The sequence below is a fragment of the Streptomyces sp. NPDC104096 genome (assembly GCF_055584385.1).
Map to the genome: position 1 here is coordinate 1 of NZ_JBVJMD010000052.1, position 54,648 is coordinate 54,648.

Below are 54,648 nucleotides of genomic sequence, written 5' to 3' on the forward strand. Positions count from 1 at the left end.
GCCCCCCGCCCGCCCCGGCCTCGCCCCGGGGCAACGGGCGCGGGGGGGGGGGGGGGGGGGCGGGGGGGGGGCCCGGCCCCGGCCGGTGGGGCGCCGGCGCACCACGAGGCGCCCCTGCGCGGACGGTCCACGCGGCGGCGGGGACGAGGGCGGGGTGGGGACGGGGACGGGGTCCGGTCTCGGGCGGGCGTCCGCGGCCGTGCCGCCGGAGGCGGCCGGGGACCTCGCCGTACACAAGCCGCGGCGGACCCGGCGGTCGCCGACGCGGTGGCGGGCTGGGCGGGCGGCCCGCGGGGGCGGCGGGTCAGCGGGTGGCGTTCTCCGCCCGGGGGGTCTCCTCGGCCTCGGGGGCCGCGCCGTCGGTGATCTCCTCGCCCCGCAGGTCGCGGGCGAGGAGGGTCGCGCCCGCGACCGCGCCCGGCATCAGGAACACCGCGACGAACGGCACCAGGAAGGCCAGGCCCAGCGGGGTGCCGAAGCCCCAGACCAGGGTCTTGCGGGAGCGCAGCAGGGCGAGTCGGTCACGGAGGTCGACGCCCCGGCGCTGGAGGGCGACGGCGGCGAGTTCCTCGGTGAGGAAGAAGCCGGTGACGAAGAAGCCGAGCACCGGGACGACCGTCTGGCCGACCACGGGCAGGAAGCCGAGGGCGAAGAGCAGGACGCCCCAGACCAGGGCGCGCACCACGATGCGCAGGCTGTCGCGCGCCGAGATCCACAGTTCGCGCCAGAGCGGCAGCTGCGACTCGGGGGCGGTGCCGTCGGGCGAGACGTCGCGGTCGACCTTCTCGGAGAGGTTCTCGTAGAAGGGCTGCCCTATGAGGAGCGTGACCGCGGTGAAGGTGAGCACCGCCAGCAGCAGGCCGAGCGCGAACAGCACGGCCGTGAGGAAGCCGCGGAACAGGCCCTGCCAGGGGCTCGACCAGTCGTCCGCGAACGGTGTCGACCAGGAGACGAGGTCCTCGCCCCACAGGCCGAGGGCCACCAGTGCCGCCGTGTACAGGACGAGGGTGATCAGACCGGGCAGCAGGCCGAAGCCGTACTGCTTTCCGTGCCGGGCCACCCAGCGCTGGCCCTTCAGGAGATAGCTGAAACCCACCCCGAGATCGCGCATGTTCGAACTCTATCGGGTGAATCCCGATCGCCCTCCGGCAAGAGCGTCACCGTCCGGTACCGAACGCCCGGCCGCACCGGCGTCCGGACCGCACCGGACCGCGTCGGGCCCGGCACGGCCGCGCGGATACGCCGTACGGGGCACGGGCGACACCAACACCCGCTCGTCGCTGTTGAGTCGAACGGGTGTGTCTCGCCGTACCGATCTCGGGAAGCCCGCAGGAGGCGCGCAGGCGTCGAGCGTCTCCTGCGCGACCGCCCGAGAACCGGCTTCCGGGGACACCCGGACGCGACTTCCGAAACGACCCGAAGGGGGAGTCCCCCCAGCTCGGACGGGCATTGATCACCATGGCACACGCGCACAACGGCTGAAGTTGGAGGAGAGCGCATGACGCAGGAGATCCACGGCACCGTCGCGGACGGCTTCGAGGCGGTGCGGGCGGAGTTCGCGGCGCTCGTCGCCGGGGAACGGCCCGACTACGAGGGGCAGCTGACCGCGTACGTGCACGGGCGGCGGGTGGTCGACCTGTGGGCGGGCGCCGACGCCGACTCCCTCTACGGCGTGTACTCCTCGACCAAGGGGGCCGCCCATCTGGTCGTGGCGCTCCTCGTACAGGAGGGCACCCTCGAACTGGACCGCAAAGTCACCTACTACTGGCCGGAGTTCGGCTCCGAGGGCAAGGGGTCGCTGACCCTGCGGGACCTGCTCGCGCACCGGGCGGGGCTGGTCGGCACGGACACCGGCTTCAGCGCGGCCGAGCTCGCCGACGACCGGCTGATCGCCGAACGGCTCGCCGACCAGCGCCCGTTCTGGCGGCCGGGCACCGCTTTCGGCTACCACGCCCTGGTGATCGGCGCGTTGACGGGCGAGGTGGTACGCCGCGCCACCGGCCGTACGCTCCAGGAGGTGTACGAGGAGCGGATCCGCGCCCCGTACGGGCTGGACTTCTTCCTGGGCCTGCCCCCGGCCCACGAGCCGCGCTTCCGTACCGTGCAGCCGATGGCCCCGACCGCCGAGCAGCAGGCCCTGCTCGACGCGCTGCCGCAGGGGCCGCACACACTGGCGTCCATCGCCTTCAACACGCACACGGCCGAGCCGACCGACCTCGCGCTGCTGCCGAACCGGCCCGAGATCCGCGCCAAGGGCCCGGCCTCGGTCGGCGGGGTGGCGTCGGCGCGCGGGCTGGCGGGGCTGTACGCGGCGGCCGTCAGCGAGATCGACGGGAAGGCGCCGCTGCTGAAGGAGGACACGGCGGCGGAGTTCGGGCAGTTCCACTCCGTGGGGTACGACCTGGTGGCCCGTACCCACAAGTCGTACGGGCTGGGCTTCCAGGCCACCGCGGACACCTGGCACCCGTTCCTGGGCGCGGGGGCGTTCGGGCACAGCGGAGCGGGCGGCAGCCAGGCCTTCGCGGACCCGCGCAGCGGCCTGGCCTACGGCTACGCCCGGCGGCGCAACGCCTTCCCGGGCGGGGCCGCGCCGGAGAACGCCGCGCTGGCGGCGGCGGTGCACCGGGCGGCGCTGGCCGTGTGAGGCGGCGCCGGCCGCCTCACCCGCACGCGCGAAGGCCGCGCCCCCGCTCCGGGGCGCGGCCCGCCTCGCCGGTCAGAGCTTGACGATCATCTTTCCGGTGTTGTCGCCGCGCAGCACCCCGAGGAACGCCTCCAGGTTGTTCTCGATGCCCTCGACGACCGTCTCGGCGTACTTGAGCTCGCCGGAGCGGACCCAGGCGCCGACCTCCTGGACGAACTGCGGCTGAAGGTCGTAGTGGTCGCCGACGAGGAGGCCCTCGATCCGGCCGCGGGTCTGGATCAGCCGGGCCAGGTTCCTCGGGCCGGGGGCGGCCTCGGTGTTGTTGTAGACGGAGATCATCCCGCAGATCGCGATCCGGCCGCCCCGGTTCAGCGAGCCGATGGCCGCCTCCAGGTGGTCGCCGCCGACGTTGTCGAAGTAGACGTCGACGCCGTCGGGAGCGGCCTCGCGCAGCTGCTCGGAGACCGGGCCGCTCTTGTAGTTGAAGGCCGCGTCGAAGCCGTACTCCTCGACGAGCAGCTTGACCTTGTCGTCGGAACCGGCCGACCCGATGACCCGGGAGGCGCCCTTGAGCTTGGCGATCTGCCCGACCTGGCTGCCCACGGCACCCGCGGCCCCGGAGACGAACACCGAGTCGCCCTCCTTGAAGGAGGCGGTGCGCAGCAGTCCGGCGTAGGCGGTGAGGCCGGTCATGCCGAGGACGCCGAGGTAGGTCGACAGGGGCGCGGCCCCGGGGTCGACCTTGACGGCCTGCTCGGCGCCGACCGTGGCGTACTCGCGCCAGCCGCCGAAGTGCAGCACGTGGTCGCCCGGGGCGATGCCCTCGGCACCGGAGGCGACGACCTCGCCGACGGCGCCGCCCTGCATGGCCTTGCCCAGCTCGTAGGGGGCCACGTACGACTTGGCCGCGCTCATCCTGCCGCGCATGTACGGGTCCACGGAGACGTAGGCGTTGCGCACCAGCACCTCGCCGGGGCCGGGCTGCCGGATCTCCGCCTCGACCAGGGCGAAGTCCTCGGGCTTCGGCCAGCCGACCGGGCGGCTGAGCAAGTGCCATTCACGGCTGGTGGCGGGGAGCGTGGGGGTCTCGGACATGGGACCTGGGCCTTCCTCGGTGTTTCGCACGGTCAAATACTTCAGTACCTGAAACAACCATGCGCCTGAATATTTCATGATGTCAAGTAACGGAGTACCCTCGGAGGCATGCCCACCTCACCGCGGACGCCCCGCCCCGACGCCCTGACCATGGACGTAGTCGAGCTGATCGGCGAGGTCGTGGCCCGGTTCTACGAGGACTACGAGACCGCCGCCGGTGACCACGCCCTGACCGGCGCACAGGCCCGGCTGCTGAACCTGCTCTCGCTGGAGGCGCTGCCCATGCGCAAGCTGGCCCAGAAGCTGAAGTGCGAGCCGTCGAACGTCACCGGAATAGTCGACCGTCTCGAGTCCCGCGGTCTGGTCGAGCGCCGCCCGGACGTCGCCGACCGCCGGGTGAAGCTGGCGGCGGCCACGGACGAGGGCGTCCAGGTGGCCCGCAGCCTGCGCGAGTCCCTGCGCTTCGCCCGCGAACCGCTGGCGGGGCTGAGCGAGGAGGAGCGGGTGGTGCTGCGGGGGCTGCTGCGCCGGATGCTGGAGCCGGGAACCCCGCAGTAGCCCGCCCGGCGGGCGATGGGCACTCCGCAGGAGCCTGCCGGGCAGGCGGCGGGTCAGGCGCGGAAGCCCGCCGCGGGAGCGATGGGTGCGCCGCAGGAGCCGGCCGCGCACGCAGCGGGTGCGCCGCAGGAGCCTGCCGCGGGAGCGGCCGGTGCGCCGCTGAGCCTCAGCTGCACCACCACAGGATCTGGTTGCACGTCTCCGAAGGGGTCGGATCGGGCGTCGGTTCCGCGCTCGTCGGCCCGGCCGACGCGGTCGGGTCCGCCGTGGGGGTCGCCCCTGAGGACGTCGAGGCGGTCGGCGCGGTCGAGACCGGGGAGGTGCTCCCCTCGTCGGCCGGGTCGGCGGAGCCCGACGCGTCCGCCTTCGGGGACTTCGTCGCCGCCGGAGCGGCCGAGCGGGAGGCTGGGGCCGAGACCGTGGGGGTGGCCGCCGCGCTGTCGAGGGTGCGGGCCGACGCGGACGCGGACGCCCCGTCGGACGCGCCGTCCTCGGCGGAGGGGTCCACCGCGGCCGCGGGCTGTTCGGAGGAGAAGCCCGGCGCGTCGACACCGAGCTCGGCGAGGCTCAGCCCGCCGGCCGCGAGGACGAAGCCGGTGGCTATCAGCAGGGTGCGCCGGCGGCGTCGGCGGTGCGCGGCCGCCTTGCGATCGCGACGGCTGACGACGGGCTCCTGATCAAGCTCCGCCGGGTCGTCCGCGTCGTCCGCGTCGTGTTCGGGCCCTTCGGTCCGCCCGGTGTCGTCCGCCCGGTACTCGGGGTCGTCGGGCAGTCCGGCGCCGCCCGCCCAGTGGTCCCGCTCGCCGTGCTCCGGCTCGAAGCCCTGATCGTCGGCCGGCTCCGCCTCGCCGGCCGGGCGGTCCGGTTCGCCGGAGCGCCCGGCTTCGGTCCGCCCGCGCCTGCGGCCCCCGCGCCCCTGTTCCCGGCGCCGGGCGGCGCGGCCGCCCGGTTCCGGGTGCGAACCGGCGCCGCCGCGCTCGCGGGCACCCTCGCGGGACGACCCACCGGCGTCGCCGGTGTCGTTGTCGTCCGCGTCCGCGCGGAGCCGGTCGGCAGGGGTGCCGCACCCCGGGCACGCGAAAGCGCCGTTGAGGTGCCGTCGGCACGAGTGGCAGTAGTCCATGACGCGGGAAGACTAAGTTCCCGGGGGGCGGCGTTCCTAGGGGGTGCTGTGGAATTTTTGTGGGAGAACAGGTTTAACGGCGCGAGATGCCGTACAAAGCGCCCGACGCGGCGTGAAGCATCCGGCATTGACCCGAAAGTGGACTTCGAAACTATCGAAACCGTTATGCGTCCGACCCATTGACACCCCGACCGCCCCGTCCTTACTGTCACGCCAGCATTTCGAACGTGTGACGAAATATCGAACACATCGAAACGCCAGCCAACCGAGCCGACGAAGCAGCAAGGGGCAACTGTCGTGCGCATCACCGGAATCAGCACACACGTGGTCGGGACGCCATGGCGCAACCTGACCTACGTCCAGGTGCACACCGACGAGGGGATCACCGGAGTCGGCGAGACCCGGATGCTGGGCCACACCGACGCTCTGATCGGGTACCTGCACGAGGCCGAGGCCAATCACATTCTCGGCTCCGACCCGTTCGCCGTCGAGGACCTGGTGCGCCGTATGAAGTACGGCGACTACGGGCGTGCGGGCGAGATCGTGATGTCGGGCATCGCGGTGATCGAGATGGCCTGCTGGGACATCAAGGGCAAGGCGCTGGGCGTGCCGGTGTGGCAGCTGCTCGGCGGCAAGGTGACCGACAAGGTCAAGGCCTACGCCAACGGCTGGTACACCACGGAGCGCACGCCCGAGGCGTACCACAAGGCCGCTCAGGCGGTCGTGGAGCGCGGGTACAGGGCGCTGAAGATCGACCCCTTCGGCACCGGGCACTTCGAGCTGGACCACGAGCAGAGCCTGTACGCCGTCTCGCTGATCGAGGCGGTCCGGGACGCCATCGGGCCGGACGCCGAGCTGATGCTGGAGATGCACGGCCGCTTCTCCCCCGCGACGGCCGTGCGCCTCGCCCGCGAGCTGGCCCCGTTCAAGCCCGCGTGGCTGGAGGAGCCCTGCCCGCCGGAGAACCTGAAGGCGCTGGAGAAGATCGCGGCCAAGGTCGACATCCCGGTCGCCACCGGTGAGCGCATCCACGACCGGATCGAGTTCCGGGAGCTGTTCGAGAGCCAGGCCGTCGACATCATCCAGCCCGACGTCGGCCACATCGGCGGCATCTGGGAGACCCGGAAGCTGGCCGCGACCGCGGAGACCCACTACATGCTGGTCGCCCCGCACAACGTCGGCGGGCCGGTGCTGACCGCCGCCTCCCTCCAGGTCGGCTTCACCTCGCCGAACTTCAAGATCCTCGAACACTTCAACGACTTCGCGGACGCGGAGATCAAGAAGGTCGTCAAGGGCGCCCCGCAGGTCGTCGACGGCTACTTCCACCTCTCCGACGCGCCGGGCCTCGGCGTCGAGCTGGACGTCGACGCGGCCGCGGAGTTCCCGCAGCAGCAGGCCCGCTTCGACCTGTGGGCCGAGGGCTGGGAGCAGCGCAAGCCGAAGGGCACGCAGCAGTGAGCACCGCGGAGAGCGGCGCGCAGGGCGCCGCCGTGGTCGTGGAGGCGCCCGGCGAGCACCGCGTCACCGCGCACGAGCCGCGCCGGCCGGAGGCCGGGGAGGCGCTGGTGCGCGTCCACGCCACCGGGATCTGCGGCAGCGACCGCGAGGTGTACCAGGGCAACCGGCCCGAGGGGTACGTCCGCTATCCGCTCACCCCCGGTCACGAGTGGTCGGGGACGGTGGAGGCGGTCGGCGCCGGGGTGCCGCAGTCGCTGGTGGGCCGCAAGGTCGTGGGCGAGGGCTTCCGCAACTGCCAGGTGTGCGACCGCTGCCACGCGGGCGAGACGACGCTGTGCACCGACGGGTACGAGGAGACCGGCTTCACCCAGCCGGGGGCCATGGCCGCCACCCTCACCCTGCCGGCCCGGCTGCTGCACGCCCTGCCGGACGACGCGGACCTCACGGCCGCCGCGCTGCTGGAGCCGGCCGCCTGCATCGCGGCCGCCGCCATCAAGGCGAACGCGCGACCGGGCGAGCGGGTCGCGGTGGTCGGCACCGGGACGCTGGGCATGTTCGCCGTGCAGTTCCTGCGGGCGGGTTCGCCGGGCGAGCTGCTGGTGGTCGGCACCCGCGACGACCGGGAGGCGCTCTCCCGGCAGTTCGGGGCCACCGACTTCCGCACGAAGGACCAGGAGCTGCCCGGCGACTTCGACGTGGTGATCGAGACGGCGGGCTCGGCGTCGGCCGCCCGGACCGCCGCGGCGCTGCTGCGGCGCGGCGGCCGGCTGGTCCTGACCGGGATCCCGGCGCCGGGCGCCGACGGTCTCGACCCCACCGACCTGGTCGTACGCCAGCTGGAGGTGCACACCGTCTTCGGTGCGCCGCCGGACGCCTGGGCGCACACGGTGCGGGTCTTCGCGGCGGGGCTGCTCGATCCGCTGCCGCTGGTCACGCACGAGCTGCCGCTCACCGAGTTCTCCGCGGCGATCGAGCTGGTGGGGTCCGGCGACCCGAAGGTCGGCAAGGTCCTGCTCCGCCCCTAGGGCCACGGACGGGCCGCGGAGTCCGCTCCGCCCCCTCCCGTGGCCGTACGGCGGCACGCAGGCCCCCGCACGACCCCCGCCGGCTCCACCCCCGGCCGTACGCCGGCACGAAGGCGACCTGACGGCCCTCGTGCCGGCGTACTCCCCGCCCGTTCCGCGCCTAGAGCCGCGAACCTCGTCCGAAATACCGAACAAGAAGGACAGCTTGTGACCGACTCTTCCGCCACGGCAGCCCGTCGACCCGGCGAGCCGGCGCTCGCCGCACTGGGTCTGGGCGCACCCGCCCTCGACCCCGCCGACGCCTCGCCCCACAGCTTCCCGGGCGGTGGCCGCTGGCGCACCGAGATCCCCTCCTGCGAGGGCCCCGAGGCGCTGGCCGTCGTCCTGAAGGAGGCCTCGCGCCTGGACGTGCCGGTCCACCGGATCAGCCAGGGCAGCGGCGTGTGGATGCTGACCGACGCCGAGATCACCGAGATGGTCGACGCGACCGCCGAACGGGACATCGAGCTCTGCCTGTTCACCGGTCCGCGCGGCACCTGGGACATCGGCGGCTCGGTGCGCACCGACTCGCGCGGCGGCGGCACCCGCGCCCGCGGCCACGACGCCGTCGCCGGGTGCGTGGAGGACGCCGTCCGGGCCACCGAACTGGGCGTCAAGTGCCTCCTCGTCGCCGACGAGGGCGTGCTGTGGACGCTGCACCGGGCGCGTCTGGCCGGCATCGTCCCGGCGGACACCACCCTGAAGGTGTCCGCGCTCATCGGCCCGGTCAACCCGGCCGCGTACGCGGTCTACGAGGGGCTGGGCGCCGACTCGGTCAACGTGCCCAGCGACCTGACGCTCGATCACCTCACCGAGATCCGCCGGGTGTCGGCCGCCCCCATGGACATGTACATCGAGGCCCCCGACGATCTCGGCGGGTACGTCCGGATGTACGAGGTCGCCGAGCTGATCCGGCGCGGCGCACCGCTCTACCTGAAGTTCGGCCTGTCCAAGGCGCCCGGAATCTACCCGTACGGGCACCACTTGAGGGATCTGACCCTGTCCACCGCGCGGGAACGGGTGCGGCGCGGCCGACTGGCCCTGGACCTGCTCGCACGGCACGGCGTCGACGGCGACATGGCACCCCTGGGGTCCCGCCTGCCCGGCGCCCTGAAGCGGTTCGAAACTTCCGCATAACGTTCCGGCCAATCCCCCTTCACAAAAGACGACGCAGTCGAACACAATCCCACAACCGCTCCTCGGACTTGCTGCACCGTTCGAGCACCCGCACCACGCCAGACCGAGCCCTGCTCCACACACATCAAGGATGATGATCATGCGTACTCGCAGAGCCGCCCTCGCCGCCATAGCCGGAGCCGCCTCCCTCGCGCTCACCCTCACCGCCTGCGGTCAGAGCGGTGAAGGCGGCAGCAAGGACGAGACGGGCAGCAGCAAGGGCGGGACCATCGGCATCGCGATGCCGACCAAGTCCTCCGAGCGCTGGATCGCCGACGGTGCCAACGTAGAGAAGAACCTCCAGGCCAAGGGCTACAAGACCAAGCTGGTCTTCGGTGAGGACGACCCCGACCAGCAGGTCTCGCAGATCGAGAACCTGATCACGCAGGGCGTCAAGGCGCTGATCGTCGCGGCGATCGACAACAAGTCCCTGAACAACGTGCTCCAGCAGGCCGCGGACGCCCACATCCCGGTCATCGCCTACGACCGCCTGATCCTCGGCACGAAGAACGTCGACTACTACGCGTCCTTCGACAACACCAAGGTCGGCGAGCTCCAGGCCAACTACATCGTCGACAAGCTCGGTCTGGCGAGCGGCAAGGGCCCGTTCAACATCGAGCTGTTCGCCGGCTCCAACGACGACAACAACACCAAGTACTTCTTCAACGGCGCGATGAGCGTGCTCCAGCCGTACATCGACAGCAAGAAGCTCGTCGTCCAGTCCGGCCAGACCGGACTCACCCAGGTCACCACCCTGCGCTGGGACGGCGCCACCGCTCAGAAGCGAATGGACGACATCCTCACCAAGTCGTACTCCAGCAAGAAGGTCGACGCGGTCCTCTCGCCGTACGACGGCATCTCCATCGGCATCCTGTCGGCGCTGAAGTCGGACGACTACGGCTCCAAGGCCAAGCCGCTGCCGGTCCTCACCGGCCAGGACGCCGAGCTGGCCTCGGTGAAGTCGATCATCGCGGGCCAGCAGACGCAGACCGTCTACAAGGACACCCGCGAACTGGCCAAGGTCGCCTCGAACATGGTCGACGCGGTCCTCAACGGCAAGAAGCCGGAGACCAACGACACCAAGACCTACGACAACGGCGCCAAGGTCATCCCCGCCTACCTGCTCCAGCCGGTGAGCGTCGACAAGACCAACTACCAGTCGGTCCTGGTGGACGGCGGCTACTACACGGCGGACGAGCTCAAGTAGCCACCGGTCCCACCGACTTCTACTGATTGGAAGGCACGACCATGGCGGGACCCGTCCTGGAAATGCGCTCGATCGTCAAGACCTTTCCCGGCGTCAAGGCACTGTCGGACGTCACGCTGACCGTCCGCCAGGGCGAGGTCCATGCCATCTGCGGGGAGAACGGCGCCGGCAAGTCGACCCTGATGAAGGTCCTCTCCGGCGTCCACCCGCACGGCAGTTACGAGGGCGAGATCCTCTTCGAGGGCGACGTCTGCCGCTTCCGGGACATCCGGGCGAGCGAGCAGCACGGCATCGTGATCATCCATCAGGAACTGGCGCTGGTGCCGTTCCTGTCGATCGCGGAGAACATCTTCCTCGGCAACGAACACGCCAAGCGCGGGTTCATCAACTGGAACGAGACCCTGCGGCACGCCAGCGAACTGCTGCGCCGCGTCGGCCTCGACGAGCACCCCGAGAGCCGCGTCGCCGACATCGGCGTGGGCAAGCAGCAGCTCGTGGAGATCGCGAAGGCGCTGTCCAAGGAGGTGAAGCTGCTCATCCTCGACGAGCCGACCGCGGCGCTGAACGACGAGGACAGCGGCAAGCTCCTGGACCTGATCCTGGAGCTGAAGAACCAGGGCATCACCTCGATCATCATCTCCCACAAGCTGAACGAGATCCGCCGGGTCGCCGACTCGGTGACGATCCTGCGCGACGGGCGGTCCATCGAGACGCTCGACGTGAAGGCGGCGGAGACGACCGAGGACCGGATCATCAGCGGCATGGTCGGCCGCGACCTCGACCACCGCTTCCCCGAGCGCACCCCGCACCACCCCGAGGAGGGCGCGGCCCCGGCGCTGGAGATCCGCGACTGGACCGTGCACCACCCGATCGACCAGCAGCGCAAGGTGGCCGACGAGGTCTCGCTCCACGTGCGGCGCGGGGAGATCGTCGGCATCGCCGGCCTCATGGGCGCCGGCCGCACCGAGCTCGCGATGAACGTCTTCGGACGGACCTACGGCCGGTACGCGGGCGGCACGGTCCTCAAGGACGGCAAGGAGATCCGTACCAAGACCGTCGCGGAGGCGGTCGGGCACGGCATCGCGTACGTCACCGAGGACCGCAAGCACTACGGCCTCAACCTGATCGACACGATCAACCGCAACATCTCGCTGACCGCCCTGGACAAGGTCGCCAACCGGGGCATGGTCGACGAGCACGAGGAGCGCCAGGTCGCCGAGCGCTACCGCAAGTCGATGAACATCAAGGCGCCGACCGTCTTCGAGCCGGTCGGCAAGCTGTCCGGCGGCAACCAGCAGAAGGTCGTCCTCAGCAAGTGGATCTTCGCGGGTCCGGACGTACTGATCCTGGACGAACCGACCCGCGGCATCGACGTGGGCGCCAAGTTCGAGATCTACACGGTCATCGACAAGCTGGCCGCCGAGGGCAAGGCGATCGTCTTCATCTCCTCCGAGCTGCCCGAACTGCTCGGCATGTGCGACCGCATCTACACCATGGCCGCCGGGCGGCTGACGGGTGAGTTCTCGCGGGCCGAGGCCACGCAGGAAGTGCTGATGCGTCAGATGACGAAGGACAAAGAGGTAACGCGATGAGCACCGATGTGACCAACAGCCCGGCCGAGGCACCACCGGGCAAGGGCGGCGGCGAGACCGGGGAGAACCTGGTGCGGCTGATGCTCGACGGCCTGCGCCGCAACATGCGCCAGTACGGCATGCTGATCGCGCTCGGCCTGATCGTCGCCCTCTTCGCCGTGTGGACCGACGGGGACCTGCTGCTGCCGCGCAACGTCTCCAACCTGGTCCTGCAGAACAGCTACATCCTGATCCTCGCGATCGGCATGATGCTGGTGATCATCGCGGGCCACATCGACCTCTCGGTCGGCTCGCTGACCGCGTTCGTGGGCTCGTTCGCGGCCGTACTGATGGTGGAACACCGGATGGCGTGGCCGCTCGCCCTGCTGCTGTGCCTGCTGGTGGGCGCCGTGGCGGGCTCGGTCCAGGGCTTCCTGATCGCCTATCTCGGCATACCGTCCTTCATCGTCACCCTCGCCGGGATGCTGCTCTTCCGCGGTCTGACCGAGATCCTGCTCAAGGGGCAGACCCTCGGCCCGTTCCCGGACGGCCTGCAGAAGGTCGGCAACGGCTTCCTGCCGGAGGTCGGCCCGACCACCAACTACCACAACATCACCCTGCTGCTCGGCCTCGCCGTGATCGTCTTCGTGGTCCTCCAGGAGGTCCGCGACCGCAAGCGCCAGCAGGAGTTCACCCTGGACGTGCTGCCGGCCAAGCTGTTCGCGCTGAAGCTGGTGGCGCTGGTCGCCGCGGTGCTCACCGTCACGATGCTGCTCGCCAGCTACAAGGGCGCGCCGATCGTGCTGCTGATCCTCGGCGTGCTGGTCGTCGGCTACGGCTACGTGATGCGCAACGCCGTCTTCGGCCGCCACATCTACGCCATCGGCGGCAACCTCCCGGCGGCGAAGCTGTCCGGCGTCAAGGACAAGAAGGTCACCTTCTATGTCTTCCTCAACATGGGCATGCTCGCGGCCCTGGCGGGTCTGGTGGTCGCCGCCCGCCTGAACGCGGCCTCTCCGAAGGCCGGCCTGAACTTCGAGCTGGAGGCCATCGCCTCGTCGTTCATCGGCGGCGCGTCCATGAGCGGCGGTGTCGGTACCGTCCTCGGCGCGATCATCGGTGGTCTGGTCCTCGGCGTGCTGAACAACGGCATGAACCTCCTCAGTGTCGGCACCGACTGGCAACAGGTCATCAAGGGCCTGGCCCTGTTGGCGGCGGTCGGGTTCGACGTATGGAACAAGCGCAAGTCCGGTTCGTAACTCATCTGGGCCCCACCCGAAAGGTGGGGCCCCTCCATTTGCAGGAGCCGCACATGGACATGAGCAGACGCACGGTCATCGCAGGAGCTGCGGCAGCGGGCCTCACCGCCGCCGCCATGGGCACCGCACACGCCTCGGGGGGCAGGAAGCCGGTGAAGGAGCTCTTCGGCACGCTCGCCGACGGCACCAAGGTCCACCGCTGGTCGCTGGAGAACGGCGGCACCCGGCTCAAGGTGCTGTCCTACGGCGGCATCGTCAACTCCCTGGAGATCCCCGACCGGCACGGCCGCCACCGCAATGTCTCGCTGGGCTTCGACAACCTCGAGGACTACGTCGCCAAGAGCCCGTACTTCGGCGCGCTGATCGGCCGCTACGGCAACCGCATCGGCAAGGGGCAGTTCACCCTCGACGGCACCGCCTACCAGGTCAACGTCAACGACGGCGTGAACAGCCTGCACGGCGGCGCCAAGGGTTTCGACAAGCACGTCTGGGACGTCGAGCCGTTCACGAAGGGCTCCGACGTCGGCCTGCACCTGCACTACACCAGCGTCGACGGCGAGATGGGCTACCCGGGCACGCTCCGGGCGAAGGTCACCTACACCCTCACCCGGTCCGGCGACTGGCGCATCGACTACGAGGCCACCACCAGCAAGGCCACCGTCGTCAACCTCACCAGCCATGTGTACTGGAACCTGGCCGGCGAGGGCAGCGGGTCGATCTACGACCACGAGCTGTCCATCGCCGCCGCCCGCTACACGCCGGTCGACTCGGGGCTGATCCCCACGGGCGAACTGGCGAAGGTCGCGGGCACCCCGTTCGACTTCCGCAGGACGAAGGCGGTCGGCGCGGACATCCGCGTCGCCGACCAGCAGCTCCTGTACGGCAAGGGCATCGACCACAACTGGGTCCTCGACAAGGGGGTCACCGCGCGGCCCGTGCACGTCGCGACCCTGCGCGACCCGTCCTCCGGCCGCTCGCTGAGCATCGCGACCACCGAGCCGGGCCTCCAGTTCTACTCGGGCAACTTCCTCGACGGCACCCTGGTCGGCTCCGGCGGCCGCATCTACCGCCAGGGCGACGCCCTCTGCCTGGAGACCCAGCACTTCCCGGACTCGCCGAACAAGCCGTCGTTCCCGTCGACCGTGCTGCGGCCGGGCCAGACATACCGGACGTCCACGGTCCATTCGTTCGGCGTGTGAGACCGGGCCGGGGAAAGTCACACTTCTTTCACCAGAGTTGAACAGCGCCTCCCAGGAATCCGTATGTAAGGGCGGCCCGTGCTCCCCCGCGCGGGCCACCCAATGACGACGGGCCCGGACGTCCCCTCCGGGCCCGCCCCATATGGAGGATCCATGCCCGACAACGTCACCTCGTTGTTCCGCAGCACAACGGCGCACAGTCCGTCGATGGCGGCGCTGACGCGGGAGGGCGACGGATCGGGCCCGGTGGACTTCTGCATCCCCTGCAACCCGTACTTCCCCACGCCACAGATGTTCGACGAGATGGCGTCCCGGCTGCGGGACATCATCACGTACTACCCGAGCAGCGCCGACACGATCACCGGCGAGCTGTGCAACCTGCTCCAGCTCCCGCCGCAGTGCGTGGCCATGGGCAACGGCTCCACCGAGCTGATCACCTGGATCGACCATCTGCTGGTCCGCGAGTCCCTCGCCGTCCCGGTGCCCACCTTCGGCCGCTGGACCGACCAGCCGATGGAGACCGGCAAGCGCGTCGACATGTTCCCGCTCCAGGAGTCCAACGGGTTCGTCCTGGACCTCGCGCAGTACGCCGAGTTCATCCGCAAGCGGGGCACCCGGGTCGCGGTGATCTGCAACCCGAACAACCCCGACGGCGGCTTCCTGCACAAGCAGCAGCTCGTGCAGTTCATGGACGCGATGGCCGATCTGGACCTGGTCGTCATCGACGAGTCGTTCCTGGAGTTCGCGGACGCGGAGGCGGAACCCAGCGTCGTCCAGGAGGCGATGCTGCGCCCGAACGTCGTCGTCCTGCGCAGCCTGGGCAAGAACTTCGGCCTGCACGGCATCCGCTTCGGCTATCTGGTCGCCAACCCGTCGCTGGCCGGCAAGATCCGCTCCATGCTGCCCAAGTGGAACCTCAACTCCTTCGCCGAGCACGTGGTGTTCATGCTCAAGGAGCACGGCACCGAGTACATGCAGAGCCTGCAACAGGTCCGCCGCGACCGTCTGGACATGGCCGGCCAGCTCGCCGCGCTGCCCGGTCTGACGGTCTACCCCTCGCAGGGCAACTTCCTCTTCGTGCGCCTTCCCGTCGGCGCCGAGGGCACCGTGGTCCGCGACCGGATGCTCACCGAGCACCGGATCCTGGTGCGCGAGTGCGGCAACAAGGTCGGCTCGTCCAGCCGCTTCCTGCGTCTCGTGGTGCGCCCCCAGGTCGACGTGCGTCGCCTGGTGACCGGCCTGGAGCAGGTGCTCTACGGGACCAGGAAGGGAGCCGCCGTGCCCGAACTCGCCACCGGGACCGGCTACAGCTCGGGTACGGCGGCGGTGGACCGGCTCGTCGGCGCGACGAACGGCGGGGGCATGCCGGGGCTCGCCGCCCAGGCCATGGCGGGCCAGTCCATGGGCGCTGGGGCGCCGATGCCGGTGGCGGCCCAGGCGGCGCCCCAGCAGGTGCCGCAGCAGATCCCCGCGCCGGCTCCGCAGCCGGTCCAGGCCCCGTTCCCGCAGCAGGTGCCGCAGCAGTTCCCGCAGCCGATGGCGGCGCCGGCCCCCGCCCCGTACCCCGCGCAGCTCCCGGCGGCCGCCCAGATGGCCGCCCCGGCCCCGGCTCCCGCGGCGATGGCCGGCCCGACCCCGCCCGGGGTCCCCGCCCGCGGCGGTCTCACCGCGGCCCAGGTCAGAGGCACCAACGGCCTCTCCCCCGCCCCGGCGACGGGCTGGCCCCAGGCGCAGAGCTGGCCGAACGCCGCGGGCATGGGCCAGACGGGCTGAGCCCGGCCGGCCCGGACCGGCGGGCCGGCGGCCCGTTCAGTACGCGACGGGCCAGCCGGTGCTCCAGTTCAGCAGGTTGACGCCGAGCTTGGGGGTGCCGCTGTCGTTGCCGTCGTAGTAGTGGTAGACGATCAGGTCGCCGTCGCTGTCGTTCATGATCGACTGACCGCCGGGACCGATGACGCCGCCGTGGGTCTCCAGCACCGCCGTGCCGCCGTTGTCCGTCATGGCGACCCCGCTCTTGTCGTAGTACGGCCCGGTGACGCTGGTGGCGCGGCCGACCTTGACCTTGTACGTCGACGAGGTGCCGGCGCAGCAGGTGTCGTACGAGGCGAACAGGTAGTAGTAGCCGTTGCGCTTGACGACGTACGGCGCTTCGACGGCCTTGGTGCCGGTGGGCCGGTAGGCGAGCGCGTAGCGGGTGGTGTCGCCGGAGTACTGCTTCCCGGTCGAGGGGTCGATCCGGATCATCTTGACGCCGGTCCACCAACTGCCGAAGGACAGCCACCACTTGCCGTCGTCGTCGACGAACAGGTTGGGGTCGATGGCGTTGTAGTCGCTGGAGGTGGTGGAGGTGTAGACGATGCCGTAGTCGCTCCAGGAGCCGGGAAGTCCGGTGCTCGAACCCGCGAGGCCGATGGCGGACCTGTTGGATCCGAAGGTCGAGACGGCGTAGTACAGCAGGTACTTGCCGCCGTGGTAGGAGATGTCGGGCGCCCAGGCCTCGGTGGCGTACGACGACCACCAGCCCGGCTTGGTGGTGAACGCGTCGGAGCCGGAGCTGAACGCGACGCGGTCGGTGGAGGTGCGGTAGGCGAGGCCGCCGCCGGTGGCGTAGAGCAGGTAACGGCCGGCGGAGGTGCGGATCATCGTCGGGTCGTGCACGACGGTGGAGCCGGTGACCGTGCCGGGGTTGGGATAGGCGGACGCGGTGGAGGGGGCCAGCGCCAGCAGGATCGCGGCCGGGACGGCGAGGAGCAGGGCCCTGCGGGAGGTGCGGCTCATACGGACGCTCCTTGGTGGGGGGATCACGAGCACGTTCGTCATGTCGAACGCAGGTCGAGTCGTCGGACGGGACCGTAGAATCGAACCCCTTGCGCGTCAATGGTCCGCGCGGCCACCGGGAGCCCACCGGGCCGCGCGGCCGACTCCGTACGCGGCTCACAACGCACTTGACTGGCCGTCATTTTGCACAACTGACAGCCGCCCGACAGCCCTCCGACAGCATCCCTCCCTACGGTGCCGTGTTCATGACAGACACCCCTGAAGAAACAGGAACCCGCATCGGACGCCGTACCGTGCTGATGGCCACGGGCGTCACCGCCGCGACGCTGGCCGTGGGTGCGGCCGTCGCGTCCGAGTCCCCCACTGCGGAAGCCGCCCCCGACCTGGCCCCCGTGGCCGCCGCGGCTGTCTGCACCCTCACCAAGGAGATGACCGAAGGCCCCTACTACCTGGACGGACAGTACGTCCGCGCCGACGTCACGGAAGGCAAGGCCGGCGCTCCGCTCAAGCTGGCGCTCACCGTCGTGGACGACGACACCTGCGCCCCGCTCTCCAACGCCCTGGTGGAGATCTGGCACTGCGACGCGCTCGGCGAGTACTCCGGGTTCGTCGGCAACAACGGCCACAGCGAGCCCGACGACGGCACCTTCCTGCGCGGCGGAGTGCTCACCAGTTCCAGCGGGCTGGCCAACATCACCACGATCTACCCGGGCTGGTACCGCGGCCGCTGCGTGCACATCCACGTCAAGGTGCACACCGGCGTCACCCTCACCTCGGACGGCTCGTTCACCGGCGGCCAGGAACTGCACACCGGGCAGCTCTTCTTCAGCGAGACGGTGACGACCGCCATGGCGAAGGTCTCGCCCTACTCGACCAACAAGGTCACCCGCACGACCCTCACCCAGGACTCGATCTACGACGGCGGAGGCGCCGCGTCCGGCCTCCTGACCCTCACCGCCCTGGGCAGCTCGGCCTCCTCCGGCTACGCCGGCACCCTCACCCTGGGCGTCGAGCAGTAACCGGCACTCCCCCACCCGAAAGACCCTGGGTGACCACGGACCGGCCGGCCGAGGTCACCCAGGGTCTGACCCGTCGGGGGGCGGTGCGACCCCCCGATCCGGCTCAGGACGCCGGGCAGTCCTTCCAGGCCATGTGGTAGACCGTGCTGATGTCACCGTCGGTCGAGTCCATCGTCATGAAGCTGACCTTGCCGGGCGCCGAGGTGCCGGCGTTCACCCGGAGTTCGGTGTTGATGTTGAAGTTGCGCTGGACTCCGCAGGGCGCCCAGACCAGTTGGGCCCAGTCGGTGCTGTCGGTGGCCTCCCAGTTGTCGTTCAGGGGGCCGCTGAACGGGTGGCTGCGGTACGCCGTGGCCGGGGAGCCCTGGAAGTAGTACGAGGCCCGCTGGGTGGCGCTCGCGCCGGGCTCCAGTGCGGCGAAGCCGCGGTAGTCGGCGCTGGCGATGGCGTACGTGAAGCCCTGCGGGACGTGGACGACCAGGTTGAGCTGGCAGTTCTTGCGGAACGCCGTGGGGTCGGAGTTGCCGCCGGCCTGGGCGAGGTAGTCGCTGTAGGTCACCGTGAACGCGGTGTTGTCCTCGGAGACGGCGACGGCGGTGGTGCCCTGGGGACAGCCGGAGCCGTTCACCGTGGCGACCGTGATGACGATCTTGTCCGGGGGCGGGTCGTCGAACACGGGGGAGGAGGCCTGCGCGGGAAGCGCCGAGGTCAGCAGCGCGGCGGCGGCCGCTCCGCTGAGCAGGAGTCCAACGGACATGGTTCTCCTAATGATTCGGTTCTTTCGGTGGGGGGTGGCACGCGCACGCCCGGCCTGTGGAGAAACCATGAGTACGCTGTGAAGGCCGGGGCGGTGGCATCGTAGGCGTCCGGAGGACGCGGCGGTCAGCCCCAACTCCGGCCATCCGGAATGCCTCTCTGTGACAAGACCGTGACTGGAGGTATGGCTTCCACCACGGCCGGACCGGCCGGATCCCTCCAAGATCAACAGATGCGCAGAAACCCCTTACCCCCGGTAATGACCGGCCGTCCCGTCGTCGCGGCACTCGCCGCCGCGGGTGTCGCCGCCGGTGTACTGGTCGGCTGGAATGGCCTGGACACGGTCAACGGGTGCGGTCTTCCGGTCAATCGGTATCCGTCCGAAAGCGCGCGGGACTGGGTCGACAACGCCGATGTCGTGATCGTCGGGCGCGCGACGCGCGAGTGGGAGAGCGGCCGCCGGGAACTGGCCGCCGGGGCGTACCGGTACCAGGTGGAGCGCACCGTGCGACTGACGCGGGAATCGGTCGTGTTCACCTCCGGGCGCCGCGCCCACCCCTCCCCCGGCCCCTCCGTCGACTACGTCGCCCCGGGCTGGAAGGTCCCGCGCTCCGACGCCGGCACCCGCGTCGACGACCTGACCGGCGACGCGCCCCGCGTGGTGCCCGGCCACGCCTACGTCCTCGCCCTGCGCTGGGAGGAGGGCGGCTGGGTGTCCCTCGGAGAGGGCGCGGTCGTACCGTTCGACGGCCACACCGTCGGCGACGGGGAGTGGTGCGGCCGGGTGCTGGGCACCGAGGACTTCGCCGAGGGCGAGCGCATGGGCCGCCATGACGACCACAGCCTGGAGAAGGCCCTGCTGGGACAGGGCACGGACGCCGTGGCCCGCGCGCTCGACCGGGCGGCCCGGGAGAAGCAGCCCTAGGGAGCACCGCCGCGGAGGTCAGCCCTTCGGCGGAGTCGCCGGAGCGATCGGCAGCTCCGCCTCGACCCCGATCTTGACTCCGTCGGCCACCTCCACCGAGGCGCCCGCCGAGAACGTCAGACCCTTGTCGTCCAGTTTGAAGCCGAACTCGAAGTCGATGTCCTTCAGCAGCTTGAAGGGGTCCGGCAGTTCGGCCGCCCCACCGGCACCGCCCTCGCCCCCGGCTCCGGCCTCGGAATTCGGTCCTGCCTCGGCGTTCGACTCGGCGTTCGCGTCCGACCCGTCCTCCGCGCTCGCCTCACCCTGCTCTTCGGACTGCTCTTCGGACTGTTCCTCGAACTCCTCCTGGACTTCCTCCTCGACCTCTTCCCAGAACTCCTCCTCGACCTCCTCCTCGACCTCTTCCCAGAACTCCTCGGCGACATCGGCCTGTTCGGAGAAGTCGAACTCCAGCGGCTCGGGCAGCTCCGTCTCGGCTTCGGCTTCCGCCGCCTCGGCCGCCCCCGCCTGCTCGGGCTGCTCGGCCTGTTCGGAGAAGTCGAACTCCGGCGGCTCGGGCAGCTCCGCCTCGGCCCTGGCCTCCGCGTCCGCCTTCGCCTCCGCCGCTTCGGCCACGGCTTCCGCCCTCGCCTCCGCCGCCTCGTCCCCCTCCGCCGCGGCCTCCGCTTCCGCTTTCGCCGCCTCGATCTGATCGGCCTGCTCGGCGAAGTCGAACTCCAGCGGCTCGGGCAGTTCGGCCTCGACGGCCGGCTCGGGGCCCCGCTCCGCGTCCGACTCGACGCGCTCCGGCGCCGACTCGACGGCCGGCTCGAGCGCCCACGACTGTTCCGACACGGTCAGCTCCCCTCCTTCAGTCCGGCGGCCCGGCGCGCCGGACTGTCGAGATACCGGCGGAACTGGCGGACCCATTCGGCCGCCCGGAGCGCGTGCGCGGGATCCGTCAGCGCCTTGGGATACGCCGCGGCGTGGACCGCCCGCAGCAGGGCGACCCGCCAGTGGTCGTCACCCGACGCGATGTGCCGCGGTCGCGCCGGCTCCCCGGTCTCGTCCAGGTACGCGGCAAGCCGCCGCCACCAGGCGACCGCGAACCGCTGCGCGGTGCCCTCCGTCATCAACTGCGCGAAGCCCACGGCCTGTCCGGCCGCCCGTCCGGCCAGGAACTCCAGGGAGCAGTTCACCGGGCAGAACCCGCACGGCGCCTGCGGCCGCAACGACTCCGCGACGACCGGGGAGGCCGCGGCCCATCGGGCGTGCCTGCGGGCGAGCTCCTCCCGGCCGGCCAGCGGGGCCCGGTCGACGCCCAGCCGCGCCGCGTCCTCGGCGCGTACGTCGGGGACCTCGACCAGGACCGGACGGTCGATGCGCGAGTGTGCCGCGTACGCCGACATCTTCGGCAGCACGGCGGCATGGTCCCGCTGGTCGTCGTTCATCAGCATCGTGTCGCCGACCAGCCGACGGTCCTCCTCCGCCTTGAGCTGATGGACGATCTTCAGCGCCGTGTTCTTGTACGCGTCGGGGATCAGCTTGGACGGATCCTGCTCGATCACCACCAGACCCTCGCCGTACTTGCGGTTCTCCGCGAGGGTGTTGGCGAACGCCTCCGCCGCCCTGGCCGTGGCGTCGCCCTCCTTCGCCGACCCCGCGCCCGGCTGCGGCCTCCGCAGCAGCCGGTGGGCCTCCTCGACCAGCGTGACGTGCGCCAGCCGCGAGGAGTCGCGGTGCACCTTGTAGTGCTCGGTCATCGCGTTCAGCAGCAGCGCCATCACCAACGCCTGCTGCTGGGCGTCGCCGAGCGAGGCGAGCTCCACCACCACCGGGCGGCTGAGCAGTTCTCCGATCGGCATGGAGCGGGGTGCCGACAGCACCGGCCCGCAGGCCCCTTCGGCCAGCGACCGCGCGCGCAGCCGGGAGGCGGCCACGATGTTGGCGCGTGCCTCGCCCGCGTAGTCGTAGCCGTCGGCAACGTTCTCCATGATGTCGACGAAGTCCGCCAGCACCGGCCACTCCTCGTCACCGCGCGCGGTGGCGTTGACGTCCAGTCCCTTGCGCCGGTACACGTCGGTGAGCGCCGTACGGTAGAGGAAGGGCAGCGGGTCCCATAGGCCGAAGGCCGCGTCGAAGCAGTCCAGCAGATTGCCCGCGTGGGTGGAGATCCGGACCCCGGCCGGCACCTCGAAGGGGTTGAGGCGCAGCGGGGCGGTCTCCTCGTCGCCGGCCGTCAGGACGAGCATGTCCTCGAAGCCGGGGAGGGTGGCGAGCCAACGGTAGTCGTCGTGGTCGGTGTTGACCGGTTCCAGGACGGTGAACGGGACCCGATGGTCCGCCCAGAGCTGACGGCACAGCGCCAGCGTCGAGTTGGTCTTGCCGGAGCCGCTGCCGCCGACGATCAGCGAGTGCCGGGTCAGGTCGTCCAGTTCGACACCGAGGGGCTTCCTGGTCCGGCCGTCGGCGGCGTGGCCGAGCACGACATGCGGCCCCCGGGGCGTGTACGCCAGGGTCGTCGCCTGCTCCACGGCCTGGACGGGGAAGCCGGGCACGAAGCCGTTCAGGGCCAGCGGCAGCCGGAAGACCGCGCTCGCCTCCTCCAGGTCGGCCAGCCATTCGAGCGGTTGCAGGGCGGGCGGCATCGACTGCGCCCAGCCGCCGTCGTCGCCCCACAGGGTGGAGTCCAGCCACCCGGTGTTCCCGGCGAAGACGGCTGCCTGCGCGGGGTCGGCCGGGCGCACCAGCCGGTAGGCGGGTCCCAGGGCGGCCGGGTCCAGCCGTCCGTCGGAGGCCGCCGGCGCGCCGCGCGAGACGGTCTCGCCGGCCAGCGAGGGCAGCGAGTCGTCGAAGGGCACGGGCGACCAGCAGGACAACCGCATCCGGAACGCGTCGCTCAGATAGCGTCGCCCGGCGTCGGCGTACAACTGCTCGGCACGCACCGCGAAGGCGTCCGCGGTCAGCTTGACCTTGCCGTGGTAGAGCGAGCCCGACTCGAACTCGCCGTCGCTGGCCAGGCGTTGGTAGGCGGTGGCACAGGTGGCGACGGCGGTGCGCAGCGAGGCCGGTACGGCCACAGGGGTGAGGGCGACGCTCAGCGCCAGCGGGTGGGGGTGCGCGGTGATCGCGGTGAGCAGGCCCTCCCAGTGCCGCGAGGCACCGGCGAACGGCTGGGTGGCGGTGTAGAACCGCACCCCGGCGTCGGGCCGGTTGGGGGTCTCGGTGAACAGCCGTCTGCGGATCTCTGCGGCGCCGCCGGGCGCGGCCGTGAACGGGACCATCACCGCGCGCAGCTCGCCCTGGTCCAGCGGTTCGGTCACCACGTGGGGCGCGGTGAGCGCGAGCCGCTCCGCCTCGGCCCGGGCGGCCGTGTCCGCCGCCGCCTGGTCCGGCGCCCACACCCGGGTGAGCAGATGGGCCTGGAGGCGGCCCGACGCGGGGTCCCAGAGCCAGCGCAGCTCCAGTACGGAACCGGCCGGGGCGCCGAGACGGCCCGCGAGGAAGTCCGCCTGTTCCCGGACGGCACGGGCCAGCCGATGGTCCTCGGGAAGTTCGGCGTACTCGTGGCTGCGGGTGAGATCACGGGCGGCGGTCAGCCGCAGCCCGGCCCAGGCCCAGTGGCCGTGCGGTGCCGCCGGAGCGGTCACCGCGGCGGCCTGCCGGGCCCGGGCGTGCGATACGGAGCCTGTGCTCACGGGGCGGGCGGAGCGGCCGGAGCGGCCGGGGCCGGCGGGTGGAACGGGGCGGGCGGCTGGGCCGCGCCGGGCCAGGCCGCCGGGGCCGCCGCGACCGGAGCGGCCGCGACCGCGGCCTGGGGCACGCTGACGGTCTCGACCGGGATGTCGTGGCCGAAGGTCTGGGTCAGCGGGACGTGCAGATCGTGGTTGGCGGCGTCCACGCCTTCACGGACCGCCGAGTGGACGGCCTCGCGCAGCGCCCGCGCCCGCTGCGAGGAGATCTGGCCCTTGAACTCGGCCTGGCCCTTGAAGGGGCTGGAGAGGGAGTCCTTGAGGAAGCGGACGAACATCGAGACGGGGCGCCGGCTGCTCCACAGGGACCAGCCCACGTAGAGACCGGTGCCGTACGCGAAGACCGAGACGTAGGCCTGGTACTCGCGGTCGCTGATGACCAGGAAGTTCTTGATCGTGGGGTCGTGCGCCGTCCGGAACCGGCGGGGCACCACCGTGACGGGCAGCTGGCGGGCCCTGACGACCTGGTAGATCACTCCGTAGGCGGAGTCCGCGGCGGCGGCCTTGCCGTCGACGACCAGCTGCCACTCCGACAGGCCCTGGCGGTCGGGTATGAAGAACGTGGCCAGCGAGGCCACCACCGGCGCGATCAGGGCCAGGTACGCCCCACTCGGGTCGCCCATCAGCACCATCAGGATGAGCGCGAGGGGAATCGAGAGGATCACGGCCGCCATGAATGTCCAGCGGGCTCGCTTGAGGAACCCACGGAGGTCGTCGGACTGAACGACGCCGGAGAGGTTCCCGTCGACCCTGTGGCTGTACTTGAGCTGGTTCCCCAAGTAGGTCGCGTTGGAGAGCGATTCGGCCTGGGCCGCGAAGGCCGGGGTGGTCATGGTTCTGGTGCTTCCTGTCGTTGTCGGGAGGGGAGGAACGGAGCGGGCGGGACTCAGGGGGTGTCGATCGCCAGACCGACGTCGCTGATCGCGACGGCCTTCCACCTCGCGTCGGGGTTGCTGGTCTCGATGATGTCGACGCTCACCCTGTCCGCGCCGACGGCCGTGGTCAGGTCGATCCACTGCATCGTCTCGTCGGGTTCGTCGATCACCTCGTTCCACTGGGCCTTCACCTCGCCGTCCAGGTAGAAGGTCCACTGCACCTTCGTCGCGGTGAGGTTCTCGGAGAACCTGTGCGTACCGTCGGGGTCGACCTTGGCGAAGCCGGGAATCAGACCCACCTTGGTCAGCGCGACGGAGCCGCCCAGGTCGAGGGAGAGCCCGCCTGTCGCCCCATCGCAACGCCAGGCGGTGTCGGGGTCGTTGTCGAGCACGTTCTCGGGCTCGTAGGAGAACGTACGGCCCTTGCTGTCCTGGCCGGGGTCCATGAGAGGGCAGTCCGAACTCGCCGACACCGGGGAGTAGAGCCCGGACGGTTCGAGGGTTCTGTCCACGAGCGCGTCCCCCACGGTGACGCCGTCCGTCGCGTCCGCGTCCTCCCCGGCGTACGCGTCCTCGCCGTCCTGGAGCGTGTTCGCCTCCGGGTCGGCCGACGGTGACGCCACGTCGGCCCGCGCCTTCGCGTCCGACGCTTGTCCGGACGACGTCGTACCGCTGTTGCCCAGCAGGAATCCGGCGACGAGCGACGCCGCCACCGCCGCCACGGCAGCGGTGGCGAGCCACAGCCGCCTGCGCGGCGGGGCGGACGGCGTCGTCGACGGCGCCTCGGCCGTGTCCACGACGGGGGCGACAGCCAGGGGTGACACAACAGCCGGGGCGGCCACGGCAAGCGGCGCGGGCGGAACGTTGGGAAGGGGCGCGGCGACCGGCGCGGGCGGAACCTCCGGTGCGGCAGCGGCGGCCGGGGCCGGCGGGGTCTCGGAGACGGGTTCCGGGGCCGCCTGCGGCACGGGCGGAGCAACGGGCGGCGGTGCGACAGGAGTCACGGGCTGCGGCGCGGGCGGAACGTCCGCGACAGGCGCGGCGTCCGGCGCGGGCGGCGGGGTGGCGGCCGCGTGCGGAAGTGTGGCCGTCGAGCCCTGGACGGTCTTGCCGCACTGGCGGCAGAAGAAGCGCGCCTCGGCGGCGGCCGTCACGCAGCCCGGACAGCTCTCCATGGATCCCCCCACGTTCGACACGGCACCACACAGCGGCCGGAAAGCTCCGTACGAACCCCCGACAACGTGTGGGACATGTAAAGAAAATGTGTAAGAGATCTTTTAGCATCGGCGATAGTGCCTGGTCAACGCCATGATCAAGTAAATATGGTCGCCCGTCAGGAAGTGAAGTTCCCGTGAAGACGACTGCTTCCGCCACGCCCTGCGTCACGAGCCCCGGCCCGCCCTCGCCCCCTCGGCGAACTGACCTTCACCACCACGTGGTTACGGGTCTACGGGTTCTCCCACGCCGCCGGTTCCGCCGCGAGGCGGCGTACCGGGTCCGGCAGCGCGTCCGCCGCGATGTCGGCGATCGTGACGCCCTCCAGGATCCTGCGCACATTGGCCCGCAGGGCGATCCACAGGGGCAGCAGCGGCTGCGCGGAGCCGGTGTAGGCGAGGTCGGTGGGGCGTTCGCCGCGCACCGACACGATCGGGCCGTCGACCGCGCGGATCACGTCCGCGACGGTGACGGTGCGGGCGTCCCGGGCCAGCCGGTAGCCGCCGCCCCCGCCGCGCCTGCTGTCGACGATCCCGCCGCGCCGCAGATCGCCGAGGATCCCTTCCAGGAACTTGTGCGGGATGTCCTGCGCGGTGGCGATCGTCTCCGCCTTCACCGGGTCCCCGTCCTGGCGTACGGCGAGTTCGAGAACCGCCCGTACCGCGTAGTCCGCCCGTGCCGAGATCCTCATGCCCCCATTGTGCGACGTCGAGGTGGGCACGACGACGCCTGCGGGCGCGAGCGCGTGGCGACCCCCGGGGGCGACTCCGACGTCGTACTCCGGCCAGAACAGGGGTCGTTCGGTGGCCGACAACGGCCGGAGGACGACATGACGCGGACACTTCCGGGCGCGTAATCTCGGACCGGCCGTGGGGCGGCGGGTGCCGGGGGAAGGCGGGGGAAGGGGGAGAGATGGCAGGCGGCAGTGGCTTCTCCATCTCCTTCTGGATCCCCACCGCGGTGCTGACGGTCGCCCTGCTGATCAAGCTGCCCACGATCATCCGGCTGTGGAAGGACCCGCTGCTGCGGGCCGTGGGCGGGCTGCTGCTGCTCGCCTGCTCGGTGTTCGTGTTCGTGGCGCCGTCGACGATCGCCTGGACCAACCGGGTCACCGGCGTGCCGAACATCTCCGCGCCCTGGGTGTACTCGCTGCTCACCGCGTTCTGCGGGTCCTGTCTGCTGCTGATCATCGCCTGGCGCAACGGCCTGTCCGACCGCTCGGCCGGGACCCGGCGCGCCATGCGGTGGGTGGTCCTCGGGTACACCGGCGTGATCGTGGTGCTGTGGGTGCTGTTCGCGCTGGCGGACGCGCCGGTGGAACGGCTCACCGACCTCGACACGTACTACGCCAACACGCCGTACATGCGCGAGATGATCGTGCTGTATCTGCTCGCGCACGCCGTGGCGGTGCTGATCACGTCCCGGCTGCTGTGGAACTGGGTGCGCACCGACGGACTGGACGCCTGGCTGCGCTGGGGACTGACGTTCCTCGGCGCGGGCTACGGCCTGAACCTCATCTTCGACGTGTCCAAGTCCGCTGCCGTCGTGGCCCGTTGGACCGGTCACGACCTCGACGTGCTGAGCACCGGGGTGGCACCGCCGGTGGCCTGTCTGTCGGCGATCGCGATCGCGGTCGGCTTCATCCTGCCGCACGTCGGCCAGTACCTGCACGACCGCTGGCGGATCCGGCTCGCCCACCGCGAACTGCGGCCGCTGTACCTGCTGACCCGCTCCGTCGCCGGCGGCGGTGTGCCCCGGCTGCCGCGCGGCACGGCCGAACTGCGCCTGACCCGCCGCGAGACGTTCATCCGCGACGTGCTGCTGCCGCTGGCGCGGCACATCGACGTGGAGTTGCGCGGACGGGCCTACGAGGCCGCCCGCGCCCTCGGGTTCCCGGCGCAGCGGGCCGAGGCGCTGGCCGCCGCGGTGGCGATCCTGGACGCCGTCGAGGGCTCCCGGGGGCGGCCGGACGGGGCCGGCAGCGCCGACGACGCGGACGCCACCGATCTGCTCCGGGGGATCGGGGCGGTGTCGCGGGCGCTGCGCAGACCGGACGACATCGACGCGGTACGCGCCCGGGCGGCGGCTCCGGCCGGTGCCCGGGCGGGCGGGCCGCCGCTTTCCGCACCGGAGGTGGGGTAGCTGAAGCGGGGTCTTTCCCGGCATATTTCGACGGTGCGTACGAAGCGGGAGATGCGCCGGCTCGCCGGCACGCTCATCGATCCCATCCGGATCCCGATCCCGGCCGACCCCGGGGATCTCTTCGACGCGCTCGTGGAGTCGGTCAGCCAGTGGCGGGGCCGGGAGGTCGTCGTGCACCGGCGGGTCTTCCCGCCGCACACCGCCAGCGGGCTGTGGCTGGACGGGCGTACCCACGACGACGTCGTCATCGACAAGCGGGCCGCCGTCTGGCACCAGATAGTGATCTTCTGTCACGAGGTGTGGCACATGCACCGGCAGGGAACGGAGTGCGCGGACGCGGGAGTCGACGGCGACGGCCCCCGACTCGTCGCGGCCCGCACCGACTTCAGCCTCGCCGACGAGCAGGAGGCCGACCAGTTCGGCATGCTGATGGGCCGTCGGCTGCGCACCTGGCTGGAGGCGCCGGCCGACTCCGTGTACGCCGCCGACAGCAACGGCACCCACGATCTGTCCGGGCGCATCGGAGCCGCCCTCAACTACCGCGGGACACGAGGATGAGCGGTCTGATCAACTATGTGAGCTGCGGGGTGCTGTGGCTGGGTCTCGTGGTCAAGGCCCCCGACCTGATGCGGCACCGGCACGACCCCTATCTGCGGGCCATCTGTGTGGTGCTGGGCCTGGCCGGCGCCTGCTTCTTCCTGGGCGCCCCGCCGACGGTCGGCGCCGTCAACCGGATCAGCGGGGTGCCGAACCTCGCCGCCCCGCTGACGTACGCGTCGATCACCGCGTACAGCGCCGCCGCCCTGATCCTGATCGTGTACTGGCGCGGCGGCCCGCACGTGCACCGCACCACCCGCCGCTGGGTGGTGGCGTACGCCTGCGTCCTGGTCGGCATCGCCGGGACGTTCGCGCTCGGTGACGCGCCCGTGGAACGCCGTACCGACCTGGACACCTACTACGCGACGACCCCGTTCATCGCCGAGATGATCGTGCTCTACCTGGCCGGGCACCTCGTGGCCGCGGTCGTGACCATGGTGTCGTCCCTGAGCTGGGCCCGCCAGGTGCGCGGCTGGCTGCGCGCGGGCCTGGTGACGCTCGGCATCGGCACGCTGTGCAACGCCGGCTACAGCGTGACCAAGCTCGCCGCGGTGGCGGCCCGCTGGTGCGGGCGCGACTGGTCGGGCCTGGGCACGACCGTCTCGACGGCGGCCGCCGGCCTCGGCGCCCTGACGACGGTCACCGGCATCCTGATCCCGCTGCTCGGACCCCGGCTGACCCAGTGGCACAGCTCCCGGCGGGCGTACGCCCGGCTCGAACCGCTGGAGCGGGAACTCGACGACGTCCTCACCCGCCGCGCGCTGCGGCTGCCCCGGCCCCGCTGGTCCTCCCCCACCACCCGGCTGATCTGGCGCCGCACCAGCATCCACAACGCGCTCGGCCACCTGGACGCGCTCTTCGACCGGGGGCTGTACGACCGTACCCGCGAGGCCGCGCTGGCGGACGCCGGCGGCGATCCCGAGCAGGCCGAGGCCGTCGCCTGGGCCGCCGTCATCACGGTCGCCGTGCGGGAGGAGCAGCACCGGACCGGACTGCTCGCGCGGGCCGCCGGGACCGGCGCGATCGCGGACCGCACGCCCGGCCCGGACGCGCTCGTGCGGATCGCCGACGCGCTCGCCTCCTCGCCGCTCGTCGCGGCCGCCCGGGTGTGCGGTGCGACCACCTCGGGCAGCGCATGAACGTCGTCCTCTACGTCGCCGCCGTCGGCCTCGCGCTGTCCGGCGCGGTGCTGTTCCGGCGGCCGCGCGCGGGGGTACGGGCCGTGCGCAACCCGCTGACCGTGTCGACGTGCGCGGCCCTCGCCCTCGCCTCGCTCGTCCTCGTCTGCTCGGCCCCGCTGACCCTGGCCGCCGTCAACGACCTCACCGGCGTCCCCAACTTCGGCGCCCCGCTCACCTACGGCATGCTCTCCGCCTACAGCTGCTCCCTGTTCGTCCTGCTGATCAACTGGCGCGGCGGGCCCCGCGAGCGGATCCGGCGCATGGTGCTGCGGGCCGTCGCCGCCTACGCGGTGCTGATCGTCGCCCTCGTCGTGCTGTTCACGCTGGCAAACGCGCCCGTGGAACGGCTCACCGACCTCGACACCTACTACGCCGGCACGCCGTACATGCGCGAGATGATCGTGCTCTATCTGGCCGGGCACAGCGTCGCGACCGTCGGGCTGTGCGCGGTGGGCGTCAAGTGGGGGCGCGAGGTCACCGGGCTGCTGCGGACCGGACTGCGGTTGATCCTGATCGGTTCGATGCTCGACCTGGTGGGCTTCCAACTGACCAAGTACACCGCCGTCGTGGCGCGTTGGGCGGGCCACGACCTCGACTTCCTGTCCACCGCGGTCGCCCCGCCGATGGCCTCGCTCGGCGCGCTGACCTGCTCCGTGGGGTTCGTGCTGCCCCGGCTCGGGCCCTCGGTCGCCGCGCACTGGCACAGTCTGCGCGACCTGCGGACGCTGGGGCCGCTGTGGTCGGCGCTGCGGTTCGCCTCCACCGCCCCGCCCCCGCCCGGTTCCTGGTGGCGGCTGCCGCGGGAGCGGTTGCAGTGGCGCGAGGTCGCCATCCACGACGCGCTGCTGACGCTGGCCCCCTACTTCGACGACCGGGTCCGGGAACGGGCGCTCGACTGCGCCCTGCGCGCGGGCCGCAGCCCGCACCGGGCACGGGTCGCGGCGGAGGCGGTCATGCTCGCCGCCGCCGCGCGCCATGCCGCCGCGCGGTCGCGGCCCTTCGACGTGCCGAGCGGGTACCGGCTGCGGGCCACCAGTGCCTCCGGGGCCGACGGGCTGACCGAACTGGTCGAACTGGCTCAGGAGTTCACCGGATCAACACCTGTCACCGCGGTACGTGAAGGTACTGTGACGGCGACCCCCGACCGACCCTGAGGAGCCTCATGACGCGCAGAGCTGTCGTCATCGGTGCCGGCCTGGCCGGCATGCTGGCCGCGGCCGCGCTGTCCGCCAGTGCGGATGAAGTGATCGTGCTGGAGCGCGACGAGCTGCCCGAAGGACCCGCCCACCGCAAGGGCCTGCCGCAGGGCCGCCACTCCCACGTCCTGATGGCCGGCGGCCTGGCCGCGATGGAGGAGGTCGTGCCGGGCGTGAGCATACGCAAGCAGCTCCTCGCCGCGGGCGCCCACGAACTGTCCCTGGGCCGGGACACGGTGGCGCTCACCTCCGAGGGCTGGTTCCGGCGCTGGGAGGACGAGGGCCCCCGGCTGATCGCGTGCAGCCGGGCGCTGCTGGATTGGGTGGTGCGGGTCGCCGTGGCGGCGGACCCGCGGGTGGCGATCCGCCGGGGCCGGGCCGTCGGCCTGCTGGGCGACGCGGACCGGGTGACCGGCGTACGCGTGGCCGCCGAGGGCACCGAGGGCGCCGACGAGTCGGACCTCGCCGCGGACCTCGTCGTCGACACGAGCGGTCGCGGGTCACGGGTGGTGCGCTGGCTGGGCGGGCTGGGCGTGACCGGCATCCGGGAACGGACCGTGGACACGGGCCTGGTCAACGCCACCCGCGTGTACCGCGCCCCCGACGGCGCCGAACGCTTCCCCATGACGGTCGTCCAGGCCGACCCGTACGTGTCCCGGCCGGGCCGCAGCGGGATGATCCTGCCGATCGAGGGCGGCCGCTGGATGGTCAGCCTCGGCGGAACGCGGGGCGGCGAACCGCCCGCCGACCCGGAGGGCTTCCTGCGCTACGCCCTCGACCTGCCCCACCCCGTGGTCGGCCGGCTGATCTCCCGCGCCGAGCCCCTCACCGACGTGCACCTCAGCCGCAGCACCCGCAACGACCGGCGGTACCTGGAGAAGGTCCGCGACTGGCCCGAGGGCCTGGTCGTGCTCGGCGACGCGCTGGCCACCTTCAACCCGGCGTACGGGCAGGGCATGACGGTGGCGGCGCTCGGCGCCCGGGTGCTGCGCCGGGAACTGGCGGGCGGCGGGATCGGCGCCGCCGGGCTGGCCCGCCGGGTGCAGCGCGGGGCCGCCCGGCCGGTCGACGCGGCCTGGGCGGCGGCCGTCGGCCAGGACGTCTGGTACCCGCAGACCCGCGGCGCCCGGCCCGGCCTCGGCGACCGCGTGCTCACCCGCTTCGCGCGCCGGCTGACCCTGGCGGCGACCGGCTCCCACGGCGCGGCGGCGGCCCTGTGGGACGTGACGAGCCTGCTGGCGGGCCCCGACCGCCTGGTCCGGCCGGCCACCCTCCTGGCGATCCTCAACGGCCCCCTGCTGCCACCGCTGTCGGGACCGCCGCTGACACGGGAGGAGCGACGGCTGGTGGAGGCGGCGGGCTGAGCGCTGCGGGCCGACCGGGCGGGCCCCGCACGCGACCGGCTACGGAATGCGGGGCCAGGTCGGCACGCGACCGACTGCGGGCTGCTGGGCCGGGTCGGCCCACGACCGGTTGGACGCTGCGGGCCGGGCCAGCCCTCGACCGGCTGCGGATGCTGGGCCAAGTCGGCCCACGACCGGTTGGACGCTGCGGGCCGGGCCCGCACGCGACCGGCGGCGGGCCGAGGGGGCGGCCCGGCCTCCCGGGGCGCCCCGGCGGGTCAGCCCGTGAACGTCGGCTGCGGCTGGCCCTCGCCCGCCCCCGGGACCACCAGCAGGCAGCCCGCGAGCGCCGACGGCGCCGACAGACCCGTACGGGCCGTGGTGACGTAGAGGTCCCTCAGGTCCGGGCCGCCGAAGGCGCAGGCGGTGACGCGCGGGGTCGGCAGGGTGACCACCCGGTCGAGGGCGCCGGACGGGGTGTAGCGGCGGACCGCGCCGCCGTCCCAGAGGGCCACCCACACACAGCCCTCGGCGTCGACCGTGAGGCCGTCCGGGAAGCCGGCGCCCTCCTCGATCTCCGCCAGCGTGCGGCGGTTCGTGACCCGGCCGCCGTCGTGGTCGAAGACGTCGATCCGGCGGGTCGGGCTGTCGACGTAGTACATCAGGCGGCCGTCGGGGCTCCAGCCGGTGCCGTTGCTGACCGCCACGTCGTCGAGGACCGTCTCGACCGCGCCGTCGCCGGTTATCCGGGACAGCGTGCCGCCGCCCGCGGCCTCGTCGTAGCGCATCGTGCCCGCCCACAGGGAGCCGTCGGGGGCGACGGCGGCGTCGTTCGCGCGGCGGCCGGGCACGGGGTCGTGGTGCAGCCAGCGCAGGGTGCCGTCCGGGTCGAGCAGGGCGACGCCGTCCCGGAGGTTCAGCACCAGTCCGCCGGCCGCGCGCGGCTTGACCGCGCCGACGTGCTGCGGGGTCGTACGGACCGTGCGGCGGCCGGAGGCGGGGTCGTAGGTGTGGATCCGCGAGCCCAGGATGTCCAGCCAGATCAGACGGCCGGCCGCCGCGTCCCAGGTCGGGCCCTCGCCGAGCGTCGCCTCCGCCCGGACCGCCACCTCGTACGCCGTCATGCCACGCTCCGGTGGCCCAGGCGCTCCGACAGTTCCACGGCGCCCTTGGCGGCGAGCTGCTCCAGCTCCACCAGGCGCTCGTCGCTCCAGCGGATCATCGGCACGGAGATGGACAGCGCGGCCACCACCCGCCCGGTCCGGTCGCGCACCGGCGCGGCCACACAGCTCACGTCCGGGTTGGACTCGCGGCTCTCCACCGCGACCCCGCGCCGGCGGATCTCCGCCAGGGCCTCGCGCAGCGCGGCCGGGGAGGTGATGCTGTTCGGGGTCATCGCGACGAGGTCGGCGTCCTCGGGCACCCGCGAGTCGAGCTCGGCGTCCGTCAGCGAGGCCAGCAGCATCTTGCCGACGGAGGTGCAGTGGGCGGGCAGCCGACGGCCGGCGGCGGACACCATGCGCACGGCGTGCGTGGAGTCGACCTTGGCGATGTAGATGACGTCGGTGCCCTCCAGGATCGCCACGTGCACGGTCTCGTCGCACGTCTCGGCGACCGACCGGGCGACCTGCTGCCCCTCGGCGGCGAGGTCGAGCTGCTCGGCGTAACGGCTGCCGAGCTGGTACGGGCGCACCCCGAGCCGGTAGCGTCCCGGCTGACCGGGCACCGGCACGATGTACTGGCGGGCGGCGAGCGTGGTGACCAGCTCGTGCACGGTGGTACGGGGCAGCTGGAGCCTGCGCACGACGTCGGGGGCGGAGAGCGTCCCGTCCCCGTCGAGGAAGAGCTCCAGAATGTCGAGAGCCCGGGTCACGGCAGGTACGAGTCGTCCCACGACCGGCCCCCTCCCTTGGTTCACTAGGTGACGGTGTTCACGACGGTGTTCACAACGGTGTTCACGACAGTGTTCTGCGGTGTTCACGATCGACGTTCGATATTTCAACAGCCGATCGGCATTGCGAACATAGGCTAGTCATAGTGGGGTTCCGCGGGCAATGGCCGGGGCTCCCGGGAGTGCGGGCGGTGCGCGACGATGGGTGCCATGCCGTCCCCGAAGCCTCCCGCCGGTCCCTTCACCGCCGCGGACTTCCAGCTGGTCCTGCTGCGTCGCATGGCCGACCACAACCCCGGCCCGGTGGACGACGCCCGCCGGCTGCTGGGCGCCTCGCTCACCGACATGCGGGAGGCCAACAAGCGCTGGCAGGCCATGCTGCGCTCCCCGCGGACCCGTTCCGCGGCCGCCCGCTACCGCTCGGTCCTCGGCCCGCCCGAGTCCGCCGTCGCCCGCCGGATCGGCGACCTCGACTGCGAGGCCCGGCTGTGGCCGCTGCCGCTCTGGCCCGACCTGCGCTTCGAGGTCCTCGTCGGGCCCGACGGGGTGGTGTGGAACGAGTGGCTGGTACGGGCGCCGGGCGCGCCCGGCGCCGCACCGCGCACCGTCGAGGACCTCGTCCCCTGGTCCTGCACGGTCGACGAGGCGGCCCGCGCCTTCGCCCCGGCCCGCCCGCTCCAGGGCACGGCTCCCACCCGGTGGGGACTGGCGTTCACGGCGCCCGGCCGGGACGGGACGGCGCACGAGGTCGTCGCCGAGTTCACCTGGGGACTGCTCCAGCGGACCGCGACGGCCCGGCCCGCTCAGGCGGCGCCCTGAAGCGGCGCGGGTCACCGCGCGCCCGGCCCACGACGGGCCGCGGGTCCCTCGGGCGCGCCTGCGGCGGACCGCTCAGGCCGACGCCAGCACCGCGTCCACCACCGGACCCACGGACCCCGGGTGCAGGAACAGGAACAGGTTCGGCTCGACCAGTTCCAGCTCCATCACCCTGGGCCGCCCGTCGTCCCCGTCCACCAGGTCCACCCGCGCGTACAGCAGCTCGGGCGCGCCCGGCACGGCGGCCAGCGCCTGTTCGGCGACGGCGAGTTCCGCCGGGGTCGCGGCCCACGGCTCCAGACCGGGGTGCGCCACCTTGTCCGCGTCGTAGGCCGTGCCGGGCGACAGCACCGCCCGCTTGCGGCTGGCGTGCAGGAAGCGGCCGCCGACGTACAGCAGGGCCCGTTCGCCGCCGACGTCTATGCCCGTGACGTAGGGCTGCACCATGGCGGTGTGCCCCTCGTCGTGCATCCGGGCCAGGTGCCGCAGGGCGCTCCCGCGCTCCTCGGGCGTGTAGCGGGCGGCGAACCGGGCACCGGCGCCCGAGGTGGGCTTGACGACGTACTCGTGGCCGTCCGGGAGGTCCGCCGGATCGCCGGGCGCGAGGTAGCGGGTGGGGACGACGGGCACTCCGGCCGCCGCGAGCTCCCCCAGGTAGCGCTTGTCGGCGTTCCAGCGGACGACGTCGGCGGGGTTCAGCAGCCGGGTGACCGCGTCGCACCGGCGCACCCACGCCGCGAACTCGGCCGCGCGCCAGCTGTAGTCCCAGGTCGAGCGGATGACGACCAGGTCGAAGTCGCTCCAGTCGACCGCGGGGTCGTCCCAGGGCACGGCGACGGCCTGCGCCCCGGCCGCCCGCAGCGCCTCCACCAGGACCGGGAGGTCGCTGTCCTTGCCCGGCTCCGGGCCGGGGTCGTAGGTGGCGAGTGCGATGCGGGGCACGGCGGATTCCCTCCTGAGGGGCGGACGAACCCACGCAGGCTAACCGGCGGCCTCGGCCGCGGGACAAGGGGTTTGACCTTCACCCTGGGGCAGCCCCCAGCATCGATGGCAGGAAGACCGAGGGGAACCGGACGGGATGTACATGGACCTGCTGACGATCGGCGCCTTCGCGAAGGCGTCCCGGCTGTCTCCGAAGGCGCTGCGGCTCTACGACGAACTGGAGCTGCTGCGGCCCGCGCGGGTCGACCCGGTGACCGGCTACCGCTACTACGCCCACGCGCAGTTGGAGCAGGCGCGACTGGTGGCGTGGCTGCGGCGGCTGGGGATGCCGCTGGCCGGCATCCGCCGGGTGTGCGCCCTCGACCCGGCGGCGGCCGCCGCCGAGATCCGCGCCTACTGGGCGCGGGTCGAGGCGGAGACGGCGGCCCGGCGGGACCTCGCCGTGTTCCTCGCCGACCATCTCGCCGCGACGGCGCCCGCGCCGCCGCCCAGGAAGGACACCGTCATGCTGGAACTGCGTTACTGCGCCCACTCCGACCGCGGCCGCGTCCGCCCCGCCAACCAGGACACCGCCTACGCGGGCGGCCGGCTGCTCGCCGTGGCCGACGGCTTCGGTCCGGCGGGCGGACCGGCCGGCCGTGCCGCCGTCACGGCGCTGGCGGCCCTGGACACCGCGGAGGTGCCCGCCGGAAGCGTGCTCAACCTGCTGGAGGACGCCGTGCAGAGCGCGACCCGCGCCGTGCACGAGGTGTCCTCGACCGACACGACCGGTACGACCCTCACCGCCCTGCTGTGGACCGGCTCCAAGCTGGCCCTGGTGCACATCGGGGACTCGCGCGCCTATCTGCTGCGCGCGGGTGGGCTGTTCCGGATCACCCACGACCACACCCTGGTCCAGTCGATGCTCGACGAGGGCCGGCTGACGCCGGAGGAGGCCGCCGCCCACCCCCAGCGCTCCCTGCTCCTGAAGGCCCTGTCGGGCGGCGCGCCAGCGGTCCCGGACCTGCACCTGAAGGACGCGCTGCCCGGCGACCGCTATCTGCTGTGCTCCGACGGCCTGTCCGGGGTCGTCCCCGACGACCGGATACGGGAGCTGCTGTCCGGCCACACCGACCCCGACGACGCCGTACGGTCCCTGGTGGACGCCGCGAACGACGCGGGCGGCCCGGACAACGTCAGCTGCGTGGTCGCCGATCTGGTGGCGGCCGAAGGCTGAACCGCGGCAGGATCGGCCGCATGTCGATCGCCGGAACGAGCGCCTACGACTCCCACGGCCACCTCCCCCCGCTCGTCGAGCGGGCCGTCGCCGCCGCCCGCGCCCACGGCTTCCCGTACTCCTGCCGGCCCGAACAGGGGCGTCTGCTGCACGCGTTGGCCGGGGGCGCCCGGGGTTTCATCGGGGAGACCGGCACCGGGTTCGGGGTCGGGCTGGCCTGGCTCGCCTCGGGCGCGGGCGACGGCGTACGGCTGGTCGGTGTGGAGCGGGACCCCGAGCGGGCCCGGGTCGCCGCCGGGCTGTTCGCCGGACTGCCCGGGGTCGAGGTGCTCACCGGCGGCTGGGAGCGGATCGGCGAGCGGGGTCCGTACGACCTGCTCGTGCTGGACGGCGGCGGGCAGGGGAAGGGGGACGGTCCGGCGGCGGACGTCGGGCGGCTGCTGACGCCGGGCGGCACGGTCGTCGTCGACGACTTCACCCCCGCGACGACCTGGCCGCCGCTGTACGAGGGCCGCCCCGACCTGCCGCGCCGCTTCTGGCTGGAGCATCCGGCGCTGCGGTCGGTGGAACTGCGTCTCGCACCCGACCTGAGCACGGTGGTGGGCACCCGGACGCCGCCGGCCGCTCCCGGGTGACCGGCGTCGGGCTCCTGCCGTCCGCGAGTGACCGACGTCAAGTCGTGGGCGGGGCCGATCCGGGGGGCCGCTGGTGTAGGAACGGAGGTGTTGTTCCCGGACGTGTTCCCTCACCACCAGGAGTGCACCGCGTGACCTCCCTCTTCCCGGCCCTCACGGACGATCCGGACGGACAGGACGCCCTCCGGTTCGGCGACCGCTCCCTGACGTACGCGCAACTCGCCTCGGCCGCCGGGGCCGTCGGCGGGCGGATCCGCGGGGCGGGCCGGGTGGCCGTGTGGGCGACCCCCTCGCTGGAGACGGCCGTCGCGGTCGTGGGCGTGCTGCTGGCCGGTGCGGCGGCCGTGCCGCTGAACCCCAGGTCCGGCGAGAAGGAGCTCGACCACATCCTGTCCGACAGCGCGCCGGCCCTGGTGCTGGCCGCTCCCGGCGACGAACTCCCGCCCTCCGTGGGCGCCCTGGCGCGGATCGACGTCGATGTGCGCGCGACCGGTGAACCCCTCGTCGCCGCCGAAGCGGACGGCGGCGACCCCGCCCTGATCGTCTACACCTCCGGCACCACCGGCCCGCCCAAGGGCGCCGTCGTCCCGCGCCGCGCGATCGCCGCGACCCTGGACGCGCTCGCCGACGCCTGGCAGTGGACCGGCGCCGACGTGCTGGTGCACGGACTGCCCCTGTTCCATGTGCACGGCCTGGTGCTGGGCGTCCTGGGCCCGCTGCGGCGCGGCGGCTCGCTGCGGCATCTCGGCAGGTTCGACACCGACGGTGTGGCGCGCGAGCTGACCGGCGGCGCGACCATGCTGTTCGGGGTGCCGACGATGTACCACCGGATCGCCGAGGCGCTGCCCGGCGATCCCGCCCTGGCCGGGGCGCTGGCCGGGGCCCGGCTGCTCGTCTCGGGTTCCGCCGCGCTGCCCGTGCACGACCACGAGCGGATCGCGGCGGCGACCGGCCGGCGGGTGATCGAGCGGTACGGCATGACCGAGACGCTGATGAACACCAGCGTGCGGGCGGACGGCGAGGCGCGGGCCGGGACCGTCGGCGTGCCGCTGCCCGGGGTCGAACTGCGGCTCGTCGAGGAGGACGGGACCCCGCTCACCGCGTACGACGGCGAGAGCGTGGGCGAGATCCAGGTGCGCGGCCCGAACCTGTTCACCGCGTACCTCAACCGGCCCGACGCCACCGCGGCCGCCTTCACCGCCGACGGCTGGTTCCGCACCGGCGACATGGCCGTGCGCGAGGCCGACGGGTACGTCCGGATCGTCGGCCGCAAGGCCACCGACCTGATCAAGAGCGGGGGTTACAAGATCGGGGCGGGCGAGATCGAGAACGCGCTGCTGGAGCATCCGGGGGTGCGCGAGGCCGCCGTCACCGGGGAGCCGGACGCCGACCTGGGCGAGCGGGTCGTCGCCTGGATCGTCCCGGCCGACCCCCAGGAGCCGCCCGCCGCCGAGGAGTTGGCGGGTCATGTGGCGGACCGGCTCGCCCCGCACAAGCGGCCGCGCGTGGTCCGCTACCTGGACACCCTGCCCCGCAACGACATGGGGAAGATCATGAAGCGGGCGCTGCCGTCATGACCGACGGCCGCACGGCCCGCGCGACCCTCGCGCTCGTCACCGACGACTTCACCGAACTCCCCTACCCGGAAAGGGAGTCCGGACCGGTCGACGGCCCGCTCGGCTGGCCGGGCTACGACGCCTCCCGGGCCCGCGCCACGGCGCGCACCGGCGAGGGCGAGTCCGTCGTCTGCGGCACCGCGCACGTCGAGGGCACCCGGGCCGTGCTGATCGCGTTCGAGTTCGGCTTCCTCGGCGGCTCGCTGGGCGAGCGCACCGGGGACCGGCTGGTGGCGGCGTACGCCTATGCGCGCGAACACCGCCTGCCCGTCGTGCCGTTGGTCGCCACGGGCGGCAGCCGGATGCAGGAGGGCATGTTCGCGCTGACCCAACTCCAGCGGGTGGCCCGGCAGTCGGCGCTCACCCGGGCGGCCGGTCTGGCGCAGGTCGCCGTGCTGCGGGACCCGACCACGGGCGGCGGCTGGGCCACGCTGGGCGCGGGCGCGGACGTGATCCTCGCGCTGCCCGGCGCCCAGGTCGGCTTCGCGGGGTCCCGGGTGCGGCCGCCGGACGCCGACCCGGCCGCGTACACCGCCGAGGCGCAGGTGGCGGCGGGCGCCGCCGACGCGGTCGTGGCGCCCGAGGAGCTGCGCGGGGTGCTCGGACGGTGGCTGCGACTGCTGACGGCGCCGTCGGCCGAGGCGGCACCCGTGCCGCGGGCGCTGGGCCCGGCGGACCTCCCGGCGACCGGCTGGGAGGCGGTACGGCGGGCCCGCGCGGCCGGGCGTCCGCGCGCCGCGAGCTATCTGGACGCCTACTTCACGCACCGGGTCGCGCTCGGCGGGGACCGCTGCGGCGGCAGGGACGCGGGCATGCTGTGCGGCTTCGGCGAGCACCGGGGGCGGGCGGTCGCCTACGCCGCCCAGGCGGGCACGGCGACCCGTCCGGCCGGTTACCGCACCGCCGCCCGGCTGGTCCGGCTCGCGGACCGGCTCGGCATACCGGTGCTGACCCTGGTGGACACCCCGGGCGCGGCCAACGACGCCGAGGCCGAGGCGCGGGGGGTGGGCGCCGCGATCGCGGACCTGTTCGGCGCGGTGGCCGCCGCCCGTACGCCGGTCACCACGCTGGTGATCGGCGAGGGCGGCTCCGGCGGCGCGCTGGCGCTGGCCGCGCCCGGCAACACCTGGGCGGTGCCGGACAGTTACTTCTCGGTCATCGCACCCGAACCGGCGGCCGCCATCCTCAAACGGCCACCGCAGGAGGCCGAGGCGACCGCGAACCAGCTCCGCATCCGCCCCCAGGACCTGGTGGAGCTGGGCGTGATCCGGGGCGTGGTGGGACCGGAGTAGAGCGGGGCGGAAGGGGGGAGCGCACCGGACACCCGGGCGGGCCGGGCCGGACATTTGGGCAGGCCGGGCCGGGCCGGACACCGGGACGGGCCGGTGCGCCCCCGGACCCGCCGCCCCCACACCCACACCCGCACACCCCCGAGACCTCCCGAAGCCCGCCGACGCGCGGTACGCGTGCCGAGAACCCCCCGTTCGGCGGCACCCCGCCCGGCCCCCTCCAGAAGGCGACCCCCGCCCGGCCCGGAAACGATGCGAGAGAAGGCCCGCCGCCCGGCCGGCCCCCCGGCCCCGCGCTCACGGGAGGATCTGCCATGACCGCCAGTCTGGAGCAGCTGCGCCGCTGCCACTTCGCCGTCGACCTGGGCGCGGCGAGGACGCGGGTGTACGTGAAGGGGGCGGGGCTCGTCGTCGACCAGCCGTCCACCGCCGCCGTGAACACCCGCACCGGCGCACTCATAGCGGTCGGTGAGTTCGCCGAGAAGATGACGGGCCGCACCCCGCACTACATCCGCGTCATGCGCCCGGTGTCCGGCGGCACGGTCGTCGACATCGACATGGCGCAGCGCATGCTGCGTCACCTGCTCGGCGACAAGATCCGCCGCAGTCTGCGCCGCAAGCCCCGGCTACGCGCCGCCGCCTGCACCCCGCACGACGCCGACCCGCTGGCGCAGCGCGCGACGATCGAGACGCTGGTCGGCCTCGGCGCGCGCCGCGTCGAGCTCGTCGACACGCTCATCGCCGCCGCCGTCGGCTGCGGGCTGCCCGTCGAACGGCCGGAAGCCACCATGATCATGGTGTGCGGTGCCGCAGCCACCCAGGTCGCGGTCCTCTCCCTCGGCTCGATCGTGACCGCCGAGCGGATCCCGGTCGGCGGCGAGGCCGTGGACCACGCGATCGTCCAGCACCTGCGGCACGCGCACGAGCTGATGCTGCCCAGCCAGTCCGTACGGCCGCTCCAGCTCGCCCTGTCCGTGGACGGCCTCGACTCTCCGGCGCTCATGTCCACCGAGATCCACGGCCGGGACGTCGCCACCGGGCTCCCCCGCTCCGTACGGGTCGACACCGCCGCGGTCCGCGACGCGATCGAGACCCCGCTGACCGCCGTGCTCGACGGTATCGGGCGGGTGCTGCGGGAGTGCCCGCCCGATCTGGTGGCCGACCTGGCCGAGCGCGGGATCATGATGGTCGGCGGCTCCGCCCTGCTCCCCGGACTCGACCGGATGCTGCGGCAGGCCACCGGTATGCCGGTGAACATCGCCGAGCGGCCCGACGTGTGTGCCGTGCAGGGGCTCGGCGCCATGCTGGAGGGCCGGATCGAACCGCTGACCCTGAACCCGCTGGCCGCCTGACCCGAGGGGCGGCAGCGCCATGGCCGACGCGCGCGTACCGGACCTGCCGCCCCTTCTCGACGCCGTCCTCGGCGTCGGCGCCGACCTCGGACTGCGCACCACGCTCCAGCACATCGTGGACGCCGCCGCCGGGCTGACCGGCGCCCGCCGCGCGGCCGTCGGCACCGCCGGTCCGGGTCCGGAACGGCTCGTCGAGGTCCGTGGCGCGGACCGACCCGGACCCCCGGACGCGGACCGACCCGCACGGCCGGACGGACCCGGCGCCCGGCCCGGCACCCTGGAGGTGCCCATCCGGGTCGGCGAGGAGGTGTTCGGACGGCTGTACGTGGCCGACAAGCGCACCGGGGGCCCGTTCACCGCCGAGGACGAGTTGCTGCTGCGGGCCCTCGCCGCCCAGGCGGGCATCGCGATCGGCAACGCCCGCCTGTACGGGACGGCCCGCCGGCGCGAACGCTGGATCGAGGGCGCGGCGGCCGTGACGAACGCCCTGCTCACCGGCGATCCGGCCGCCGACCCGCTGCTGACGGTCGCCGACCGGGCCCGGGTGCTCGCCGACGCCGCCGCCGGTGTCATCCTCCAGCCCACCGCGCCGGGCGGCATGGAGGTCGTGACCGCCTCGACGCCCGACGACCCGGACGCGTTCGTCGGGAGCACGATCGAGCCGGGCCATCCCGTGCTCGTCCGGCTCCTGGGCGGGGAAGCGGTGTTCGTCGACGACCCGGCGGGCGACCCGTGGACGACGACATCCGTCGGGCGCCGCTTCGGCCCGAGCATGATGCTGCCGCTCCAGGCCGGCGGACGGCTGATCGGCACCCTCGCCCTGCCCCGGCGGCGCGGCGAGCACCCGTACACCCCCGGGGAGCGGCTGCTGGCGACGCAGTTCGCCTCCCAGGCGGCCCTCGCCCTGGTCCTCGCCGACGCCAGGCACGGCCGGGAGCGGCTGGCGGTCTACGAGGACCGCGACCGGATCGCCCGCGACCTGCACGACCTCGTCGTCCAACGGCTGTTCGCCACCGGCATGATGGTCCAGGCCGCCCGGCGCCGGAGCGACGCCGGGGACACCGCGGACGTCGGGGAGGCCCTGGGCCGGGCCGAGGACGAACTGGAGTCGACGATCGAGGAGGTGCGCACGGCCATCCTCGCCCTGCAGCAGCCGCCCGCCGAGGCTCCCGCCACGGTCCGCGGCAGGGTGCTGCGGGAGACGGCGGGCCTCGCCGCCGTGCTCGGCCGCCCGCCGTCCGTCCGCTTCACCGGAGCCGTCGACAGCCGGGTCCCGGACCGGGCCGCCGGCCATCTGCTGGCCGCCCTGCGCCGTGCCCTGGCCGCCACCGCACGCCGTACCGCGGTCTCCCGCGTCGAGATCACCGTCGACGTCACGGCGACGCTGCCGGACGGCCGCGAGGGCGTACGCCTGACGGTTCACGACGACGGCACACCGGCGCAGGACGGCGACGGTGGCGGCCACGGCGGTGGCGACGACGGCGGTACGACGGTGATCTGGCAGTCGCCGCTGTGAGCACCGCCCGTCGGCGATCGCGGACGGCTGTCGGCGGTCGGCCGGCTGTCAGTAGGGCAGGATCCGGCCCGAGGGCGTCCTGCGGTCGATCTGTTCGTCCCGCGGGGAGGCGGGCCGGCGGCTGACACGGACACGAACCCGGGCCTGACGATTCATGACGCCTCCTCGTGCTGCGCATCCGGTACGGAACCCATGCCCCGTACCCGGCTCCTCCACCCTCGCGACCTCGACGGTGAAGCACATCGTGCCCACACAGGCACCGCTCATGCACGGAGAACGGGAATCCCCGACGGCGGCCCGCGCCCGCAGCCCGGAGACCTCCCGCGTCGCGCGCTGACCCGGCCTCAACATCACCGCAGGTGAGGCGACTCCACACAGAATGTCAGCGACTGGACCCGCAGATTTAACGACGTACCCCTTGATACGCCCTTTCTACGCGCGTAACCTCAGCCGACGCATGGCCCCAGACAGCCGTATCGCACCTCATGTGCCGCTAGTGCAGCGGACGTTGAAGGAGAGTCACCCTCGTGCCGATTCACAGACCCAGCGCAACGCGCGTAGCCGGCGCCGCATTCGTGGCCGCGACCGCCACCGCGGCCGTCGTCGTGGCACCGCTGCCCGCCGCCTACGCCACGCCGTCGACGACTGCGGTGATATCGGAGGCGTACGGCGGCGGCGGCAACTCCGGGGCCACGCTCACGAACGACTTCGTGGAGCTGGCCAACCGTTCGACGACCGCGTACCCGCTCGACGGATACAGCGTCCAGTACCTGCCGGCCTCCGCGTCGGCGAGCTCGCTCTGGCAGGTCACCCCCCTCACCGGCTCACTCGCCCCCGGCGGCAGCTACCTGGTCGGCGAGGGCGCGGGCACCGGCGGCACCGCCGCTCTGCCGACCCCGGACGCGACCGGCAGCATCGCCATGGCCGCGGGCAGCGGCACCGTGGCCCTGGTCAAGGGCACCACGGCGCTGACCTGCAAGACGGTCGCCGACTGCACCGCCGACCCTGATGTCGTCGACCTCCTCGGCTACGGCACCGCCGTCGTCCGCGAGGGCTCCGCCGCGCCGGCCGCGACCAACACCGCCTCCGTGTCCCGGTCCGCCTCGCTGGCCGACACCGACGACAACTCCGCGGACTTCACCGCCGGCACGCCCACCCCGACCAACGGCGCGGGCCAGACCGCGGGCGGCGACGGCGGCAGCGGCGGCTCCGGCGGCCCCACCGCGCCCGGCGCGTTCCGCATCCACGACGTCCAGGGCACCACCCGGGTCTCGCCCCTCAAGGGCCAGAGCGTGGTGGGCGTGCCCGGCGTCGTCACCGCCGTGCGCACCACCGGCAGCAAGGGCTACTGGATCCAGGACCCGACCCCGGACGCCGACCCGGCCACCAGCGAGGGCCTGTTCGTCTTCACCGGCTCCGCCGCCCCGACCGTCTCGGTCGGCGACTCGGTGCTGGTCAGCGGCAAGGTCACCGAGTACTACCCGGGCACCGGCACGCAGTCGGTCACCGAGCTCGGCAGCCCGGTCTCCACCACCCTGTCCAGCGGCAACGCCCTGCCGGACGCGGTCGTCCTCGACGACTCGACCGTCCCGGACACGTACACGCCCACCGCGGGCGGCGGCAGCATCGAGGCCCTGCCCCTCCGGCCGGCCGTCTACTCGCAGGACTTCTACGAGTCGATCGAGGGCATGCGCGCCTCGGTCAGCGACGCCCGTGTGGTCGGCGCGACCAACAGCTACGGCGAGATGTTCGTGACCGCCAAGCCCGACGAGCGCCCCACCCCGCGCGGCGGCACCGTCTACGGCGCCTACGACCAGCAGAACACCGGCCGGATCGAGATAGCCGCGGCCGACGGCTCCACCCCGACCCTCAACGTCGGCGACGAGCTGGCCGGCACCACCACCGGACCGGTCGACTACGCCTCCTTCGGCGGCTACCTGCTCGCCCCGACCGCCGCCACCACCGGCACGGCCGTCGACAACGGCCTCAAGCCGGAGGTCACGCGCCGCCAGAAGGGCAACGAACTCGCCCTGGCCACCTACAACGTGGAGAACCTCGACCCGTCCGACAGCGACGACAAGTTCACCCGTCTCGCCAAGGGCGTCGTCACCAACCTCTCCTCGCCCGACATCGTCACCCTGGAGGAGATCCAGGACGACAACGGCGCCACCGACGACGGCACCGTCTCCGCCGAGGCGACGCTGACCAAGTTCACCGCGGCGATCCGGGCGGCCGGCGGCCCGAAGTACTCCTGGCGCTACGTCAACCCCGTCAACGACAAGGACGGCGGCGAGCCCGGCGGCAACATCCGCCAGGTGTTCCTCTTCAACCCCAAGCGGGTCTCCTTCGTGGACCGCGCCTCCGCCACCGACGTCTCCACCACCGCCGTCTCCGTGGTGAAGGACCGGTGGACGCACGAGGCCCACCTCTCCGCCTCGCCCGGCCGCATCGACCCCACCAGCACCGCGTGGAACAGCAGCCGCAAGCCGCTGGTGGGCGAGTTCAGGTTCCAGGGCCGGACGGTCTTCGTGATCGCCAACCACTTCAACTCCAAGGGCGGCGACGACCCGATGCACGGCCGTTTCCAGGAGCCCACCCGCTCCTCGGAGACGCAGCGCACGCTCCAGGCGCAGGAGGAGAACGCCTTCGTCGACTCCCTCCTCGCCGCCGACCCCAGGGCGCGGATCGTGGCCCTCGGCGACCTCAACGACTACGAGTTCTCCGACGCGGTCAAGACCCTGACGGACAACGGGGACGTCCTCACGGACCTCATCAACACCCTGCCCGCGGACCAGCGTTACAGCTACGTCTACGACGGCAACAGCCAGACCCTCGACCACATCCTGACCAGCCCCTCGGTCACGCACTACGACTACGACGTCGTGCACATCAACTCCGAGTTCGCCGACCAGGCGAGCGACCACGACCCCCAGGTGGTCCGGATCGACGTGAACAAGTGCGGCAGCAAGGCCTACGAGCCCAAGCCGGGCACGCACAAGTAGGCCCGGCCGCCTCTTCCTCCCGAGCCCTCCGTCCGCGCCCCACCGCTGGACGGGGGGCTCGGGCGTGTGCGCGCGGTCGCATACCGCACGAGGACGGCGACGATCACGGATTCCCCGGTACCCGCCCCGCCCGTCGCGCCGATTCCTACGTTTGACCCCCGAGGCAGCCGCGCGGGCCGCTCCCGTCGGAGCAGGCCCGCGCGCTCGCACAGACGCTCTGATCAGGGGGGTGTGCCGTGAAGACCTCACGACACGCGTACGACGCCGAAGTGGCGGAGCTGGCAAGGGGGATGCTCGAACGGGCCGCCCTCGTGGCACCGGAACAGGTCGCCGCCGAACGCCGGGCGTTCGCCATGATGTGCATGGCGTACTTCGAGGATCCCCGGCGGGCGCTGGCACCGCGCCCGGCGGCGGAAGGCTCCGGACCCCTGAGGTTCGGCCTGCCCGGCGCGCAGGAACTGCTCACGCCGGTCCTGCTGGCCGCGGCCTCCGCGGTGATGACGTATCTGGCGGACAAGGCGGCCACCGCCTCCCGGGAGCTGATCCGCCGGATGCTCCACCGGACCCCCGGCGAGGCCGAGCCGCCGGCCGCCGCTCCCGCGGCGGAGGAGGCGCCCGCGGCACGGCTCGACGAGGAGCAGTGGCGCGAGGTGCGGCGGATCGTGACCCGCACCCTGATGCACCACGGAGGGATGCCGCGGGACCGGGCGGAACTGATGGCGGCCGCGGTGGTGGGCGACGGACTGACCGGACAGGAACCGGGGTGACCGGCGGCCCCGGGGTCCCGGCCGCCCGGGTGCCCGCGGAGGCGCCGCCCGGACCCGACGCGGTGCCGGGAGCCGCGCTGCGCGCCCGGACGGATCTGCGCTTCGCCACCCTGGTGGCGGCCGTCCTGGCGTCCGGTGTCGTCGCGTTCGGTGTGGTGAGCGCGGCGCTGCCGTCCACGGAGCGTCTGTTCCGGCTCCGGATCCGGCCGTGTTTCGCCGGGATCGACCCGGCGACCGTGTGGATCCCCGACGTGCTCGACCGGCTGAACACACAGCTGGCGATGGCCAACGCCTGCGAGCGGCCGTACTTCTCGCACGAGCTCGGGTGGATCGGAGCCGGGCTGCTCGTGCAGGCGGCCACCGCGGGCGTGCTGTTCGCGCTCCATCCCTGGTGGCCGGAGCTCTCCCGGCGGCGGGCCACGGGCGGCGGTCCGCGCCTGACGGTGCGACGGCCCCGGCGGGTCCGGCTGGCGGGCGCCGAGAACGCCGACCTGCTGGCGGAGCTGGACCGGCTCGCGGAGCGGGCCGGGCTGTCCCGTGCCCCGCTGTGGCTGGTCGATCCGTACGCGACCACGGCCGGCGGCCGCGCGTACGGGCTGCCGGGGCGTCCCCGGATCTGCCTCGACCTGGGTCTGCTGATCCGCCACGACCTGGACCCGGACGGCTTCCGCGCCGTGGTCGGGCACGAACTGGCGCACCATCACAACCGCGATGCCGGACGCACCTATCTGACCATCGCGATCTGGTGGTCGTTCGTCCTGACCGCGCTGGTTCCGTGTGTGCTCCTGTCCCTGTGGCCCGGGGTGCTCCTGGGGTCCGGGGGCGGGCCGGCGGACACCGTCCTGCCCGGTGTCACGGGAAAGCCGCTCTACCGGCTGGCCACGCTGCTGGCGCTGAGCGTCGCCGGTTACCTCGCCAGGAACGCGATCCTGCGCACCCGTGAGCTGCACGCCGACGTGGTCGCGCACTCCTGGGACCTCACCCGCGGCGCGCTGCCCCGCACGGTCGCGGCCCCGGCCACGGCCTCCGGGCAGCCCGCGGGGCGGCGCGTGCGGTCCTGGTGGCGACGGTGGGCCGAGCCGCTCGGCACCCATCCCGGGCCCGAGCGGCGGCTCGCCGCGATGGCCGACCCCGCACCGCTGCTGCGCACCGGGCCCGGGGAGACGGCCGCGCTGGGCCTCCTGACCGGGCTGGCTCTCAACAACCTCTCGCTGCTGACCGGGAACCTGTCCGGGCGCCTGGTCACGTCCGGACTGGCGGTGCTGGCGCTGCCCTTCGGCGCGGTGCTCGCCGGCGCCCTGGCCACCGCGGTGGGACACGGCACCCGGGTCGGCGCGGAGCGGACCCGCTCCTGGCCAGGCCGGTCCGCCGTGGTCCTGGCGGCCGCGACGGCGGCCGGATTCGCCCTCAGCCGGGCGATCTCCGTGGTGGCGGCCGATCTGGCGGTGCTGACCCCGAGCCTCGTCCAGGGCGTCGTCCTCGGCGTCCTGCTGGCCGCCCTGATGCTGCTGGTCGCGCTGTGGGCGTGGTCGGTCCACCGGCACGGGCCGGCCCGGCAGGCGGCCGGCCCGGCACACCGGGCGGGCCCGTCACCGGACCCGCCCTCGCGGACGGTGACGGCCACCGCCGCGGCCCTCTTCGGCTCGCTGCTGGCCCTCTGGCACGTCTGCGCGATGAGCCCGGACAACCTGACCTCGGCGCCGATCGGGGCCCGTCCCGTCTCCGGCGAGACGATCGGCTGGTACGCCGGTCTCACCCGGTGGATCGCCGACGCCTACTTCTCCTTCCCGCTGACACTCCTCCGGGCCACCCCGGCCGTCACGGCCGGAACCGTCCTGCTCTGGGCGGTCCCCCTGGTGCTGTCCGGCCTCCGGCGCCGAGAGGTCGGCCCGGCGAAGGACGGCGGCCCGCGCGAGAACGGCGGCAGGGCGGAGGGCGGCGGCCCGCCGGAGGGTGTGGCCAGGGCGCTGGCCGTGGGCGCGGTCGCCGGGCTGCTCGCGATCGCCACCGGGATCGCGCTGCCGTATGTCGCCCGCGCCGCCCTGCCGCCCGAGGTCCGCCGGCTCTCCGGATCCCCGGTGGACGTGGGACGGCTGTCCTTCGCCCTGGTGCACGCGGACACGTACATGGCGGTCGCCGCCCTGTGCCAGGCCTGCGCGGCGGCGGTCACCGCCGTGCTCTGCCGTCGGCTGCGTCCGGTGCTGGTCCCGCTCGCCGTCACGGTCACCGCCGTCCTCGGCACCCTGGGCTTCTACCCGGCCCGGGGCATGTCCCGGTGCGTCGCCCTCACCGGCGTCCGGCCGGGGGTGTGCGGCGTACGGGCGTTCCTGCCCGACGCCTCCATCGCCTTCCACCTGCATGAGATCGGCGCGTGGGGAGCGGTCGTCGCGGTCCCCGCCGGGCTGCTCGGTGCGGCGGCCGCGGCCCTGCGCCGACGTCGCCCACCGTCGTCGTACCCCACGACGAGGACCGCGCCCGCGGCCGGGGCGACGCCCCCGACCGGGACCGTACGCACGGACGAGGTCCGCACGGCCACCGCGCGCCGGGCCGCGTCCCGGGGCCGTCGGCCGCTCGCCCCGGCGTCGGCGCTGGGGCTGGGGCTGGGGGTGCTCGTCCTCGCGGGAGCGGCGGCGGCCGTACCGGACGACCTCCGGCTGTGGTGGCCCGCCGCGCCCCCGGTCGCGTCCGGAGGCACGGGACACCCGCCGGGCACCGCGTCCGTCCGGAAGAACGATCCCTGCCTCGTCGGACGATGGCGCGAGACCGGCTCCCGGCAGCGCGTCGAGATCGACGGGAGCGCGGTGTGGCTGAGCGGGAGCGGAACGGTCTGGACGTTCCGGCCCGACGGTGTCATGACCGTCGACCACGGCAAGGGCGTCCAGCACACCGGAACCCTGCGCGGCACCCCGCTGACCGTGCGCACCGACGGCGCCGTCACCGGCCACTACCTCACCGGGAACGGCACGATCGGCTACTACGGCGCCGCCGTGCTCCGCCCCGGCACCTTCACCCTCCGGGTGGGCGGGCGGACCGTCGTCCGGCAGGGGATCACCGCGCTGTTCAGCCCGGACCACTACTCCTGCACGGGCGTGACCGTCCGGCTGACCCCCACCCGGCCCGGGACCGGCACACCGTACGAGAAGACGCTCACGCGGCTGCCCGGCTGACGCCCGGACCGTCCCGCCCGGCCCGGTCGGTACCGGCGGCCCTCCACCGGGGTGCGACCCTGGAACCTCGCTGATCACGGGGTTGCCGACAGGCGCTCCTGCCGCTGGAGGACCGCACTGAGTACCACCGTCGTCTTCGAGGCCGTCTCGGTCGTGCTGCTGCTGGCCGTGCTGGCGTTCGCCGTCGTGCGCCCGCGCGGCTGGCCGGAGGCGGCGGCCGCCGTACCCGCGGCCGTGCTGGTCATGCTCGTCGGGGCCGTGTCGCCCCACGACGCCTGGGCGCAGACGCGCAGCCTGCTGCCGGTCGTCGGTTTCCTCGCCCTGATCCTCGTACTGGCGCAACTGTGCGCGGACGAGGGCCTGTTCGAGGCGGCCGGGGCGGCGGTCGCCCGCTGGTGCGGCAGCGGCGCGGGCCGGCTGCTGACCGGGGTGTTCGTGGTCGCCTCCGTGACCACGGCGGTCCTCAGCCTGGACGCGACGGTGGTCCTGCTCACCCCGGTCGTCTTCGCGACCGCGGCCCGGACCGGCGCCCGCGCGCGCCCCCATGTGTTCGCGACCGCCCATCTCGCGAACTCCGCGTCCCTGCTGCTGCCGGTGTCCAACCTGACCAACCTGCTGGCGTTCTCCGCGAGCGGACTGACCTTCACCCGGTTCGCGGCGCTGATGACGCTGCCCTGGCTGGCCGCGATCGCCGTGGAGTACGCCGTCTTCCGCGTCTTCTTCCGCACCGACCTGGCCGCGGGCACCACGCCCGGCACCCCGCAACCGGGCCCCGAACTCCCGGTCCTCACCCTCGTGGTGCTGGCCCTGACCCTGGCGGGCTTCGTGCTGACGTCGTTCGCCGGGCTCGACCCGGCGTGGGCGGCGCTCGGCGGCGTGCTCGTCCTCGGCGGCCGCGCGCTGCTGCGGCGCCGCAGCACCCCCCGGGAACTGGTCGGCGCGGCCGCCCCGTTGTTCTGCCTGTTCGTGCTGGCCCTGGGCGTCGTGGTGCAGGCGGTCGTCGACAACGGCCTGGACACCGGGCTCGGGAAGCTGCTCCCCAGCGGGGACTCCCTGACCGAACTGCTCGTCGTGGCCGTGGTGGCCGCGGTCCTCGCCAACCTGATCAACAACCTGCCCGCCGTCCTGGCCCTGCTGCCCCTCGTGGCACCCCACGGCCCCGGACCGGTCCTCGCGGTCCTGATCGGCGTGAACCTCGGCCCCAACCTGACCTACGTCGGCTCCCTCGCCACGCTGTTGTGGCGGCGCATCCTGCACACCCACGGCACCCGGGCGGAGCTCGGCCCGTTCACCCGGCTCGGCCTGCTGACCGTACCGGCCACGCTTCTTGCCTCCACCCTGGCCCTGTGGGGGATGCTGCACACCATCGGCACCTGAAACCGCCCCTCACGCTCCCGGAGCCGCCCCATGAGCGTCATCGTCTGGATCACCGAGGGCACCTGGCCCGCCTGCGTCGAGGCCGCCCTCGCCCGCACGGTCCCCGACGAGGAGATCGTGCTGCTGTACGTGAACGACGACGCGCTCGCCGAGACCGCCCACGGCGCCTTCGCCGGCCTGCTGGGCCGAGGCCACCGCGAACGCGACCCGGGCACGCGGCTGGAACACCTCGCCGCCGCCTCGGCCCACCGGTTGCTCCGGGACGCCGCCGACCGTCTCGGGCGCGACTGCGTCCGCATGGAGCGCGCCGGACGCGTCGAGCGCGAGGTCGTCCTCGCGGCCCAGGGCGCCGATCTGCTGATCCTGGCCCGTGACGGCGACCGCACCCGGCTCGGTCCGCACAGCCTCGGCCCCGCCACCCGCTTCGTCGTCGACCACGCCCCGTGTCCCGTGCTGCTGGTCTGGCCCGGCGAGGCCCCGCAAGCGACACTGCCGCCCCCGCCCGGGCCCGGCCACCACCACCGACCCGACGCCCCGGGGCGCGACTCGAGTTGACTCGACCGCCGCACGGGCCAAGGATCGGAACCGGGCCGACTCTCGACACACGAGCGGGCCATCCGGACCCGCCCTCGCAGGAGGAGGCAGGTCCATGCGAGGAAGAATCCAGGCAGTCGCAGTCCTGGCAGTGACATCCGCAGCCGCGAGCGTCGTCGCGGTGTCGGCCGCGCCCCCGGCAGCGGCCCACAGTCCGCGAAACCCTGCCGCGCAATCGGCGCTCCGCTGCTATGCCGCGCGCAGTGATCCAGCGGATATCGTGTGTTATCGAATATCCGCGAAGGCCGAATTCCGGCACGGCGAAATGGTTTACATCCCGTTTCTCGTCCAGGTGCCAAGGCCCTCGAATCCACCGGCCACGATCACCGTCGACAGCCTGAACGACATCCACCCGACCTGAGAGGTCACTCGGTGGGCTGGTCCCCCAATACACCGTATTTGAGTGCCAGCCGGGTGAGATCGGCCCTGCGCCGGGAGCCGCTCTTTCTCCGCAGTCGCTCCAAGTGCGTATGAACGGTGTTCTCGGTGATGTTCAGTTCGGCGGCGATCTCGCGGTCCGTCGCGCCGCTCGCGACCAGTTCCAGGATCTGCTTCTCCCGGAGGGTGATGCGCGGGGGCGGCGCGGGCAGGCTGTGGCCCGCCAGGCTGGCGCCGAAGTAGCTGCTGCCCGCGGCGACGGCACGGACGGCCGTCACCAACTCCGTGTCGTCGGTGTGCCGGCTCAGATACCCGCGCGTGCCGGCCTGGATGCACAGGACGGCGTCGGACTGCGTCTCCGAGAGCGACAGCACGATGACCGCGTACCCCTGCCGGTGCAGCCGGGCGACCTGCCCGGACGCCACTTGATCGGACATCTGCAGGTTGATCAGCATGGCGATGTCCGCGACATTCTCCTTGTGGGACAGGTCGTCGACGCTTTTCACGAAGGCCGTGATCTCGAGGTCCGGCTGGGTGTTGATCGCCTGCGCCAGACCGGACCGGAGCAACGACCAGTCGCAGACAACGGCCAAGGACGTCACCGACGGGCTCATCGGAAGCTCCAGCGTAGGCGGGGGGCCACCGGCCGCATGACATGGCGGGGCGGACCGGTCGGCGACTGCCCGCCGTCCGATCCCAGCGTCGGTCCTCGCGCGGGACGCAGCACTCCCGGCGGCCCATACGGGCGGGTGTGCAGGCGGGTGTACGGGCGGTTCCGCGGCGAGCGGGCCGTGCCACCGAGGTGTACCGCCCGGCACCGCCGCACCGCGTGTGCACCACGTGTGGTCAATTCCGCGCTCGGCATGTGGTTAATTCCACCCACAGGACCGGCACCGGTTCGCCTATTTATTACGTCGCCCCCTTGCTTCACGTGTGGTTATTTCCGGTGACAGTCGAGGTGATCGAATATTCTCCGACCCGGGATTCCAGTTGACTCAGCCGACACGCAAGGCGAGCATCGGAATGGGTCGTGTCGTCGACCGTGCGGAGCAGACGAAATATATTCAGGCTCCCTGGAGGAGGAATTCGATGACAAAGGGAATTCTGGCAGCGGCGGTAACCGCGGTGATATCCGCGGGGTCGGTCGTCTGCTCCATTCCAGCCGCCCAGGCCGCCACCGGTCCGACGGCAACCCCGGCGGCGACATGCAAGCTGCAGGGCGGGACGGTGACCGGAACCGGCTTCACCCCCAATCAGACGTACAACGTCATGAGCAACGGAAAGTCCGTTTCGAGGACCTCCGCCGGAGCGACCGGAAACATCAGGACCACGGTTTCCGGCAGCGGCCCGATTTCCCTGGGCACCGTCAGGTGCACGTCGTCGGGGCTCGGATACGGCACGGCAACGAGCGGTGGCGCCGCAGCGGCCACCGCGAAGGGGAACGCCGCCGTACAGCAGGCGGTGCGGGGTGGCGCGTCCGCGGCGCAGGCCGCCGTGATCGGGCGGCAGGCGGCACAGGCAGCGGCGCAGCAGCTCGGCCTGCCGCCCTCCGTGGTGAACCAGGTGACGAACAACGTCACGAACAACGTGACGAACATCGTCAACAACACGATCAACGGCGGCACCGGCAACACCATCGGCGGGACTCAGATCGGCGGCCAGGGGAACACCCAGGGCGGAACCCAGGGCGGTACCGGCAACACCCAGGGCGGGACCCAGGGTGGCACGGGCAACACCCAAGGCGGCACGCAGGGCGGTGGCACGGGCAACACCCAGGGCGGGACCCAGGGCGGCGGCGGCAACACCCAGGGCGGGACCCAGGGTGGCGGGACCGGGAACACCCAGGGCGGGACGCAGGGTGGCGGGACCGGGAATACCCAGGGCGGGACCCAGGGCGGCGGGACCGGGAATACCCAGGGCGGGACCCAGGGCGGCGGCACCGGCAACACCCAGGGCGGAACCCAGGGCGGCGGCACCG

45 protein-coding genes are annotated in these 54,648 nt (G+C 72.8%); 31 read left to right on the forward strand and 14 right to left on the reverse strand.

Annotation, left to right across the window (positions count from 1 at the left end; translation table 11 throughout):
- Positions 1-304: 304 nt before the first annotated feature.
- Positions 305-1,111, reverse strand: coding sequence for an EI24 domain-containing protein (locus ACZ60B_RS34480; protein WP_469394124.1), 807 nt, complete (start codon positions 1,109-1,111; stop codon positions 305-307).
- Between the two features lie 387 nt (positions 1,112-1,498).
- Between ACZ60B_RS34480 and ACZ60B_RS34485 the strand changes: the two genes are divergently transcribed.
- The gene (locus ACZ60B_RS34485) at positions 1,499-2,644 is read left to right on the forward strand and encodes a serine hydrolase domain-containing protein (protein ID WP_469394126.1); all 1,146 of its coding nucleotides are present in this window, start codon (positions 1,499-1,501) and stop codon (positions 2,642-2,644) included.
- Positions 2,645-2,716: 72 nt separating this feature from the next.
- On the opposite strand, the gene ACZ60B_RS34490 is transcribed toward ACZ60B_RS34485, so the two are convergent.
- A complete protein-coding gene (locus ACZ60B_RS34490) occupies positions 2,717-3,739 on the reverse strand; it encodes an NADP-dependent oxidoreductase (RefSeq protein ID WP_469394128.1) in 1,023 nt (340 codons plus the stop codon).
- A 108-nt stretch (positions 3,740-3,847) separates the two neighbouring features.
- Between ACZ60B_RS34490 and ACZ60B_RS34495 the strand changes: the two genes are divergently transcribed.
- Positions 3,848-4,297 carry a MarR family winged helix-turn-helix transcriptional regulator gene (locus ACZ60B_RS34495; protein WP_469394130.1) on the forward strand — a complete coding sequence of 150 codons (450 nt, stop codon included), beginning with the start codon at positions 3,848-3,850 and terminating at the stop codon, positions 4,295-4,297.
- 166 nt (positions 4,298-4,463) lie between these two features.
- Here the strand turns inward: ACZ60B_RS34495 and ACZ60B_RS34500 are convergent, their stop codons facing one another.
- On the reverse strand, positions 4,464-5,420 hold the full coding sequence (locus ACZ60B_RS34500) for an SCO2400 family protein (protein ID WP_469394132.1): 957 nt from the start codon (positions 5,418-5,420) through the stop codon (positions 4,464-4,466).
- Between the two features lie 297 nt (positions 5,421-5,717).
- Here ACZ60B_RS34500 and ACZ60B_RS34505 point away from each other — a divergent pair, with 297 nt between their 5' ends.
- From ACZ60B_RS34505 to ACZ60B_RS34540, 8 genes are all read left to right on the forward strand, one after another.
- Complete coding sequence (locus ACZ60B_RS34505) at positions 5,718-6,878, forward strand: mandelate racemase/muconate lactonizing enzyme family protein (RefSeq protein WP_469394134.1); 1,161 nt, start codon at positions 5,718-5,720, stop codon at positions 6,876-6,878.
- Positions 6,875-7,903: a zinc-dependent alcohol dehydrogenase gene (locus ACZ60B_RS34510; protein WP_469394136.1), complete on the forward strand. Its 1,029-nt coding sequence runs from the start codon at positions 6,875-6,877 to the stop codon at positions 7,901-7,903. The genes ACZ60B_RS34505 and ACZ60B_RS34510 overlap by 4 nt, the downstream gene beginning before the upstream one ends.
- Positions 7,904-8,110: 207 nt before the next feature.
- Positions 8,111-9,079 carry a hypothetical protein gene (locus ACZ60B_RS34515; RefSeq protein WP_469394138.1) on the forward strand — a complete coding sequence of 323 codons (969 nt, stop codon included), beginning with the start codon at positions 8,111-8,113 and terminating at the stop codon, positions 9,077-9,079.
- Positions 9,080-9,218: 139 nt separating this feature from the next.
- Complete coding sequence (chvE, locus tag ACZ60B_RS34520; protein ID WP_469394140.1) at positions 9,219-10,325, forward strand: multiple monosaccharide ABC transporter substrate-binding protein; 1,107 nt, start codon at positions 9,219-9,221, stop codon at positions 10,323-10,325.
- Positions 10,326-10,366: 41 nt separating this feature from the next.
- On the forward strand, positions 10,367-11,917 hold the full coding sequence (gene mmsA / locus ACZ60B_RS34525) for a multiple monosaccharide ABC transporter ATP-binding protein (protein ID WP_469394142.1): 1,551 nt from the start codon (positions 10,367-10,369) through the stop codon (positions 11,915-11,917).
- Positions 11,914-13,155, forward strand: coding sequence for a multiple monosaccharide ABC transporter permease (mmsB, locus tag ACZ60B_RS34530; protein WP_469394144.1), 1,242 nt, complete (start codon positions 11,914-11,916; stop codon positions 13,153-13,155). Before mmsA ends, mmsB begins: the two co-directional genes overlap by 4 nt.
- Positions 13,156-13,208: 53 nt before the next feature.
- Positions 13,209-14,354, forward strand: a complete 1,146-nt coding sequence (locus ACZ60B_RS34535; RefSeq protein WP_469394146.1) for an aldose epimerase family protein — start codon at positions 13,209-13,211, stop codon at positions 14,352-14,354.
- 153 nt (positions 14,355-14,507) lie between these two features.
- A complete protein-coding gene (locus ACZ60B_RS34540; protein WP_469394148.1) occupies positions 14,508-16,127 on the forward strand; it encodes a pyridoxal phosphate-dependent aminotransferase in 1,620 nt (539 codons plus the stop codon).
- A gap of 36 nt (positions 16,128-16,163) precedes the next feature.
- Here the strand turns inward: ACZ60B_RS34540 and ACZ60B_RS34545 are convergent, their stop codons facing one another.
- Positions 16,164-17,132 (reverse strand): arabinan endo-1,5-alpha-L-arabinosidase, encoded by a 969-nt coding sequence (locus tag ACZ60B_RS34545; RefSeq protein WP_469394150.1) that lies wholly within the window; start codon positions 17,130-17,132, stop codon positions 16,164-16,166.
- Between the two features lie 245 nt (positions 17,133-17,377).
- Here ACZ60B_RS34545 and ACZ60B_RS34550 point away from each other — a divergent pair, with 245 nt between their 5' ends.
- Positions 17,378-18,151 (forward strand): intradiol ring-cleavage dioxygenase, encoded by a 774-nt coding sequence (locus ACZ60B_RS34550; RefSeq protein ID WP_469394152.1) that lies wholly within the window; start codon positions 17,378-17,380, stop codon positions 18,149-18,151.
- A 103-nt stretch (positions 18,152-18,254) separates the two neighbouring features.
- On the opposite strand, the gene ACZ60B_RS34555 is transcribed toward ACZ60B_RS34550, so the two are convergent.
- On the reverse strand, positions 18,255-18,908 hold the full coding sequence (locus tag ACZ60B_RS34555; protein ID WP_469394154.1) for a DUF4360 domain-containing protein: 654 nt from the start codon (positions 18,906-18,908) through the stop codon (positions 18,255-18,257).
- Between the two features lie 258 nt (positions 18,909-19,166).
- Here ACZ60B_RS34555 and ACZ60B_RS34560 point away from each other — a divergent pair, with 258 nt between their 5' ends.
- Positions 19,167-19,832, forward strand: coding sequence for a hypothetical protein (locus tag ACZ60B_RS34560; protein ID WP_469394156.1), 666 nt, complete (start codon positions 19,167-19,169; stop codon positions 19,830-19,832).
- A gap of 18 nt (positions 19,833-19,850) precedes the next feature.
- Here the strand turns inward: ACZ60B_RS34560 and ACZ60B_RS34565 are convergent, their stop codons facing one another.
- The 5 genes from ACZ60B_RS34565 to ACZ60B_RS34585 all read right to left on the reverse strand — a co-directional run bounded on the left by ACZ60B_RS34565 (position 19,851) and on the right by ACZ60B_RS34585 (position 26,344).
- A complete protein-coding gene (locus ACZ60B_RS34565) occupies positions 19,851-20,666 on the reverse strand; it encodes a hypothetical protein (RefSeq protein WP_469394158.1) in 816 nt (271 codons plus the stop codon).
- 2 nt (positions 20,667-20,668) lie between these two features.
- Positions 20,669-23,509, reverse strand: coding sequence for an ATP-binding protein (locus ACZ60B_RS34570; protein WP_469394160.1), 2,841 nt, complete (start codon positions 23,507-23,509; stop codon positions 20,669-20,671).
- Positions 23,506-24,396 (reverse strand): hypothetical protein, encoded by an 891-nt coding sequence (locus ACZ60B_RS34575; RefSeq protein WP_469394162.1) that lies wholly within the window; start codon positions 24,394-24,396, stop codon positions 23,506-23,508. Before ACZ60B_RS34575 ends, ACZ60B_RS34570 begins: the two co-directional genes overlap by 4 nt.
- 53 nt (positions 24,397-24,449) lie before the next feature.
- Positions 24,450-25,613 (reverse strand): discoidin domain-containing protein, encoded by a 1,164-nt coding sequence (locus ACZ60B_RS34580; protein WP_469394164.1) that lies wholly within the window; start codon positions 25,611-25,613, stop codon positions 24,450-24,452.
- A gap of 272 nt (positions 25,614-25,885) precedes the next feature.
- Complete coding sequence (locus tag ACZ60B_RS34585) at positions 25,886-26,344, reverse strand: RrF2 family transcriptional regulator (protein ID WP_469394166.1); 459 nt, start codon at positions 26,342-26,344, stop codon at positions 25,886-25,888.
- Between the two features lie 221 nt (positions 26,345-26,565).
- On the opposite strand from ACZ60B_RS34585, the gene ACZ60B_RS34590 reads away from it, so the two are divergent.
- From ACZ60B_RS34590 to ACZ60B_RS34610, 5 genes are read left to right on the forward strand one after another with little or no spacing between them, the layout of a single operon-like run.
- Positions 26,566-27,795, forward strand: a complete 1,230-nt coding sequence (locus ACZ60B_RS34590) for an MAB_1171c family putative transporter (protein WP_469394168.1) — start codon at positions 26,566-26,568, stop codon at positions 27,793-27,795.
- Between the two features lie 33 nt (positions 27,796-27,828).
- Positions 27,829-28,353, forward strand: a complete 525-nt coding sequence (locus tag ACZ60B_RS34595; protein ID WP_469394170.1) for a toxin — start codon at positions 27,829-27,831, stop codon at positions 28,351-28,353.
- A complete protein-coding gene (locus ACZ60B_RS34600) occupies positions 28,350-29,531 on the forward strand; it encodes an MAB_1171c family putative transporter (protein ID WP_469394172.1) in 1,182 nt (393 codons plus the stop codon). The genes ACZ60B_RS34595 and ACZ60B_RS34600 overlap by 4 nt, the downstream gene beginning before the upstream one ends.
- Positions 29,528-30,727, forward strand: a complete 1,200-nt coding sequence (locus ACZ60B_RS34605) for an MAB_1171c family putative transporter (RefSeq protein ID WP_469394174.1) — start codon at positions 29,528-29,530, stop codon at positions 30,725-30,727. Before ACZ60B_RS34600 ends, ACZ60B_RS34605 begins: the two co-directional genes overlap by 4 nt.
- Positions 30,728-30,735: 8 nt before the next feature.
- A complete protein-coding gene (locus ACZ60B_RS34610; protein ID WP_469394177.1) occupies positions 30,736-32,133 on the forward strand; it encodes an NAD(P)/FAD-dependent oxidoreductase in 1,398 nt (465 codons plus the stop codon).
- Positions 32,134-32,390: 257 nt separating this feature from the next.
- Here the strand turns inward: ACZ60B_RS34610 and ACZ60B_RS34615 are convergent, their stop codons facing one another.
- Both ACZ60B_RS34615 and ACZ60B_RS34620 read right to left on the reverse strand, forming a co-directional pair.
- Positions 32,391-33,236: an SMP-30/gluconolactonase/LRE family protein gene (locus ACZ60B_RS34615; protein ID WP_469394179.1), complete on the reverse strand. Its 846-nt coding sequence runs from the start codon at positions 33,234-33,236 to the stop codon at positions 32,391-32,393.
- Positions 33,233-34,006 carry an IclR family transcriptional regulator gene (locus ACZ60B_RS34620; protein ID WP_469394181.1) on the reverse strand — a complete coding sequence of 258 codons (774 nt, stop codon included), beginning with the start codon at positions 34,004-34,006 and terminating at the stop codon, positions 33,233-33,235. Before ACZ60B_RS34620 ends, ACZ60B_RS34615 begins: the two co-directional genes overlap by 4 nt.
- Positions 34,007-34,213: 207 nt before the next feature.
- On the opposite strand from ACZ60B_RS34620, the gene ACZ60B_RS34625 reads away from it, so the two are divergent.
- Positions 34,214-34,822 (forward strand): hypothetical protein, encoded by a 609-nt coding sequence (locus ACZ60B_RS34625; protein WP_469394183.1) that lies wholly within the window; start codon positions 34,214-34,216, stop codon positions 34,820-34,822.
- Between the two features lie 72 nt (positions 34,823-34,894).
- Here the strand turns inward: ACZ60B_RS34625 and ACZ60B_RS34630 are convergent, their stop codons facing one another.
- Positions 34,895-35,761 (reverse strand): ATP-grasp domain-containing protein, encoded by an 867-nt coding sequence (locus ACZ60B_RS34630; protein WP_469394185.1) that lies wholly within the window; start codon positions 35,759-35,761, stop codon positions 34,895-34,897.
- A 142-nt stretch (positions 35,762-35,903) separates the two neighbouring features.
- On the opposite strand from ACZ60B_RS34630, the gene ACZ60B_RS34635 reads away from it, so the two are divergent.
- From ACZ60B_RS34635 to ACZ60B_RS34690, 12 genes are all read left to right on the forward strand, one after another.
- On the forward strand, positions 35,904-36,977 hold the full coding sequence (locus tag ACZ60B_RS34635) for a MerR family transcriptional regulator (RefSeq protein WP_469394213.1): 1,074 nt from the start codon (positions 35,904-35,906) through the stop codon (positions 36,975-36,977).
- A gap of 20 nt (positions 36,978-36,997) precedes the next feature.
- Positions 36,998-37,612, forward strand: coding sequence for an O-methyltransferase (locus ACZ60B_RS34640; RefSeq protein ID WP_469394187.1), 615 nt, complete (start codon positions 36,998-37,000; stop codon positions 37,610-37,612).
- A 131-nt stretch (positions 37,613-37,743) separates the two neighbouring features.
- Positions 37,744-39,189: an acyl-CoA synthetase gene (locus ACZ60B_RS34645; protein WP_469394189.1), complete on the forward strand. Its 1,446-nt coding sequence runs from the start codon at positions 37,744-37,746 to the stop codon at positions 39,187-39,189.
- Positions 39,186-40,520 carry a carboxyl transferase domain-containing protein gene (locus ACZ60B_RS34650; protein WP_469394192.1) on the forward strand — a complete coding sequence of 445 codons (1,335 nt, stop codon included), beginning with the start codon at positions 39,186-39,188 and terminating at the stop codon, positions 40,518-40,520. Before ACZ60B_RS34645 ends, ACZ60B_RS34650 begins: the two co-directional genes overlap by 4 nt.
- 311 nt (positions 40,521-40,831) lie before the next feature.
- A complete protein-coding gene (locus ACZ60B_RS34655) occupies positions 40,832-41,869 on the forward strand; it encodes a rod shape-determining protein (RefSeq protein WP_469394194.1) in 1,038 nt (345 codons plus the stop codon).
- 19 nt (positions 41,870-41,888) lie between these two features.
- Positions 41,889-43,385 (forward strand): sensor histidine kinase, encoded by a 1,497-nt coding sequence (locus tag ACZ60B_RS34660; RefSeq protein ID WP_469394196.1) that lies wholly within the window; start codon positions 41,889-41,891, stop codon positions 43,383-43,385.
- 527 nt (positions 43,386-43,912) lie between these two features.
- Entirely contained in the window at positions 43,913-46,387 is a 2,475-nt protein-coding gene (locus ACZ60B_RS34665) for an endonuclease/exonuclease/phosphatase family protein (protein WP_469394199.1), read from the forward strand.
- A gap of 236 nt (positions 46,388-46,623) precedes the next feature.
- Positions 46,624-47,154: a hypothetical protein gene (locus ACZ60B_RS34670; protein WP_469394201.1), complete on the forward strand. Its 531-nt coding sequence runs from the start codon at positions 46,624-46,626 to the stop codon at positions 47,152-47,154.
- A complete protein-coding gene (locus ACZ60B_RS34675; RefSeq protein WP_469394203.1) occupies positions 47,151-50,321 on the forward strand; it encodes a M48 family metallopeptidase in 3,171 nt (1,056 codons plus the stop codon). The genes ACZ60B_RS34670 and ACZ60B_RS34675 overlap by 4 nt, the downstream gene beginning before the upstream one ends.
- A gap of 117 nt (positions 50,322-50,438) precedes the next feature.
- Positions 50,439-51,698, forward strand: coding sequence for an SLC13 family permease (locus ACZ60B_RS34680; RefSeq protein WP_469394215.1), 1,260 nt, complete (start codon positions 50,439-50,441; stop codon positions 51,696-51,698).
- A gap of 30 nt (positions 51,699-51,728) precedes the next feature.
- Entirely contained in the window at positions 51,729-52,253 is a 525-nt protein-coding gene (locus ACZ60B_RS34685) for a universal stress protein (protein WP_469394205.1), read from the forward strand.
- A 94-nt stretch (positions 52,254-52,347) separates the two neighbouring features.
- The gene (locus ACZ60B_RS34690) at positions 52,348-52,653 is read left to right on the forward strand and encodes a hypothetical protein (protein ID WP_469394207.1); all 306 of its coding nucleotides are present in this window, start codon (positions 52,348-52,350) and stop codon (positions 52,651-52,653) included.
- A gap of 4 nt (positions 52,654-52,657) precedes the next feature.
- Here the strand turns inward: ACZ60B_RS34690 and ACZ60B_RS34695 are convergent, their stop codons facing one another.
- Positions 52,658-53,284: a LuxR C-terminal-related transcriptional regulator gene (locus tag ACZ60B_RS34695; RefSeq protein WP_469394209.1), complete on the reverse strand. Its 627-nt coding sequence runs from the start codon at positions 53,282-53,284 to the stop codon at positions 52,658-52,660.
- Between the two features lie 319 nt (positions 53,285-53,603).
- On the opposite strand from ACZ60B_RS34695, the gene ACZ60B_RS34700 reads away from it, so the two are divergent.
- The coding region (locus ACZ60B_RS34700) for a hypothetical protein (RefSeq protein WP_469394211.1) at positions 53,604-54,648 on the forward strand (1,045 nt) is incomplete at its 3' end.

Coding starts and splice junctions, on each gene's coding strand:
- ACZ60B_RS34690 (WP_469394207.1), top strand. CDS start 52,348: ATGCGAGGAAGAATCCAGGCAGTCGCAGTCCTGGCAGTGACATCCGCA.
- ACZ60B_RS34585 (WP_469394166.1), bottom strand. CDS start 26,344: ATGAGGATCTCGGCACGGGCGGACTACGCGGTACGGGCGGTTCTCGAA.
- ACZ60B_RS34480 (WP_469394124.1), bottom strand. CDS start 1,111: ATGCGCGATCTCGGGGTGGGTTTCAGCTATCTCCTGAAGGGCCAGCGC.
- ACZ60B_RS34615 (WP_469394179.1), bottom strand. CDS start 33,236: ATGACGGCGTACGAGGTGGCGGTCCGGGCGGAGGCGACGCTCGGCGAG.
- ACZ60B_RS34500 (WP_469394132.1), bottom strand. CDS start 5,420: ATGGACTACTGCCACTCGTGCCGACGGCACCTCAACGGCGCTTTCGCG.
- ACZ60B_RS34610 (WP_469394177.1), top strand. CDS start 30,736: ATGACGCGCAGAGCTGTCGTCATCGGTGCCGGCCTGGCCGGCATGCTG.
- ACZ60B_RS34605 (WP_469394174.1), top strand. CDS start 29,528: ATGAACGTCGTCCTCTACGTCGCCGCCGTCGGCCTCGCGCTGTCCGGC.
- ACZ60B_RS34580 (WP_469394164.1), bottom strand. CDS start 25,613: ATGGAGAGCTGTCCGGGCTGCGTGACGGCCGCCGCCGAGGCGCGCTTC.
- mmsA (WP_469394142.1), top strand. CDS start 10,367: ATGGCGGGACCCGTCCTGGAAATGCGCTCGATCGTCAAGACCTTTCCC.
- ACZ60B_RS34560 (WP_469394156.1), top strand. CDS start 19,167: ATGACCGGCCGTCCCGTCGTCGCGGCACTCGCCGCCGCGGGTGTCGCC.
- ACZ60B_RS34655 (WP_469394194.1), top strand. CDS start 40,832: ATGACCGCCAGTCTGGAGCAGCTGCGCCGCTGCCACTTCGCCGTCGAC.
- ACZ60B_RS34590 (WP_469394168.1), top strand. CDS start 26,566: ATGGCAGGCGGCAGTGGCTTCTCCATCTCCTTCTGGATCCCCACCGCG.
- ACZ60B_RS34485 (WP_469394126.1), top strand. CDS start 1,499: ATGACGCAGGAGATCCACGGCACCGTCGCGGACGGCTTCGAGGCGGTG.
- ACZ60B_RS34490 (WP_469394128.1), bottom strand. CDS start 3,739: ATGTCCGAGACCCCCACGCTCCCCGCCACCAGCCGTGAATGGCACTTG.
- ACZ60B_RS34685 (WP_469394205.1), top strand. CDS start 51,729: ATGAGCGTCATCGTCTGGATCACCGAGGGCACCTGGCCCGCCTGCGTC.
- chvE (WP_469394140.1), top strand. CDS start 9,219: ATGCGTACTCGCAGAGCCGCCCTCGCCGCCATAGCCGGAGCCGCCTCC.
- ACZ60B_RS34550 (WP_469394152.1), top strand. CDS start 17,378: ATGACAGACACCCCTGAAGAAACAGGAACCCGCATCGGACGCCGTACC.
- ACZ60B_RS34540 (WP_469394148.1), top strand. CDS start 14,508: ATGCCCGACAACGTCACCTCGTTGTTCCGCAGCACAACGGCGCACAGT.
- ACZ60B_RS34625 (WP_469394183.1), top strand. CDS start 34,214: ATGCCGTCCCCGAAGCCTCCCGCCGGTCCCTTCACCGCCGCGGACTTC.
- ACZ60B_RS34695 (WP_469394209.1), bottom strand. CDS start 53,284: ATGAGCCCGTCGGTGACGTCCTTGGCCGTTGTCTGCGACTGGTCGTTG.
- ACZ60B_RS34640 (WP_469394187.1), top strand. CDS start 36,998: ATGTCGATCGCCGGAACGAGCGCCTACGACTCCCACGGCCACCTCCCC.
- ACZ60B_RS34600 (WP_469394172.1), top strand. CDS start 28,350: ATGAGCGGTCTGATCAACTATGTGAGCTGCGGGGTGCTGTGGCTGGGT.
- ACZ60B_RS34635 (WP_469394213.1), top strand. CDS start 35,904: ATGGACCTGCTGACGATCGGCGCCTTCGCGAAGGCGTCCCGGCTGTCT.
- ACZ60B_RS34535 (WP_469394146.1), top strand. CDS start 13,209: ATGGACATGAGCAGACGCACGGTCATCGCAGGAGCTGCGGCAGCGGGC.
- ACZ60B_RS34660 (WP_469394196.1), top strand. CDS start 41,889: ATGGCCGACGCGCGCGTACCGGACCTGCCGCCCCTTCTCGACGCCGTC.
- ACZ60B_RS34650 (WP_469394192.1), top strand. CDS start 39,186: ATGACCGACGGCCGCACGGCCCGCGCGACCCTCGCGCTCGTCACCGAC.
- mmsB (WP_469394144.1), top strand. CDS start 11,914: ATGAGCACCGATGTGACCAACAGCCCGGCCGAGGCACCACCGGGCAAG.
- ACZ60B_RS34555 (WP_469394154.1), bottom strand. CDS start 18,908: ATGTCCGTTGGACTCCTGCTCAGCGGAGCGGCCGCCGCCGCGCTGCTG.
- ACZ60B_RS34495 (WP_469394130.1), top strand. CDS start 3,848: ATGCCCACCTCACCGCGGACGCCCCGCCCCGACGCCCTGACCATGGAC.
- ACZ60B_RS34575 (WP_469394162.1), bottom strand. CDS start 24,396: ATGACCACCCCGGCCTTCGCGGCCCAGGCCGAATCGCTCTCCAACGCG.
- ACZ60B_RS34545 (WP_469394150.1), bottom strand. CDS start 17,132: ATGAGCCGCACCTCCCGCAGGGCCCTGCTCCTCGCCGTCCCGGCCGCG.